This window comes from Corynebacterium sp. UMB9976 (genome assembly GCF_030212265.1).
Lineage (GTDB): Bacteria > Actinomycetota > Actinomycetes > Mycobacteriales > Mycobacteriaceae > Corynebacterium.
Genome location: NZ_JASODY010000016.1, coordinates 1 through 42953 on the forward strand (window position 1 = coordinate 1; position 42953 = coordinate 42953).

Below are 42953 nucleotides of genomic sequence, written 5' to 3' on the forward strand. Positions count from 1 at the left end.
ACCATTTCGCAGCAGCCGCCTGATCGGCGCAGAGCGACAGCCTACCTCTGACTGCCGCCAATCTTTGCAACAGAGCCCCCGTGATCATGGCCTCGTCCAGCCCGCCGACGCCGTGGACGATGGCGCCGTCGACCGGCACTTGCTCGCCGTTTTTGACGATGACGACGTCCCCGGGCTCAAGTTCCCACAGCTCCACGATTTCTTCGCTGGGCCCATTGGGGCCCTCGCGGAGCACGCGGGCGGTCATGGGTGCTTGATCCACAAGATCGCTGAGGGCCTTGCGGGTCTTTCTTAGGGTTGCTGTCTCGAGCGCCTTACCCAGGGCGAAGAGGAAGGTGACGGCGGCTGATTCCCAATAGTTGTCGATGAAGACCGCGCCCACGGCGGCGGTCACGACGAGCAGGTCGATGCTGATCAGCTTCACGCGCAGGGCCTGCACCGCGCTAATGGCGATGCGGTAGCCCGCGATGACGGCAGCAACCAGCATGATCCACTCGATGCCGGTGATCCAGCTGATGGCGATGGCGATGCCCGATGCCACCACTGGTCCCCAGTTTTTCACAGCGGTTTTCGCTGTGTCAGGGGTGTTTTTCTTGCTCACATCTGCCTCTTTACGGTCATGCTGGCTGTTGGCTATCCGGCGCTTAGTAAGCGCTCGGCTTGGCGTTATAACCAACGTCCGCGACGGCACCGACGAGGTCCTTGACGCTCAACGCGTCGGCGTCGTAATCGATGATGATTCGGCCGGAACTGAACTTCACCTCGGCGCTGTCCACACCGGACATGCCGTTGAGTTTTGTCTCGATCTTGTTGACGCAGCTCGGGCAAGAGAATTCGTCGGAGCGGAGGACGATGTTCTTCAGGTTTGCGTTGGACATTGGGGTCTCCTTTTCCCTCGTGTGTGGTTTGTTTCCCCGTTCGTGGGGCTGTGCAAGGGGCTTGATTGCCTGGATGCTTCCTGGTGGTTGCTGTTGTTTCCTTGCTCCAACTCTCAAGTTATGGGGCCTTGCCACGGGCTTCCTTGACGCAGATCAAGTTGAGCGGAATTGGTGCTCGACCGGGGCAAACGCGGGCTTGCGGGTTAGGATCGGGAGCATGCCTTCACACTGCTCTGAGCCACACGTCTGCCCACCCGAGTTGCGGGATCGCGTGATGCAGCACTCCCCTCTCACCAGTAGTTTGGACGCCGCTGGGCGTACGGCATTCGATTCTCAGGTGGTCGCCCACGCGTGGGCCGAAGGCGAGCCACTGTACACGCAGGGTGAGCCCCTACGGGGGCTATATATGGTGATGTCCGGGGTGGTGCGGCTGACCCAAGCCACGGATCAGGGCCACGAGCTGACCGTGGATCTGTGCGGAGAGGGCGACGTGCTGGGCGCGATGATGCCAGGCGAGGTGCAGGCCACCGTGACGGCGTGGGCGACCACGACCGTGTGCTGCTTGTTCTTGCCGGCAGAGAAGCTGACACGCATGGTGGGCGCACATCCGCAGGTTGGGGCGGCGATGCTGCACCTGCAGCAACGCACGCTGCAGGAGGCGCAGACCCGTAAAGTGCACAATGCCACGGCTCGGGTGCGCAGCCGGGTGCTGGAGACGCTGGACTACCTGGACGGGAAGTTCGGGCGGAGCCTAAGCGACGGCGGCCGGATCCTCGAGGCTCCTATCCGACGGGAAGACATCGCGGGGATTGCGGGCACCACACTGGAGTCCACCTCGAGGGAGATGTCCACGCTGATCAAGGCCGGGGTTGTAGCCCCGGGGCGACAGCGGATTGAACTACTCAAGCCCCTGCCAGAAAAGTAATGGCTGGGTTTGGTCGCGCAGGTCGGCGTCCTAACAAAGAGTCCACCACGGAGACGGGAACGAGCCAGCTCGCACCCCCGCTAGTTGCGGAAGATTACGAAGCGCTGGATCAGGAAGTTCAACACCGTGGCGGTCCCCTGCGCGATCACGAAGGAGATTAGGCGCACGACCAGAGGCGAAAAAGTCGTGTGGCTCTCCAGCAGAGGGATTAACAACGGTTTATACAGGCCGACCTGCACCACAAAGGTCAGCGCATAGGTGGCCATCGTGATCACGAAGCGCTTGGTCGATGGCGCGGCGTTGAACGTCCAGCGCCGGTTAATCATGTACGCCGTGAGAGTCCCCAGGACGAAGCCAATAGCCTTCGAGCCGCTATCAGTCATCCCAACGACAAAGCGCAGGAATAGCGTCGAGCCGAGATCCACGATCGCGGACAGCCCGCCGGTCAGGATGAAGCGGAAGATCTGCTGGTTCAGGCCGATATTGTCCTTCACGACGACGTCGCCCGCCCCAGCCTCAGCGCCCGCCTCGCTGTTTGCCGACGCCCCGGCCCCCGCCGAGCCGTTCGCCGCTCCGCCCGCACCGCGCGCGTCGCTGGTCACGGGCTGTTCTGGGCGCTTGCTGGTCACTTGGGCTCCTCGGTTTCGATCTTCGGGACGACGTCGGCGGCTTGGCCTTCCGAATCACTCGACCCCTTCGGCCCCTTGTTGCGGAACGTCCAGAGTTTGTTGAAGAGGAAGTTCGCGGGAACCGCCACGATCACGCCGATGAAGTTACCCCAGTAGGAGCGGGTGCGCAGGCCCGTAGAGTTGTCGAAGATGTGCTCCGGCAGCCCGATCGGCGAGTTCGTGTGCACCACCAGCGTGGACACCGCCAGCGTAATCAGCAGCCCGAATACGCCCACCGCCATGAACTGCGGCAGCTGGATCCACCAGGGCTGCTTATGGTGGCCCTTGAAGGTCCAGTAGCGGTTGAGCACGAAGTTCCACACGTTCGCGACGAGGAAAGCCAGCACCGAAAACAGGTGGTACCAGCGCATATTCCACTGCGTGTTCAGCAGCTGGAAGAGCACTTCGAGGTCGTCGATGCCAAAGCCCTGATCGAAGAGCTTCTTCGACAGCACAAAGACTGCCTGGTTGACCACGAAGCCACTGGCACCAACGAGGCCGAAGCGCAGAAACTGCCGCGCGATGGCCTTGGAGCGAGCCAAACGCCCTGCGGGCGTGGGCTTCGCAGCGGTACGCGGCTGCGGCTGGGTGTGGTCGTTGGGAGTCTCTGGCACGCAGGTTAGATTACGCGGATTTCCTGCCGGATTGTTACTCCCCCGCCGCCCGCTCGGGCGTTATCTTGGCCACTCCCTCGCTGGCCAGCGCGCCATTATAACGACCGCATTCCCATTTTTTACGACGTCGCCCCAGCAGCTCCGCGGTCATGTCACGGTTCACGACCGTGCGGTCCCACTGCGCGCATCTGCCGGCGCGGGGCCAGACCCTGCTCCCGGAGCCCACGCTGACCGTCGCCTCCGTTTAGCCCCACAGGCGGATCGGCACCCAGCGGGGCTGGTCGGGTTCGTTCTTCAGCCGGCGCTTACGCACGGCCTCGAAGGCAGCCCAATCCCGGTTCCAGGTCCTCACCCCGCGCGCCAACGCGAGCACGCTGGTCACGGCTTTTTCCGCGTCTGCGTCCAGGCCCTGTGGCGGGTGTCCCTCCACCGGTTCGATGGGTCGGACCTCTCCCCAGCCCGTGGACTTCTTGCCATTGGACTCCTCGAACTCGGCCTTAGCCTGCTCGACTGCGGCCTCGGCCGCTTCCTGGCTAGCAGCAACGTCCACGAGGTGGAGCTCGCCTTCCGCCAGGCCGCCGTAGGTGATGTCCCCTTCTGAGTCCTCGGTTAGGAAGACCGGGTGCACGAGCAGCAGCCGCGCCACCGCGGCCGGATCATCGCGCCCCTCAATCCACTCGGCCTCCCCCGCGAAGCCCTGCACCCCGTCGGGCCCCAGCAGCCAGGCACCGGAGAAGTCGCCGCGCGTCAGCTCCGGGTCGGTTTCGACCTGCCAGATCGCGGTCGTCTCCCCCACCCGGCAGGCGACCAGCACCGGCGGGTAGTACGTGATCGGCCCGGGGGTATCCTCCGGCCGGTCGGAGGGCGCGACCGCCAAGGTTGGGGTGGGTGTCAACGCCACCCCGCCCGAGGTCTCGGTACTGGACGTCTCGGTGCTCGAAGTCTCGGCATCCGAGATGTCGGCGCTGGCCTTCTGTGCTTCACTCGCTGGGCTCATGACCTCGATCTTAGCGACCGCCCCAGACACGCCCCGCCAGCCGATCCCCACAGCCTTCGCTCACCCCAGCGCGGACGCCCCGCCCGCACGCGGGCTGAACCGCGCACCGCGCGCCGCCGGTCACCTCGCTGGTCGCTGCCCGGTCGCCTCGCTAGTCACCGCGCCGGTCACCTCGCCCGGCGACTAACCGCGTACCGCCCGTTCCTGGGTCTTCCGGTCTGCCACCACCGCGAGTGCACCAATCACCCCGGAGATCACGCCCCACGCGGCATTGGGGTACTCCACACCCCGCGATTCCAGCGCCTTCACGCCAGCCCGCTGGATCGCGCGATCGATGCGCACCCCCACCGTCACGGCAAGCACGAGCACCGCCGCCGCCCCAGGAAGCACCGCATAAGGCGGCAGGCTGAATACCCGGTCCCACCACTTCGGATCGTTCGGCGGCCAGATCTCCTCTGAGGCCTCCCCGTCCTCGTCAACCGCACCGTCACCAACGGCACCGTCATCGACCGCACCGTCGGGAAGGACGTCGTCGTTGAAGGCGTCCCCATCGACGGCGACGTCCTCCCCCGCAGCCAGGTCGGCGACGTCACCGTCCTGGGGTACAAACCCCTGCTGGCGGGCGCGGGCGTCGTCGAGAAGCTTGCGCAACTCGGCGGTCTGCCTGCTCGCCTGCGAGAACTCCTCCTTCGCGAATTCCATTGTTTCGACGGTGGAACGCAGCACATAGGGGGCGACCCCGGTGACCAGTGCAGCACCCCGGAGCCAGCCGCGGCTCCGGCCGGCAGGCAGGAAGTCCTTGATTCCATAGAACGCAGCCGTTCCTGCGGCAGCGGCCAGAGCTTCAAACGCGAGTGGTGGTTTCTTCATGCTCAGCATTTTACCCCGGCAGGCAGACACCCCTTGGATGGACCGCAGCAGCTGGTGGGGCATGTCCTCAGCAGCTAGCGAGGCATGTCCGCAGCCCCGGCTAGAATCCCTAGGCATGGCAGGACTCTTCGAAAAAATCAGCACAGGACTCTCCAATATCGTCAGTAAGCAGCCGAAAGAGCAGAAGGAGCCACCGCTGCGGGTCGGCGGCGTCGGGGAGGAAACAACCTATGAGGCCGCGGAGCGCACGCAGCTGCCGTTGAACTCGTGGATGACGCGAATGATGGCCCAGGAGCTGCCGATCATGGACTCGGTGAGCCGCCAGCGGGTGCGCGACATCCTGCGCGACTACGACGGCCCGGAGATCACCAGCGTCGAGGAACTCCCGGAGGAGATCCGCAAGATCATGGACCTGTACTAGCGAACCAGCCTGTTCCAGTGGGCCACGGCGGTCCTGAACTGTACGGGGCGAATAAGCTGGACCTTCACACACGCAGACATGCTCCCAAAGCGCAGATATACTGCTAATTAGCTACTTTTCGCCCGGCTACCGTGCCCTGTGTGTAGCAATGCGCCAGCCTGCCTCTCGCCCTCCGCGGGCCCGGTGCTGGCTTGCACCGGGTGCGTCGCTGGTTCACATCCGGCGCAACGCCAGGGCGCTCCGATTGAACAACGAAGGATTCTTATGCGTTTTGCACTCGACGTTGTGGCCACGGCCGTCGCGCTGTGGCTGGTCACCCTGGTTATTCCTGGCGTTTCCGTGATGGGCGGCGTGGGCGCCTTCATCTGGGCCGCGCTGGTGTTCATGTTCGTTAACGCCTTCATCGCCCCGGTCGTGCGGCTGCTCAGCCTGCCGCTGCGCATCCTCACGCTGGGGCTGTTCTCGCTGATCGTGAACGCGCTGCTGTTCTCGCTGGTCGGCTGGATCTCCAGCGGCATCGGCAACGGCCTGGTGGTCAGTGGCTTCTGGGCGGCGTTCTTCGGCGCGATCTTCATGGCCATCGCCACCTGGATCGTGGAGGGCACGCTCAAGGCGATTGGCCTGCGCTCCGCCCTCTAACCTCGCCCGCGGCTCTGACGGGACAACTCGCACCCCATCCGGCGCGCCACCTCTCCCGTCATCTCACCCTTGATGCGACCAGGCGCGGCCCCGCGCATCCCCCGACGCGTGAACCCGCCCACCCGCGCGCTATCCGCGCGTTGTAGTGAGATACGCGACATCAAGGATTTGTACTAGCGAACCGACTGTTTTAGCAGGCTATTCGCAGCCTGCAGCGCTACGCTTGAAAGCCATGAGCATCCATACAACTACAAAGACCCTGACCGGTTGGGGCCGCACTCAGGCCACCACGGCAGAGGTGCTGTCCACGCCAGATGTGGAGACCATCGCGAAGGCCGTGGCCCAGGTCGCGGACGATAATGCGGATAAGCCCAGCCACCTGAAGCGCGGCGTCATCGCCCGCGGCATGGGCCGCAGCTACGGCGACCCGACCAACAACGCCGGCGGTCTCGTCATCGATATGCGGGAGCTCAACAAGATCCACGACATCGACCCGGACACGGCGATCGTGGACGTTGACGCCGGGGTGACGCTCGACCAGCTGATGAAGGCCGCCCTGCCCTACGGCCTGTGGGTCCCCGTCCTGCCGGGCACCCGCCAGGTCACCATCGGTGGTGCGATCGGGCCGGATATTCACGGCAAGAACCACCACTCCGCGGGTTCCTTCGGCAACCACGTCCTGTCCATGGAGCTGCTCGTCGCCGACGGCCGTGTCCTGCACCTGGAGCCGGAGGGCACCCCGGATGACCCGAAGGGTGAGCTGTTCTGGGCCACCGTCGGAGGCATGGGCCTGACCGGCATCATCCTGCGCGCCCGCATCGAGATGACGCGCACGGAGACCGCCTACTTCATCGCGGATGGCGACCTGACCCACTCTCTCGACGAGACCATCGAGTTCCACTCCGATGGTTCCGAGCGCAACTACACGTATTCTTCCGCCTGGTTCGACGCGATTTCGGGTGGCTCCAAGCTGGGGCGTGCGGCGATCTCCCGTGGCTCGCTGGCAACGCTGGACCAGCTCAAGGAGCTGTCGCCGAAGTTGGCGAAGGACCCGTTGAAGTTCAACGCCCCGCAGCTGATGACCGTTCCGGATATCTTCCCGAACTTCACGATGAACAAGCTGTCCATGATCGCCATCGGCGAGCTGTGGTGGCTGAAGTCCGGCGAGTACCGCAACCAAGTGCAGAACCTGACGCAGTTCTACCAGCCGCTGGATCTCATCGGCGAGTGGAACCGCGGCTACGGTTCCAAGGGCTTCCTGCAGTACCAGTTCGTCGTCCCGACGGAGGCAGTGGAGCCGTTCAAGCAGATCATCAAGGATATCCAGGCCTCCGGCCACTACTCCGCGCTGAACGTCTTCAAGCTCTTCGGTGAGGGCAACCGCGCACCGCTGAGCTACCCGATGCCGGGTTGGAACGTCTGTGTGGACTTCCCGATTAAGCCTGGCCTCGGCAAATTCCTGGACGACCTGGATCGCCGCGTCATGGAGTTCGGCGGCCGCCTGTACCTGGCGAAGGAGTCCCGCACCTCCGCGGAGAACTTCCACAAGATGTACCCAGGTCTGCCTGGCTGGCTAAAGACCCGCCACAACATCGACCCGACGGGCGTATTCGCATCCGATATGTCCCGCCGCCTCGAGCTGCACTAAACACCGACGAGCCTTTTAAAGGAGTTTTTCATGATTGATGCTGTTGGAAAGCCACAGTCCATCCTGCTGCTCGGCGGTGCGTCCGACATGGGCTTGGCCGTGGTGGAGGAGTTCCTCTCCCGCGGCCCGGCGCGCGTGGTTCTGGCTGCCCGCGAGGGCGAGAGCCTGGACGACGCCACCCGCCGTTGCCAGGCCGCCGGTGCGTCCGAGGTGGAGACCCTGGCGTTTGATGCGGTGGATTTCGATTCCCACCCGGCGGTGATCGACAAGGCCTTTGCCGCCGGCGATATCGATATCGCGATCGTCGCGTTCGGCATCCTGGGCGATAACGAGAAGCAGTGGCAGGACCAGAAGCTCGCCGTGCAGGCAGCCCAGGTGAACTTCACCGGCGCGGTGTCCGTCGGTGTGCTGCTGGGCCAGAAGATGAAGGAGCAGGGCCACGGCCAGATCGTCGCCTTCTCCACCGTCGCGGGTGAGATGGTGCGCCGGTCGAACTTCGTGTACGGCTCCACGAAGGCCGGCACGGACGGCTTCTACCGCCTGCTCGGCGAGGCGCTGCGCGGCACTGGTGTGCGCGTGCTGACCGTCCGTCCGGGCCAAGTCCGCACGAATATGACGAAGGATTTGGACGACGCCCCGCTGACCGTCGATAAGACCGACGCGGCGAAGGCGATCGCGAAGGCGGTGGACGATAAGAAGACGATCGTCTGGGTCCACCCGCTGTTCCGCCCGATCATGCTGGTGCTGAAGCACCTGCCGATGTGGGTGCTGCGGAAGCTGCCGATCTAACAGGATTGGCGTAGGAGCTCCGCGAAGAGCGAAACGGGCCAGCACGGTAAGCGTGCTGGTCCGTTTGTGTTTCCTAGCTACAGTGATGGTCTACTGCGGTAACGGCCGGTGCTGGGGTCACTGGCAGCTCAATGCTGCACCGGGACAACTAGCAGTTCGACGCTGCGCGGAAGCCCCTAACGAGGACGGTGCCCCGGCTGGGCGTCCTGGCCCTCGTCCTTCGGGAGGTCGCGGTGAGCGAGGACGTGGCCGACAGCGTGCGGGATCGGGCTGATGAACTGGTAGGTCTTCGTGTGCTGGCGGGTGCCCATCGCGATGCGCGGGGCCTCGCCGACGACCTGCATCGGGTTCAGCCCGGCGTAACCGTTGGCAGCGGAGGCGTGGAGCATATCCTTGGCGATCGCTCGGGCGCCTGGGGTGGCGGCGTAGCGGTTACAGACGAAGTCGTCGATGTTGCAGATGTCGAGCACCCGGTCGCCGAGCTTGCCGTAGCCGCGCATGGCGCCGAGGATGCCCTCACCGTCGCGCAGCGTGCCGCCCTTGTGCTTGCTCTCTGGCCCGTTGTGCGGGTTGGCGATCAGCGCGGCGGTGGCGAAACGCTTGGCCGGGATCGGGCCGCGACCTGTGTTGATGTCCGCGATGATGTGGGAGGCGATGTCCGAGCCTTCGGAGAATCCGACGAGCGCGAACTTCGCATTCGGGCAGTGCGCGGCGGTCTGGGCGATGAGCTGGCGGGCCTTCGCGTAGCCCTGGCGCATGGACTGGTCGTAGCTCAGCGTGAAGAAAGGGGTTGCTCGGTAGCTGACGGTACGCTGGGCGATGCCATGTGCGCTGAGCTGGTTGGCTACCTGCCCGACGAGGAAGCCGTGCGGGACGGAGTCCGGCACGCCGTCGACGGTATTGCCGCCGCCGGGGATGGCAATGACCATGGTGCTGGTGCAGGCGCCCTGCGCGGTTGGGGTGAAGGCGAAGCCGGAGCCGACTGGGGCGGCATCCGCGCTGGCCAGCAGGCCGTTATTCGCCCCGCCCCCGATGGTGGCTGCCCCGCCGAGTGCGAGCACTCCGGTCAGTGCAGCGGCGGCCAGCTTTGCTGCGAACTTCTTCATCCCCACGGTTGTTGCGTCCTTTGGTAACTATGCCCGGATATCTACAAGTAAAACTTAATACATTATGAGCATTTTGGTTACTCGGGGCCGCCGGGCATGATAACGCCCCTCCGACCGGCGGGCTTGTCTTCAGCTGCCGGTAGAGGGGGCGGGGCCGTTAGGGGGCGGGGACCCTGGTGGGAACGTCCGTCATCGCGACGTCGTGGCTGACGACGGCGCCGACGACGTCCCTGCTCGCGGCGTTACTTGATGCGCGCGAGGTTGTGGACGTAGCCGTCGTAGGACTTGTAAGCGTAGTGGGTTCCACCGGCGAGCTGGCCGATGAGGTGGCGCTTCCCGTCGCGGCCCAGGAGGTAGAGCGGCGAACCGGAGTCACCCGGGCGGGACGGGATGAGCCCGGAGACGTCCTGGGTCTTTTCGTTGACGCGGACGATGGGGCCGCAGGTCAGGCCGGTGGTGTTGCCTTCCTTGCAGGCAATGCGCCCGACCATGCCCTGGTGGACACGCAGCGGGGCGCCGAAGGGTGCGCTCACTGCACGGCGATGGATGGCGCGGGTCGCAGCACTAGCTGGCTGGTGGACTGGGTGAACCCGGTCCAGGTGGACAACGTTGTACTGCACCTTGACGTTCGGCTTGAGGCGGAAGTAGCCGAAGTCGTTGATGAAGTGCCCACCGGGGCGCTTGTTGCCCTGGACGATGTGCCAGCCGGCGCGGACGTCGGCGGCGTCCGCAATGACCTGACCCTTGTGGCGGATCTGCGTGACATGGCCGGAAATGCAGTGACCTGCGGTGACGGCGTAGTTGGTGTGCCCCCGACGGACGACGTTGGTCACCGTGCAGGGGTTGACGGAGCCGTCGGCGCGCTGGACCCAGAAGCTGGCGCCGCCCCGGATGATGCGGGACTGGTTGAAGCTCATCCCGTCGAGCCGAGCCTCTGAGCTGCCGAGGGAACTACCCAGGGAGCTGCCGCTGGAACCGCTGGATCCGCTGGAGAGGCTGGAGCCACTAGAACCGCTGCTGGCCGCCGCAGCGATGGGCTGGCCGGTACCCAGCGTGAGGCCGGTGGCGGCCAGGATGGTGGCCGCTGCTGCTGCGAGGCGCTTCGCCGCGTTCTTCAATGACATCCCCTCGTGGATATGCTGCGCCACCCTAGGTTGAGCGGTGCAGTTGGATAGAAGCTTTCACTATACTTTCTATCGGGAAATTTGCAATAGATATTGTGCAATTCATGTGCACAGCCACAGCTTAGGCCGGGGAGCTAGGCCGCGGTAGGCGCGAATGACGCGCAGCCAGGCAGGTCAAAGATAGGCCATGAGCGCGGCACAGTTCCGTTGTCGCGCGGTAAAGATTCACCTGGGCTGGAGCATTCCTTTTTCGCCCGGCGCGTCGAGGGCGTCGAAGATGCCGACGGCGGAGCTAATCTCCGCCGTAATCGCCGCCGTCTCCGCCCTCAAACAGGAAGCTCAATCCGATGGCGAACGGCGTCATGAAAAGAATGAAGATGAATGTTTCATGCTCCCCAGCCCAGGCCTGCAGGCTATCGATAATCCCCATTGTTGCCCTCCAGTCGATTTTTCTCTTTGAGCTCCCGCGCACCAGCGAGCGCGGAGCCGGGAGATTTGCCCGACAAAACCGACAATAGCGCGCAGGTGGCGCGTGCGCGAGGGTCTTACAGCCGTACCACCGCCCAATCCCACCCGCCGATTTCGCATAACGCGCGTTACACCATAATGTGAGACAGCGCACGCTTTCACGTTTTTTAACAAGCTGGCGTTCAGAGAAAACTGGTGGAATACCCAGAAACATCGTATTCTCCCCAGAAACGGCGTGATCCGCGCCACACCCCCCGCCCCGATCGAGCAGGCCTCGCCGGGGCCCGCACTTTTCGCTCGGGAGATCCCCGCACCGGAAACAGACCCAAGGAGGAACATTGACACCCAATCAAGTCGGCCTAGCGCTCGTGCTGCTAGGCGTGATGGTCTTGCTGGGCAAGACCATGCGTATCAAGTGGGGTTGGACCCAAAAGCTGTTCCTCCCTGCCTCCATCCTCGCGGGCTTCCTCGCACTCTTCCTCGGCCCTGAGGTCTTCGGCTCCATTGCCTCGGCGCTGGGCACCGACCGTTTCGCCGAGGGCGGCATCTTCGGCGCTGAGACCCTCGCCGTGTGGAAGACCCTCCCTGGCCTGCTGATTTCCGTGGTCTTCGGTACCTTGTTCCTCGGCCAGAAGCTGCCGAAGCCGAAGGAGGTCGTGGAGCTCGCCGGCCCGCAGCTCTCCGTGGGTGTGGCCTTCGCCTCCGGCCAGTACGTCGTGGGTATCGCACTGGTGACCTTCCTGCTCGCCCCGCTGTTCGGCATCAACGAGGCCGCCGGCGCGCTCATCGAGATCGGCTTCGAGGGCGGTCACGGCACCGCGGCCGGTATGCAGTCCGTCTTCGAGGACATCGACTGGTCTGACGGCTACGACCTCGCCGTCGCCGTCGCCACCGTTGGTCTGCTCTCCGGCATCGTGATCGGCGTGGCCGTCATCAACTGGGCCATCCGCAGCGGCCGCACCGAGGTGATCACCGAGGTCAAGGACCGTTCCATCGAAGACCAGCGCGGTCTGTTCCGTCGCGACGAGCAGTACATGGCTGCGAAGATGACGACGCGTCCGTCCTCCATCGAGCCGCTCTCCCTCCACGTTGCTTTCCTCGCTGTGGCAATCGGCGTGGGTACGATCCTGCTGAAGGCCCTGCAGTGGATCGAGGAGATGCTGTGGATCGACAAGATCGAGCTGCTGAGCTACGTTCCGCTGTTCCCGATGGCCATGATCGGCGGCATTGTCGTCCAGCTCGGCCTTAACATCCTGGGCTACGAGGACCTCATCGACCAGAACATGATGCTGCGCATCCAGGGCCTGGCTCTGGACCTCCTGATCACCGCCGCCCTGGCGACGATCTCCCTGCAGGCCATCGCCGATAACTTCTGGTCCTTCCTGATCCTGTGTGTCGGCGGCATCCTGCTGAACGTCTTCCTGCTGCTGTGGCTGGTGCCGCGCTCCATCCCGGAGTACTGGCTCGAGCGTGGTGTTGGTGACTTCGGCCAGTCCATGGGTGTCACCGCAACCGGCCTGATCCTCATGCGCATCGTCGACCCGGAGGCGGAGTCCCCAGCCTTCGAGTCCTTCGGATACAAGCAGCTCGTCTTCGAACCCTTCTTCGGCGGCGGCATCATCACCGCGATCTCCATCCCGTTCATCATGGCGGTCGGACCCCTCCCAGTCTTGGGTGTCATGACGGCGCTGTTCATCTTCGCTATCGCCACCGGCCTGTTCTACTGGGGCCGCAAGTTCGGCATCGACCGGTCTAAGGCCGCTGGTGGTACCAAGGCCTCGGGCAACCACAAGGCAAACATGGAGGCCAAGCAGGCCGCCGCTGCTGCCCAGCAGCACAAGAACTAAGCCACCACAGTTCGCCAATAGCTCAAGCCGGGTGCTCGGCGCGGAAACCCCGCGCAGCACCCGGCTTTTGCGTTGCCCCCCCCTCCAGGCCCCGCCCCGGCCCTGCTCGTCCTGCTCTGCTTGCCCTATGTGGCCAGCCCCAGCTCTGCTCCTCCCCGTGGGCCACCACCCCCGGCCCAGCTTGAGCTACGCGAGCTGCCAGCCCCGGCTCTGCTCCTCCCACGTGGGCCACCGGCCCCCCTGCACAGCGTGCGCTACCTACCCCCTGGGCTGCCCCGTCTAGTTGTCGTTCTGCGCCTTCTTCGCCTTCATCGGCTTCTTCGCATCCAGAGGCACGAACACGGTGAAGAGCACAATCACCAGCGAGAAGACCGCGCCCACCAGGAAGGCCAGGTTCAGGCCGGAGGCCAGGCCACCGACCTCGTCACCTGGGGTACTATTCATCGCACGCTGGGTACCGAAAGTCATGATCGCGATGAAGATCGCGGTGCCGCCGGCAGCAGCCACCTGCTGGAAGGTATTGAGGATCGCCTGCCCGTGGGAGGCCAGGGCGTCCGGCACCGCGGCCAGCGCGTTACTCATCAGCGGGGTCATCAGCAACGCGATACCGATGTGCAGCACCACCGCGACCCCCGTCAGCGCCCAGAAAGAGGAGTCCCGACCCAACACCACCAGGCCCAGCATCGCGGCGCTCATCAGGATGGACCCAGGGATGGTCAACACGCGCGTACCCCGGGCGTCGTAGACCCGGCCCACGAACGGCCCCATCACGCCCATCGCCAAACCACCGGGCAGGATCGCCAGGCCCGACTGACTCTCCGAGAGCCCCATCACCTGCTGGGCGAACATCGGCATCAGGATGATGAAGCCGAAAAGCATGCTGAACGTGAGCAACATCAGGGCCAAGGAGAGCCGGTAGTTCCGCTCCCCCAGCGGGGCCAGGTCCAACAGTGGCTCGCGCACTCGCTTGCCCGCACCCTGCTCTTCCGCAGCGGCCGACTTCCCGGCGCGAGCCTCGCGGGCCAAGGCCCGTTGACGTCCGAAAAAGACCCCGAGAACCACAATGCCACCGACCATCACCGCAACGCGGGCCACCGGAATCCCATCGGCCAGGTCAGACAGGCCAGCCATGCCGTACAGCGTGGCAGCGAAACCCACCGCAGAGAGGAACACCGAGGGCACGTCCAGGTACGGGCGAGTCGGCTCCTCGAAGTTACGAACCAGCAGCAGGCCCACCACCAGGGCTAGCACCACCAGCGGCAGCATCAGGATGAAGATCCAACGCCAGCCCAAAGAGTGCAGCACCAAACCAGAAAATGTCGGGCCCAGCGCCGGGGCCACCGCGATGACCACAGAGACCAGGCCGAAGACCCCGCCGCGGCGCTCCAGCGGAACGAGCCGCATGATCGTCGTCATGAGCAGCGGAATCACCAGCGCGGTGCCGGAAGCCTGAATGATGCGGGCGCCGAGCAGCACCGGGAAGACCGGCGCCACAGCGGCGAGCACCGTGCCCGCGAGGAAGAGCAGCATCGCCGCGGCGTAGACCTGCCGCAGGCTGAAACGCTGCATGATGTAGCCGGTCATCGGGATCACCACGGCCATCGTCAGCATGAAGCTGGTGACCAGCCACTGCGCGACATCCGCAGTGATCTCGAAGTAGCCCATCAGCACCGGCAACGCGACCGAGAGGGTGGTCTCGTTGAGGATGACCACGAAGGCTGCGGCGACAAGCACGCCGATCAGGAGCTTCGCGTTGGGTGCGGGTGTGTCGGCGGTGTGTGTGCCGCTGTTATCGCTGCCGGTAGTTATGGCTTTCCCCTATTGTTCGAGTTCTTTATTTTTCTCCATGTCAGCGCGAATCTCCGCGAGTCGGGAGCTGGCCTTGACGTCGCGGCCAGCCTCGGCGATCTCGGTCATGCGGTCCTGAACCGAGCCCTCGACGAGCTCCTGGGCACCCAATGCATTCGCGTAACGGGATTCGATCTTATCCCTCACCTTGTCCAGGGTCGGGACGGCCTCGTCCGGGGCGAGGGCGGCGTCGTTCATGGAGGCCATCGACTTATTCGCGGTCTCCTGCATCTTCGCCTGATCGGCCTGCGCACGCAGCTGGTTAATCTGGTTCAGCTGGTCCTGCAGGCGGGTTTCGGACTCCTGCTGCTGACGCTGTGCTTCCTCCGCGCTCCGGGACGCCGCCGCGTGCAGCTCCTTGGTCTCTTCCAGCTGCTGCTCAACGGTGACGAGGTTGGAGGCGAAGAGTTCCGCGGTCTGGTTCAGCTCCGTGGCGCGGTTGGCGTCGCCCTCGGACTGGGCCTGGTCGGCCTGCTGGAGTGCGACGCGGGTCTTTTCCTGCAGCTCGGTCGCGTCCTTCTGGAGGCGGTTGAGCTTCATCTCCAGCTGGTTACGGTTACCGATGACGCTGGCTGCGTGCTCGGTGATCTTCGCGTGCTGCTGGCGGGCGGCCTCTTCGGCCTGACGGATCTGCACCTTGGGGTCTGCGTTCTCCTCGATCTTCGTGTCGAAGGAGGCCATCAGGTACTTCCAGCCCTTGGAAAATGGGTTAGCCATAAGTATCGCTCCTCTAGTAGGTCGTGCGCCCCAGAGTAGACACGAATGGCTCACCGTGACCGCGCGGCGGCCAAGAAAAGACCCGCGTGGTAGCGCGGGCCTTAGTGCGGACAGGCGGAGGTTTAGCCCTCCTGCTGAGCCTCAGCCTGCTTCATCTGCTCCTCGACCTGCTTGCGGACCTCGTCCATGTCCAGCTTCTCGGCCTGGGAGATGAGGTCGTTGAGAGCCTCCTTCGGCAGCATGCCGGCCTCGCGGGCCAGCAGGATGCCGTCGCGGAACATCATGATCGTCGGGATGGACTGGATCTGCAGGGCTGCTGCGAGCTCCTGGTTAGCCTCGGTGTCCACCTTGCCGAAGGTGACCTCCGGGTGCTCCTCGGAGGTGGCCTCGAAGATCGGGCCGAAGCGCTTGCATGGGCCGCACCACTCTGCCCAGAAGTCCAGCAGGACGATGCCTTCCTTGCCGACGGTCTCCTGGAAGTTCTCGCCAGTGATTTCCTTCGTAGCCATGATCTTTCCTTTCGCTGAATGCGTTGTATTTTCCGCCCGGGGTGTCCGCCCGGCGCGGCGAGTATTCATCGTTTCTTTCTGTCCGGTGCAACGTCGGGTGCAGTTTGCTTTATTCCACGGTCGGCGCGCACAACATGAGTTACTTTGTTTTTTATGAGCATCCCGAACGCATCTTTCGCTGAAGCAGCACCATCTGCCACCTATAAGGCCTGGAAGAAGCTGGCTAAGAAGCCGGCCGGCAACCGCCTGTTCTCCGCATTCGCTGCCTTCAAGGCCCCGTACTTCCTCACCGTGCTGCCGTATGTCAAGGATCTGCGCCCGGGCTACTGCCAGGTCACCGCGCCGAAGTGGTGGCTGGTCCAGAACCACATCGGCACCTTCCACGCCATTGCCGCCTGCAACCTCGCTGAGGTCGCGATGGGCATGCTCGCCGAGGCCTCCGTGCCGAACACCCACCGCTGGCTGCCGATGGGCATGGAAGCGAAGTACCTGAAGAAGACCACCGGCCGGCTGACCGCCACCGCGACCGCCGAACTGCCGGACTTCTCCACCATCACCCGTGAGACCGGCGGCCAGGAAGTCCCGGTGAAGATCCACTTCGAGGACTCCGCCGGCGTGGAGTCCACCTACGCGGAGATCAAGATCTGGGTCACCGCCAAGAAGTAGGCGCGGCTCACCCTTGGAAGGCGAACCAGCGGCCGCCCACCCGGTGCAGCTCGACGTCCATGTCGTAGAGCTCCCCGAGCTTCTCAGCGGTCAGCGCCTCGTCCACCGGGCCGCTGGACAGGATGCGCCCGTCCTTCATCAGCAGCACGTCCGTCGTGGACGCCGCGATCTCCTCCACGTGGTGCGTGATCAGCACCGTCGCCACCTCCGGCCGGGCCTCGCGCAGCCGGTCCACGACGTGCAGCAGCGTCTCCCGCCCCGGCAGGTCCAGCCCTGTCGAGGGCTCGTCCAGAAGCAGCAGCTCCGGCTGCGTCACCAGGGCCCGGGCGATCAGCGTGCGCGCCCGCTCCCCCTGGCTCATCTGCGGCCAGCGCCGATCGGTGCGGTTGCCCATTCCCACCAGATCCAACAACTCGCTGGTGCGCTGCTTCATCTCCTCGGTGTAGTCGAAGCGCTGCACGTAGCCATTCGACCCGGACGCCCCGGAGAGCACCGCCTCATAGGCCGTGATGTCCCCCAGGTTCTTCCGCGGGTCCACGTGCCCGATGCGTTTGCGCAGCTCCAGGGTGTTGACCTTCCCCATCTGCTCGCCGAGGATCTCGACGGTCCCGGTGGTGGGGAAGGACTGCGCCCCCATCAGCTTGAGCATGGTCGTCTTCCCCGCACCGTTGGGCCCGAGGATCGACCAGTGCGTGCCCGCGGGAACCTTAAGGTCAATCCCGGAGATGAGGTCCTTACCATTGCGGGTCACGGCCACCCCCGAGATGGAGATCGCCACCGGCCGCTCCCCCGTACCTGCAGTGTTCGCGTCGCTGTGATCCATGCCTCATAACCCTACGCCCCGGGCAGACACGCCCGCGGGCCACCCTTCCCCTTCCCCGTTTCCACCCCGGGGCGCGGTGTCTTCTTGTTATGACGACGTCAGGGCGAAACCCAGCCCCCACGCCGCGCAGGCCACCCCGAGCATGCCCACGGCCACCAGGGCGGCCACCGCGTAGCGGCAAACCACAGCGTAGCGGTGGAGCGTGGAGCGCGGTGACGCAGCAGGCTCGGCGGCCTCAGGCGGTGCGAGGAGGTCCGTGACCAGGCCGACCGCCACGGTGGAGAAGGTGGTGAAGCCGCCCAGGAATCCGGTCCCCATCACGAGCACGGCCGCGGCCCCGCTCACCGAGACCGGCCCCAGCGAGAGCTCGCCGAGCGCATCCGGCCCCTCCCCCGCACCGGTGGCCGCGCCCATGAGCAGGCCCAGCAGGAGGCTGCCGACGGTATTAATCACCGCCAGGCTCGCCAACGGGGGCACGTGGCGTTTCAGCCAACTATCCGCACCCCAGCGGGCGAGCGCGCCCAGCCCGCCAGCGATGGCCATGAGGAGCACCGCGCCTGCGCCATAACCCGCCATCACGCATCACCCCCGAGGGCGCTCTGGTCCGGCTGCCCGCCGGGCTGCTTGCCCGCGCCCTGCTCGGCGGACTGGGAAGTCACACCCCCGCGCTGGCTGGCGGCGCGGCCGGCAGCAATGCCGGCCGTAGCCGCGCACACGCCCAGCACGATCGTGGCCGCGAAGTAGCCGAGGACGGCAATGGCGCCGGCGTCGTCGTTAATAAAAGCGACCGCACCGGCGAGAGCAGAGTAACTGGTGAACGCCCCGCAGAAACCGGTGCCGAGCAGGAGCTTCTCGCGGCCCGCGAGGAACCAGTCGCGCCGCACGGAGGAGCCAAACCCCGCTGCCGCATTGTCGTCCCGGAAGAAGCTGCCCACAAAGCCCAGCAGCCCCGCGCCGAGCACATTCGCGGACAGCAGCCCCCACTGCCCGGCCAGGCCGGCCCCGCCGCTGAGCGCATCGGTGAGCACCCAGCGGGCCAAAGTGCCGAGCAGGCCGCCGGTGAACACGAGCAGAGCGCCAATCACGCTGTTCAGCGTACCAGCGCCCAAAAAATGCGAAAACTCGCCCCACAGCCAACTGCGCGGCTCACTGCGCTTCAGTGAACCGCTGTGCCACTCGAGGGCACAGGCTGGCGGGGCGAGTTTCAGGCAAGGAGGTGGTGGCTACCACCGCCTGGGCGCTTAGGCCTCCTTGACCGCGGAGACGTCGAAGTTCAGGGTGATCTTCTCGGAGACCAGGACACCGCCGCCGTCGAGGGCGGTCTGCCAGGTCAGGCCGAAGTCCTTGCGGTTGATGGTGGTCGCACCCTCGAAGCCGATGCGGGACATGCCCCACGGGTCGGTGACCTCGCCGTTGAAGTCGAAGTCGATGGTGACGGACTTGGTGACGTCCTTGATGGTCAGGTCGCCGGTGACCTTCAGGCCGTCCTCGCCGTTGGCCTCGACCGCGGTGGAGGTGAAGGTGATCTTCGGGAACTTATCCACCTCGAAGAAGTCGGAGGTGCGCAGGTGGCCGTCGCGGTCGGCGTTGCCGGTGTCGATGGAGGCGACGTCGATCTCGACGTTGATTGCCGCGTCCTCGAGGTTCTCCTTGGTGCTAGCGGAGCCGGTGAACTCGGCGAAGTTGCCGCGCACCTTGGTCACCATCGCGTGGCGAGCGGTAAAGCCGATCTCCGTGTGAGTCGGGTCGATGTTGTAGGTGCCTGCGTAGTCGTTCACGGACTTGGTCATTGTGTTGCCTTTCGTTGCGGCGGCTGCGTTGTTCCGCCGTGGTGATTTTTCTTTCAGGACGTCAGGCTCCGGCCTGGCGTTGATCTCAACCATAGGCCGATGTTGGTGACGTGTCAACTACTTAGAAATATGTTTAAATGAATGCACCATGAGCAGGAATGATTCACAGCTGACGCCCCAGGACGACGCCACAACACAGGCAGCCCCGGGAGCGAAGCACAATGCGAAGGACGGTACGGCACAGCCCGAGACCCAGCAGGCAGTCCCGAACCCAGCACAGGACGTGCGCTGGCTGACCGACGAGGAACAGCAGGTCTGGCGCCAATGGCTAGACCTGGGCGCCCGAATCACCAACGCGCTCAGTCGCGAACTGCAGCTCGACAGCACCATTTCGCTGGCCGACTACGAGGTGTTGGTCTACCTGTCGGAATCGCCGGATCACCGGCAGCGCGTCGTGGCGCTCGCCGAGGCCATCAAGTGGGAGCGCTCCAGGCTCTCCCACCAGATCACCCGCATGGCCAAGCGCGGGCTCGTCCGCCGCGAGGCCTGCGATAAGGACGGCCGCGGCGCCTTCGTGATCCTCGAGGAGCAGGGGCTGGAGGCCATCACCGCCGCCGCACCCGGGCACGTCGAAGCCGTGCGCCACATGATGTTCGACGGGCTGAGCGCAGAGCAGCTCGCCGCCTTCCGGGACGTGCTCGCCCACATCGAGCCGCAGGTCGCGGACCAGGAGGAGCGCATCGCCGCAGCCCTGGCCGCCAAGCGCGGGCGCGGCAAGGCGCAGAGTTAAACGCTTCTCAGGCGGACTGAGCAGGAATCAGGCGGGGCGCAGCACGGCGGAGCGCCCCAGGAACTAGCCCGCGCGGTACTCGGAGAACTTCGAGTACTGCAGCTGGTGGGCCACCACCACGGTGCCGATCGGGCCGCCACGGTGCTTCGCGAGGATGATGTCCGCCTCGCCGGCGCGCTCGTGATCGCGGTTTGCGCTATCCGGGCGGTTGATCAGCATGACCATGTCCGCGTCCTGCTCCAGGGAACCGGACTCACGCAGGTCGGAGATGCGCGGCAGGGCGTCGTCGCCACGGCTCTCCACACCACGGTTCAGCTGGGAGATCGCCACGACCGGGACGTCCACCTCCTTGGCCAGCAGCTTCAGCTGGCGGGAGAACTCGGAAACCTCCTGCTGGCGGGACTCGACTTTCTTGCCCGAGCTCATGAGCTGCAGGTAATCCACCACGATCAGCCCGATATCGTGCTGTTGCTTCAGGCGGCGGGCCTTCGCGCGGATCTCCATCATCGTGAGATTCGGGGAATCATCGATGAAGATCGGGGACTTATCGATCTCCCCGATGCGGCGGGTCAGCCGCTCCCAGTCGTCCTCCTCCATCTTGCCGCCGCGCATCGCGGAGAGGTGCACCTCCGCCTCTGCGGAGAGGATGCGCATCATGACCTCGGACTTACTCATCTCCAGGCTGAAGAGCACGGAGGCCTTGTTCTGGCGGATGGACGCCGAACGCATGAAGTCCAGTGCCAGGGTGGACTTACCCACACCAGGGCGGGCCGCGACGATGATCATCTGCCCACCGTGCAGGCCGTTGGTGAGGTCGTCCAGGTCTTGGAAGCCGGTGGCAATACCCTTGGCGGTGCCGCCCTGAGACTCGAGCTCGTCGATCTCGTCCAGGGTGGGGTCCAGCAGGCGCTCGAAGACCTCGTAATCCTCGCTGGTCGCGGAGTTCGTCAGCGCGAACATCTCCTGCTGGGCGTTGTCCACCACGGACTCCACCTCCGCACCCTCGATGCCGGAGTAGCCCAGCTGCACGATGCGGGTACCCGCGGTCACCAGGCGGCGCAGCGTGGCCTTCTCCTTGACCAGGTTGGCGTAGTAGCCCACGTTCGCACTGGTCGGGGTCTTGGACATGATGGACTGCAGGTACGGCGCGCCACCGATCTGCTCGAGTTTGCCATCCCGGTCCAGCCGGCCGGCGACGATGACCGGGTCGACCTCCTTGCCCTCCCCGTAGAGGCGGACGATAACGTCGAAGATCGTCTGGTGGGCGGGACGGTAGAAGTCGTCCATGACGAGGACCTCGACGACCTCGCTGATGGCGTCCTTGTTCATCAGCATGCCGCCGAGCACGCCCTGCTCCGCCGCGACGTTCTGTGGCATCTCGCGGCCCAAGTCCTGGAATTCTTCACGACGTCCACCCGAACGCCCGGATCGGCGCTGGCCGGATCCGAAGTTATTGCGGGCGGGCGCGGCCGAGCTCCACGATCCCCCACCGCTATCCGGGTGCGGGGCGTGCTCCTCCTCCGGTGGTGGCGGCAGGAGTTCTGCGCCGTCGTCGAAAGACATTCCACCCATGTTGCTCTCCATCGTGCCTCCGCGTGCTTAATCAGGCTCGGTTATCACCCTAGCCAGCGCTGCGGACAAACCCGATTCGGCGGCCCAGAGCGTTCTCATTCTTGTTCTTCAGATGACTAACTCGGGGCCGATCCAGCATGCTGTCGGAGGAGTTATCCACAGGCTGTTGTGGATAGCTCTGTGTATGGCGTGTGGATGATGTGTGGACAAATCCACAAGCCCCAGGTCAGCTTGTGGATGAACTGTGCATGAGACTGTTTATAACCATCAGACTGCCCTATTTGTGCAGGTAGAGAGGCTTTCCAAAAAGCTGGCGAAAAACGGACCCCCCTGTGGATAACTTCCGAAAATGCCTATAAGTGCAGCTCAATATGGCGTGTCACCCACAACTCTCACCCACCGCTAGACCCCCCGAAATTACAAGTTTTGGGACGCGCCGCGGGCAGTTATCCACATCCTTGCCCACATCGCGCAATACCCCTGAATACACCAAGCCCCCGGCGGGATCATTCCCGGCCGGGGGCCTCGTGCTTGCTGTTGTCTATGTGTGCGTTCCGGCGTTCATCGCAGCAGCGCCGCTCGCCTGTGCGGCGGCCTGCACACCAGCCAAAACGCGGTGAAAAATGGCCTGTCCCATCGCCATTGTGCATGGGCGGTGCCAACCCGACCCCTGGGTGTCTAAGCCAGAGGCATGGAAGGCCGGACCCGCCGCAAAACCGGTTGTCTAGGCCGGCGAAGGTCAGCGAGGGCTTAAGCGCACAGCGCTCAGACGGCGCGGCTCCTGCCACCCGCCTCGGCGCTGGACGCCAGGCTGCTTCTGCGATTACTTATCGGCGTCGACCACTGCGAACTCGAGGTTCGCGGTCATGCCGGAAACCAGCTTCACATCCACGGCGTACTTACCCGTGTTCTTGATGCTGTTCTTTGGCAGCTTGATGGCGTGCTTGTCCAGCTTCGGACCGCCTGCGCGCTCAACAGCTGCGACGACGTCTGCGGAGGTCACGGAGCCGAACAGCTTGCCGCCCTGTGCGGTGCGCACCGGCACCTGAACAGCGGACAGCGCCTCGAGCTCTGCCTTGACCGCCTCTGCGTGCTCCTGGTCGCGGATAACGCGATCAGCCTTGGCACGCTGGATGTCCTTGATCTGCTTCTCTGCGCCGCGGGTCGCAACGATGGCGTAGCCGCGTGGCAGCAGGTAGTTACGTCCGTAACCAGCCTTGACTTCAACGATGTCGCCGGGGACACCGAGCTTGTCAACGGCGGTGGTGAGGATCAGCTTCATGATCCAACCCTTTCGTTGTGCATGGAGTGTTGACGTGAACAGTGATTATTGCTTCTGGCGGCCGGTCTGCCGGTCACCAGCGCTCAATCAATTGGTTCAGAATGGCGGCTCTTCGTCGCCGACACCGAAATCAGTTTGAGGTGCAGAGTTCCACGGGTCATCGGCATTGGAGGCATTCTGCCCGCCGAAGCCACCCTGGTTCTGCTGGCCACCCATGCTCTGCCCAGAACCGGAGCCCTGGTTGAATCCGCCCTGGCCGCCCTGGTTTCCACCAAAGCCGCCCTGGCCACCCTGACCGAAGTTGGAGCCGCCGCCCTGGTTTCCACCAAAGGACTGCCCGCCACCACGGGGGTTGCGCTGTACCTGCGCGGTCGCGTACTTCAGGGACGGGCCAACCTCTTCGGCCTCCACCTCGAAGACGGTGCGCTTCTCGCCCTCACGGGTCTCGAAGCTCCGCTGGCGCAGCCGACCAGTGACGACCACGCGGTCGCCCTTGTTCAGCGAATTGGCCACGTTCTCCGCGGCCTGACGCCAGATGTTGCAGGTGAGGAACAGTGCCTCGCCGTCGACCCACTGGCCTGCCTGCGCGTCGTAGCGCCGCGGGGTGGATGCGACTCGGAAGCTGGCGACTGCGGCACCCGACTGGGTGTAACGCAGCTCCGGATCAGCAACAATGTTGCCGACCAGGGTAATTGGGGTATCTCCCGGTGCCATTGATAGTTCCTTTCAGCTGGGGTTATGCAGTTAAGGCCAGGTTAATCGCCTGCGCCCCGTGCTGCATGGGTGAAGCTGATTTCTTACTTGTCCTTGCGGAGCACCTTGGTGCGCAGGACGTTGTCGTTGAGGTTGAGCACGCGGTCGAGCTCGCGCACAGTGTCCGACTCGCAGGTCAGGTCGAGAACGATGTAGACGCCCTCTTCCTTCTTCTGGATCGGGTACTCAAAGCGGCGCTTGCCCCAGACATCAACCTTGTCGACCGAGCCCTTTTCCTCGCGGACAATGTTCAGGTACTTGTCCAACGATGGGGCTACGGTGCGCTCATCCTGGGAAGGATCGACGATGATCATGACTTCGTATTGACGCACGGACCTCATCACCTCCTGTGGTCTAGTGTTTCGGCCATGCTTATTTGGGCATGGCAGGAGGGTCGTTGCGTCAGCAACCTGGCCAGTGTACCCCGCTGCCTGCGGAAATGGGAAATCCGCGACCGTGGCCCCCGTTGCTCCCCGCGCTCCCCCATCCGGCCTGCCCGGGGCCGGGTTATTTATTGATCGAGGCCCAGCCCACGGCCAGGGTGACCGGGATGATCGTCATGAACACGATCGCGATGGAAAACAGCAGGATGATGACGTTTTTGGGCTTCTGCGCGTGGAAGCTGTAGAACGCCGTGCCGAAGAAGATGAATCCGATGAGGATGCTGCCCATCCCCAGGTACAAGGACATCGACATTGCCGCTCTAACTCTCCCTTAGTCCGTTGCGGGCGCTGCCTCGCTGCGGTTCTTCCCAGCGGGCTTCTTCTTCACCGTGGTTGCGCCGCTTTCTTTTTCCGACGTCAACCGCCTCGCGCCCGGCTCCTTAGCAGCCAGGATACCCGCGAGCGGGTCTGCTCCCGAATGCGCGGCGCGCACCAGGTCGCCCTGCCTGCCCGGCGCGGTCAGGCGCCCGTCAGTCTGCAGCATGTCGCGGATGACGATCACCGCCATCGCGACCAGCAGGCCCAGGCGCAGCACCGTCACGCTGTCGACCAGCCAATTCGGAGCAGCCTCCTCGGCGGGGAGGAACTGCCACATCCGCAGGTACCAGTAGCCGGCCTCGATGGTGGCCCAGATGAAGTACAGCCGCCAGCGGGGCAGCGCCAGGGCGATCAGCGGCACCAGCCAAATGGAGTACTGCGGACTCCACACCTTATTGGTCAGCAGGAAGGCAAGCACCGCAAGGAAGGCGACCTGAGCGACCCGGGGCGTCGTCCTCAAATAAAAAACGACGAACCAGCCCAGGGCGACCAGGGCTACGAGCAGCAACCCGGTGGTGATGTAGTTGAGCGTCTCCACGCCCTCGATGGCCTTGGAGGGCGAGCCGCCGTCCCAGGCCTGGTTGCCGGTGATGTGGGCGATGACCGCGTAGATCGTCGAGCCCTCGTAGCCGCGCACGGAGTTCAGGCGGAAGAACTCGCCCCAACCGCGGGGCGCGGCGATCATCACCGGGGCGTTGAGCAGCGCCCAGCTGCCGATCGCGCCACCCAGCATGCGGCCCAGCTCGCGCCACGCGCGGGTCTTCAGGCACAGCAACAGCAGCGCCCCCAGGATGAATGCGGGCCAGAGCTTCGCGGCCACCCCGAGCCCGCCGAGCACGCCCGCGAGCAGGGGCTTGTGATTCGCCCACGCGGCCAGGCAGCCCACTGCGAAGACGATGGAGAGCAGGTCGAAGTTCGTGAACGCGTGGACGATCACCAGCGGGGAGGCGGCCATGAGCATCGCGTCCCAGGTGCGCGCGCCCACCAGGCGGGTCAGCAGCGCTACCCCGATCAGCCAGCACAGGGCCAGACCAATGGAGGAGACGGCGAAGAAGACCACGGAGGCGGGAACCGGCGGCAGGCCCAGGGAATCCCACGCGGCATGCACCGGCCGGGCGAGTGCCGCGGCGAAGTATTGATAGAACCCGGAGAGCACCGGGTACTCCATCCACCGCTCCACCCCATCGGTGGTGATGGACTGGAAGTACGGGACGGTCAGGGTATCCAGGCCCCGGCCGCCGAACAGCGGGATCTGGTCCGAGTAACAGGCCGCGGTGTACTGCGGTCGGCCCGACCAGTCCAGGTGAGCCTGGCCCTCAGCATTGACGTTGCCGCGCAGGCACGGGGCCTTCTGCAACCAGCCGAGAATGAGGAAGAAACCCGCAGTCGCGAGGATCGCTAGCTGCGGGTTCCACCGGGGCGCCACCGCGTGGCGGTCACGGTTGGCCATTTAGCCCAAGAGATCGTCGATGATCTGGCCGAGGTCCGGCGGCGGCGGGGCTCCCCCGCCACCGGTGTTCCCGCCACCCTGGCGCGGTGGCGTGGCCGGCTCCGGCTGCGGAGCCGGGGCTTCCTGCGATGGCTGTTCCTGCTCCGGCTCCGGCTGCGGGTTCTCCGGCGCGACGTAGCCACCGTTGTCCGGAACGCCGGCCGCAGCCTCGCCGCCGGAGCCCCAGTTCTCGATCGGGTCGTCGACCAGGGAGCGGTCCATCACGTTCTTCCAGATGGTGGACGGCATGCCGGAGCCGTACATGGTCCCGCCCCACTGGTTGACCAGCGGGCGGTTGTCCACGGTGCCGATCCACACGGCGGTGGCCAGCTGCGGGGTGGAGCCGATCATCCAGGCGTCCTTGTTCTGGCCGGTGTCACCGAGCTGGGCGGTACCGGTCTTCGCAGCGGACGGGCGGCCATTGGCCAGGGCGTTGCCGTTGGAGTAGGCCGCGATCGGGCCCATCGCCTCGATGACGGCGTTGGCGATCTCCTTGTCGATCACCTGGTCGCCCTCCGGGTCGGTGTTGTCGAGCAGGACCTCACCATTGGAGTTCTCCACCTTCTCCACGAAGTGCGGGCGGTGGAAGACACCCTCGTTGGAGAGGGTCGCCAGGCCAGCGGCCATGTCCAGCGGGCGGGACTGGTACTGGCCCAGGACGATGCCCTCGTACGGGGTGCCGCCGTTTTCCTGCAGGGTCTTGCCGAAGCCCGGCAGCTCCTCGGCCACGCCCAGGCGGTGGGCCATGTCAGCCACGGCCTGCGCGCCCCCGTCGAGGGAGCGGGTCAGGCGAATGAAGGAGGTGTTCAGGGACATCTTCAGGGCCTGCGCGATGGAGCAGCTGCCGCAGGATTCGCCACCGACGTTCGTGACCTCGGTCTGGCCGGTGGTCACCGGGGAGGAGTCGAAGTTGTCGTAGATCGATCCGCCCTGGTCCAGGTAGGCGGCGAGGCCAAAGATCTTGAACGTCGAGCCAGTCTGCATCGGCGCATTGGCGTAGTCCCAGCCGACCGGGTCGTCGCCACCGTAGTAGCCGCGCACTCCGCCGGTCTTCGGGTCAATGGTGACGACCGCCCCGCGGATGCCCTCCATCGCGCCCTCGAACTGCTGGTGCACCTCGTCGACGACCGCCTGCTGGACCTTCGGGTCGATCGTGGTGGTGATCTTCAGGCCCCCGGTGTTGACCTGGTTTTCGTTGATGCCGGCTTCCTCAAGCTCGCGGATGACTGCCTGCTTGATGAGCCCGTTGGTGCCCTTAGCCTGGTGCACCTGCCCTGCCTTGGCCGGGTCCTGGGCCTTCGGGTATTCCGCGGTGTCGCGCTGCTCCTGGGTGATGGAGCCCATGCCGAGCATGCCGTCGAGCACGTAGTTCCAGCGGGATTCCGCGCGCTCGCGGTTGGTCCACGGGTCCAGCACGCTCGGGGACTGGATGGACGCGGCGAGCACCGCGCCTTCCTCGACGGTGAGGTCCTTGACGTCCTTGTTGAAGTAGGCGTGTGCGGCGGAGTTGATGCCGTAGGCGTTGCGCCCGAAGTAGATGGTGTTGAGGTAGGCGCCGAGGATCTCGTCCTTGGACCACTCGCGGGCCATCTTGGAGGAAATCACCAGCTCCTTGGCCTTACGGGAGATGCTGAGCTCATCGCCGACCATGGCGTTCTTCACGTACTGCTGCGTGATGGTGGAACCACCGCCGGCGCTGCTGTTGCCGGTGAGCTGGCCGAGCGCGGCGCGGCCGAAGCCGGTCAGGGAGAAGCCGGGGTTGTCGTAGAAGTCCCGGTCCTCTGCGGCGAGGACGGCCTCGCGGACATGCTCCGGAATCTCGGAGATCTCCACGTTGGTGCGGTTGCCCTCGGGCGGGATGATGCGCGCGAGCTCGGTCTCGTTATCGGAGGCCATGATGTAGGAGACCTGGTTGTTGACCAGCTCCTCTGGCTCCGGGACCTTGGTCACGGAGTAGGCGGTGAAGAAGGCCACGACGGGCACGATGATGGCGACCGCGATGAGCGCGGTGAAGCCCACCAGGACTTTCTTGCGGAATTCGCTATCGCGCCAGTGGTTCTTCTTGCGTGCCCGCGCGACGTAGTTACCGCTGCGGACAGAGCGCCCGGAGCCGGACCCGTTCTTCTTCGGGCCTGGCTTCGCGGCGTTGTTCTTGCGGCGCGGCGGCTGAGTGTTCTTACTCAACGAGCTATGTCTCCTCATTGAAAAGGGCAGTCGATTTTCATTACTTTACGCGGTCGCCCCCGTGGTTTGCACCTTTCGCGCGCCACTTTCGCCACAGGGGTTAACTTCCTTCCCATCCGCGTGGCCCGCGCCTTCTCGGAATGTCCTGCTCTCTCGGTTCCCCTCCCCTACCGTTTAGGACGTCGCCCCGGGCCAGCACTTGATCGGTTTACTGGCGGCTCTTGATCGGTCAACCGCCTTAAGCACCCCAATCGCCAAGGTCAGCGGCCTTAAGTTGTTCAGCTATGAGCAATAATTCGACTTCCCCTGCAGCGGCCGAGGGCCGCACGGTCAACATCGCGATCGTCGGCCTCGGCAACTGCGCCACCTCCCTGGTTGAGGGTCTTGAGTTTTATAAGGACGCCGCCCCGGATGCTGAGATCCCGGGCCTGATGCACACCGTTTTCGGCGATTATCACGTCGCGGACGTCAAGGTCGTCGCCGGTTTCGACGTCGACGCGGACAAGGTCGGCAAGGACGTTTCCGAGGCGCTGTACTCCAGCCAGAACCAGACGATCAAGATCGCGGACATCCCGCACCTCGGCGTCGAGGTCAAGCGCGGCGCGACCCACGACGGCCTGGGCCGTTACTACCAGGAGTCGATCGAGGAGTCCTCGGTGGAGCCGGTGGACGTCGTCGCTGAGCTGAAGAAGGCGGAGGCGGACGTCGTCGTCAGCTACCTGCCGGTCGGCTCCGAGGAGGCGGACCGCTTCTACGCGCAGTGCGCCATCGACGCTGGCTGCGCGTTCGTCAACGCCCTGCCGGTGTTCATCGCCTCCGACCCGGAGTGGGCGCAGAAGTTCCGCGACGCGGGCCTGCCGATCATCGGCGATGACATCAAGTCCCAGGTCGGCGCCACGATCACCCACCGCGTGCTCGCCCACCTCTTCGAGGAGCGCGGCGTGCGCCTGGACCGCACGATGCAGCTGAACGTCGGCGGCAACATGGACTTCAAGAACATGCTGGAGCGCGAGCGTCTGGAGTCGAAGAAGATCTCCAAGACGCAGGCGGTGACGTCCAACCTGAAGACCTCCCCGCTGGCGGGCAAGGTACACGACAAGAACGTGCACATCGGGCCGTCGGACTACGTGGGCTGGCTGGATGACCGGAAGTGGGCCTACGTGCGCCTGGAGGGCTCCGCCTTCGGTGAGGTGCCGCTGAACCTGGAGTACAAGCTCGAGGTGTGGGACTCCCCGAACTCCGCGGGCATCATCATCGATGCTGTTCGCGCGGCGAAGATCGCCCTGGACCGCGGCGTTGCTGGGCCGGTTGAGGCGGCGTCCAGCTACCTGATGAAGTCCCCTCCGACGCAGCTGCCGGACGACGTGGCGCGCACCCAGCTGGAGGAGTTCATCTCCGGCGGGATCGCCTAAACCGCTCACGTGCGTCGGCTGAGGCTTCGGATCAGTCGGCGTCACGAACCGCTGCCCCCGGGGGCCTACACGAGCCTCCGGGGGTAATTTTTTCCCGTGATAAGGGATTATCTGGTACTCGATAGTTTTGCACCGACAACACTCAGGTAGATTGGTCTATATGCCACGTTCAAAAATGGACATTGCCCGGGATCTTCGCCCGAGCCTCACGCGCCTCTACCTGCTGTACTTCCGTAAGACGGAGCAGTCGAACATCTCGCAGGCCCAGCTGTCGATCATGATGATCCTGGACAGCGAGGGGCCCATGCGCATTTCTCAGATCGCTGCGATGGAGTCCATCCGCATGCCGACGGCCTCCAACGCCGTCAACCAGCTCGAGACGATGGGGCTGGTCCACCGCGTTCGGGACGTCAGCGACCGCCGCGGCGTGCGCGTTCAGCTCACCGACAAGGGGCGGGAGGAGCTGCACAACCAGGAGGGGGCGCGCAGCATCCAGCTCGCTAGCATGCTGGAGAACCTCAGCGAGGAAGAGCTGCAGACCGTGGACGCTTTCATCCCGGTCATCGACACCATCCTGGAGCGGTACTCTGAGGATGACGAGAGCGCTACTCCAGCCGATCCCGCGAAGTAGCGCTAAAAGCTGAATTGGGACGGGGAGCTCAACGCTGTGGCACCGAAGAAGACGAAGAAGTCCCGCACCGCTAAGAAGGCCTTCCGCCCGCCGACGCTCGCGAAGCCGGTGATCGCGCCGCGTGTGAACCGGGCGCTGCGCGTGCTGGTCGCGTGGCCGCCGCATGCCGGAAGCGTGGGCGAGGACTTGGCGCGCACCGTTGCCTGGCTCGCGCAGGAGAACCCGCTGGTCGTGCGCACCGCGACGGTGATCTCCCAGACCTGGCCGCAGATGGACGTCCCCGCCACCGCGGCGGATCAGGCGGACCTCTACCCCACCGCCAGCTCGGACCTCTACCCCACCAGCCCGGACACCAGCGGTAGCCACGGCACGCCGGGGGCCGGGGTGGGCGCGGCTGAGGCGCTGGGCGCCCCGGTCGCCGGCTCCGCCAGCCCCACCAGCTTCACGGCGGCCCGGGAGGCCTTCAATACGTGGCTGGAGGCAGAAATGGCCGCGGCGGGCGAGTCCGCGCGTGCCGCCCTGCTGGCTGCCGGGGTGCCCGAGGAGATGCTGGACGAAGAGCAGCTCGCGATGGTCTACAGCGACCATTCCGAGACCAGCCGACTCATCGAGGCCGGTGAGGAGTTCGGGGCGGATGTGATTCTGCTGGGTTCGCAGGCGGATTCGCCGGACGGGCGCTTCCGGATGGGCTCGACCGCGGACGCGCTGCTGCACTGCTCCCCGCTGCCGCTGATGCTCGTGCCGCGGAACCTGGACTTCTCCAAGGCCGGTCCGACCCGCGTGAACTGCGCTTATGTGGATACCGAGCAGTCCCAGCAGGCACTGCGCCATGCCTCGGATCTCGCGCGGCGGTGGGAGGTGCCACTGCGCCTGGTGGCCTTCTCCCCCGCCGGGGTCTCGCTGGATCCCACGCAGGTGGCCTTCGGCGACGCGGTGGATGCCGCGGGTGCCGACAGTGCCGGTGCTGTTGGTTCTAACAACGCCGCTGCCCCGTTGGCGGAGGCGTGGCAGGTGCAGGCCAAGGAGCTGCTGGAGCGTGGCCGGAAACGAGCGCTGTCCCGCCACCCAGAGCTGGAGGTCACGCCGAAGACCGGCATCGGCGCGAGCTGGGAGGAGGCCGTCGGCGCGATCAAGTGGCGCAAGGGCGACCTGATGGTCATGGGCTCCAGCGTGCTGGGTGACTTCAACCGCGTGTTCATCGGCCCATCGACAAACCAGATCCTGCGGCACGTGCCGGTGCCGGTGTTCCTCAGCACGGTCTAGTTGGTCGGGTCGGTCTAGTTGGTCGCGTCGAGCGAGCCGAGTCCAGCTGCCCCTCCCCCGTTGTGCGTGGCGCGCCGCAGCACAGACGCACTACCCCGCCCGGGTTACTCTTCCCCGCTCGAGTGTGGCAGCGGGGTTTAGCTTTGTGGCCGGGATCTCTTAAGGTTGGGAGCTACCAGGAGTTTCACCGAAGGAGAGGGTAATCGTGAGTACGTTAGGCCCGGGGCACCCGGAGAATCGCGCCGAGCTGCCGCCGGAGGACCTTCCGCCGCAGACCGCCGGCCGCCCGAAGCTCACCGAGCTCGATTACGAGGCCGATCCCCTCGCCCGCCTGGAGCGCAATAACCGCTCGACGAAGCAGGCGATCATCTACTTCTGTGCCGTCCCGGGCATCGCTGCCGTCCTGGCATTGGGCACGGCAATCATCTCCCGCATCGTGGGCGGCCCGTATTGCGATGCCGATTCCTCCGCCTGGTTGTGCACCGAGGGCTTCCGGCTGTTCTTCCACATCGCCCCTGCTCTGGTGTGCTTTTTCGGGCTCTTCGGAGCGGCGTATATCTGCTACTACAAGTGGAAGCGCCACCAGCGCTGGCGCCCGTGGATCGCGGTGATCTGGTTCATCATGCCCGTGGCGATCGGCTGGTCGGTCAACAGCGCGGCGATGCTGATCCTCAACGCCTAAAACTCAGCGCTCCCCACGTCCCAACGGGGCCCACCCCAACGGGTCCCGAACGAGCCTCGAGGGGCAAAGCTCCAACGCAAACCGGCTCTTCCGGTTTTGGAGTGCGTAGTTGACCATGGGGTGGGGTTCGGGGTGGCACAACATATAGGGGTCCTGGCCGGTACAAGATGAGAGTTACGACGCTTCCATCCAACCGAACCAGGACCCTACTGTGCAGCTTACTGGCAACCTTGTCGCCGACACCATCTGCCGTACCGCGGAGATCGGATTGACGATCACCGGTGCCGCCGACGCCGGAAACATCACCATCATCGACGCCACCCCGGTGGCCGTGAACCACACCTGCCCGGACTGCGGGCACCCCGGGAAGCTGAGGGATCACACCCTGCGCCGGCTCGTTGATCTTCCCGTCGTCGGGTTCCCCACCCGCCTGGACGTCCGCGTCCCCCGCTTTCTGTGCACAGAGCCCTTCTGCTCTAGGAAGATCTTCCAGGCATCCCTGGCCTGCGCCGATGACGGATCCAAGCTCACCCACCGAGTCACCCGCTGGATCCTCCAGCGCCTCGCCATTGACCGGATGAGTGTGTCTGCCACCGCGAAAGCACTCGGCGTGGGCTGGGACCTGGTCAACCAGGTCGCACTCGATGCCTGCCGCCAGCTCGTCTACGACGACCCGCACCACCTCGACGGCGTGCGCATCCTCGGAGTCGATGAGCACGTCTGGAAACACACCCGAGGTCAGCCTTCGAACCTGGTGACCATCCTCGTGGACCTCACCCCACTGGTCGACGGCCGCGGGCCCGCCCGACTACTAGACATGCGACCGGGGCGGTCCGCGGACGTGCTGCGCGGGTGGCTGCAGGAACGCGACCCCGGTTTCCGCAGCCAGGTGCAGGTGGTGACCATGGATGGGTTTGCCGGTTATGCGGCTCTTCACGAACGAGGGTGTAGGTGGGGTCTGAAGCCTCCGGCTTCGAGCAGGCTGCGTGCGACGTAGTTCGTGAGATTCCTGAAGCCGAGCGCGGAGCCGCGGAGGTGTTCGAGTCGGCCGTTGATCGCCTCTGTTGGCCCGTTCGATGTGCCGGGGCGATCGAAGAACGCGAGGATGTCGGCGGCACGCTGGCCCATGGTGCGGCCGAGCCGGCGGATCTCTACGAGCGCGGCGGGGACGCCGGTGGTGATCGCATCGATCGCGGCGTGCATCATCTGTTTGGCCTTCTTCTTGTCGGGTTCCCGGTAGGCGGCGACGATGCGCTGGTAGATACCCCAGGTCGCTTCGACTTCGACGTGCTCTTCGATCGCGAACACAGCCTCCAGGCGGGCGGTCTGTTTCTCAGTGAGCAGGTCCGCGCCGGTGTGCAGGGTGCGGCGCGCTTTGTAGAGCGGGTCACCGGCGCGGCCGCGATGCCCGACCGTGTCCTGCTGCACTCGGCGTCGGCACTGGTCCAACGCGTCGCCGGCGAGGCGGACAACGTGGAAGGGGTCCATGACCGGGACGGCGTCGGGGAGTTCTTCGGCGGCGGCCGTCTTGAAGCCTGCGAGCCCGTCCATCGCGACGACTTCGATCCGCTTGCTCCACTCGGGTGGGCGCGCCGCGAGCCATTGCTTGAACACCGCCTTCGAACGACCCTCGACCATGTCCAGCAGCCGCGCGGGGCCGGTCTTGTCGCGGGCCGGGGTGAGGTCGATGATCACGGTGACGTACTTGTCACCGAGGCGGGTGTGCCGCCAGACGTGCTCGTCGACGCCGATCGTGGTGACCCCGTCGAACCGACCAGGATCGTCGATGAGTCGACGCTTGCCCTCCGCGAGCACCGCAGTGTTCGCGGCGCTCCAGGAAACCCCGAGACCCGCGGCGACACGGGTCACGGTGAGGTGGTCGATGACGATGCCCCGCAGCGCCCACTCCACGCCAAGGCGGGAGATCTTCGCTCGCGGCGCGGCGGCGCGAGTCATGTCCTGCCGCCACGTCCGTCGGCAGTGCGCGCACCGGTAGCGGCGGACCCGGACCAGAAGCGTTGTCGGCCTATGCCCGAACGGCTCATGCGCGAGTCGACGCGTCACCGTGTCCCGCGACACGCCCTCCGCCCCGCACTTCCGACACCAGGGGTCCACCTCGACCGGCCGACACTCGATCATCGCCCGGTCCCGCTCGATCAGCTGGCCGACCGCTTCGAGTCCGAGTTCATCCAGGCGGCAGAACGTGGTCAGGTCAGGGGTCGCGAAAGTAGAGTGGAGCACGTCGAGGTCTTTCGGGATGGCGAGCGTGAAGAACTTCCATCATCCGGGAGACCTCGACCCCTACCCGGCCACCGACGCGCTCACCCGACTACACCCTCGTTCGCGAAGAGCCCCGAAAGGTCTGGAGGAGCTCGCCCAACTGGGACGCACTCTGTGGCGCCGGCGTGAGGATGTCCTGGCGTACTTCGATATCGGGGCGTCCAACGGGCCGGTCGAGGCCATCAACGGCAGGCTCGAGCACCTACGGGGGATCGCCCTGGGATTCCGAAACCTCAACCACTACATCTTGCGGTGCCTGATCCACTCCGGACAACTACAGGACAAGATCAACGCACTCTAAAACCGGAAGAGCCCGCAAACCCCCAGCCCCAGGCCGCCCGATCCCCTCCCCGGGCGGCCTTTCGCCTTACTTCGCGACGATATTGATCATGCGGCCCGGCACGACGATGACCTTCTGCACCGTCTTGCCCTCGATGTGGCCCTGCACGGTCTCGTCGGCCAGCGCCGCGGCCTCCAGGTCCTCCCGGGAGGCATCCGCGGCGACCATGATGCGGGCGCGAACCTTGCCCATGATCTGAACCGGCATCTCGATCTGGTCGTCGACCAGCCAGTCCTCTTCCCACGCCGGGTACGGCACGAAGGCCACGGAGGCCTCGTCCTGGGTCAGGCCAGAACCCTGACCTGCCCCGCCAGCCAGCAGGCCAGAGGACTCCGCACCACCCAGCACCTGCCCCAGCTCCTCAGCCAGGTGCGGGGCCACCGGGGCCAGCATCAGCGCCAGCGCCTCCGCCGCCGCGCGCGGCACCGCAGCATCCGCCGCGGCACCCTGGGCGCCACCGGCACCCGCCGCGCCGTACTGTTTCGTCAGGTAGTTCACCAGCTCGATCAGCTTCGCGACGGCGGTGTTGTTGTGCAGGTTGGTGTAGTCCTCGTGGACACCCGCCAGCGCGCGGTTCACCGCACGGCGGTCCTCATCCGGCAGCGAGGCCAGCGTGTTGACGTCCTCATCGACGACCGCCTTGCCGGACGTCTCGTCCACGACCAGGCGCCAGGCACGCTGCAGGAAACGCTGCGCGCCGACGACGTCCTTCGTCGCCCACGGGCGGGAGGTGTCCAGCGGTCCCATGGACATCTCGTAGACGCGCAGGGTGTCCGCGCCATAGTTATCGCAGATCTCGTCCGGGGAAACGGAGTTCTTCAGGGACTTGCCCATCTTCCCGTACTCCTGCTGGACCGGGGTTTCCTCCCCGGTCTCCGGGTTGACGTGCACAAATGCGCCGTCGCGCTCCACGACCTCCGCCGCCGGCATGTACACACCGCGGGAATCGGTGTAGGCGTAGGCCTGGATGTAGCCCTGGTTGAACAGGCGGTGGTAGGGCTCGAAGGAGCTGACCACGCCCAGGTCGAAGAGCACCTTGTGCCAGAAGCGGGAGTACAGCAGGTGCAGCACCGCGTGCTCCACACCGCCGACGTACAGGTCCACGCCACCAGACGGGTTGCCCTCGCGCGGGCCGACCCAGTAGCGCTCGTTGTCGATGTCTACCAGCGCGTGATCGTTATTGGGGTCGATGTAGCGCAGCTGGTACCAGGAGGAACCGGCCCACTGCGGCATGACGTTCGCGTCGCGGTAGTAGGTCTGGGTGCCGCGGCCGTCGCCGAGATCCAGCTCGACCTCGATCCACTCGCGGGCCTTGGCCAGCGGGGGCTGCGGCTCGGTGTCCTGGTCCTCCGGGTCGAAGGCGACCGGCTTGTAGTCCTCGACCTCCGGCAGCTCGACCGGGAGCATGTCCTCCGGCAGCGGGTGGGCGACCCCGTCGGCGTCGTAGACGATGGGGAAGGGCTCGCCCCAGTAACGCTGGCGGGCGAACAGCCAGTCGCGCAGCTTGAACTGCACCTTGCCGTGGCCGTAGCCCTTCTCCTCGAGCCACTTGGTGGTGGTGGCCTTCGCATCTGCCAGGGCGAGGCCGTTGATGTCCAGACCCTCGGCGTTTGCGCTGTTCACGGCCTTACCGGCCTCGGTGTAGGCGGCGGTGAGCTGGCCGTCCTCGCCCTTCTCGCCGCCGGCGACGACCTCGCGGATCGGCAGGCCGAAGGCGGTGGCGAAGTCGAAGTCGCGCTCGTCGTGGGCCGGGACCGCCATGATGGCGCCGGTGCCGTAGCCCATGAGGACGTAGTCCGCGATGAAGACGGGCACCTGCTCGCCATTGACCGGGTTGGTGGCATAGGCGCCGGTGAACACGCCGGTCTTTTCCTTGTTTTCCTGGCGCTCCAGGTCGGACTTCGCGGCGATGGACGCGCGGTAAGCGGCGACGGCCTCGGACGGGCTGCTCTGGCCGAAGGTCCAGCGCTCATCGGCGTCGGCGTAGGCGGCCTGCGCGGAGCCGGCGGCGTCCTCAGCTGCGGAAACGAGGGTGTCGACGAGCTCGTGCTCGGGGGCGAGCACCATGTACGTCGCCCCGAAGAGGGTGTCCGGGCGGGTGGTGAAGACCTCGATCGGGCCCGCCGCGGAGGAAAACGCGAGCTGCGCGCCGCGGGAACGGCCGATCCAGTTGCGCTGCATGGACTTGACCTTCTCCGGCCAGTCGAGGAATTCCAGGTCCTCGAGCAGGCGGTCGGAGTAGGCGGTGATGCGCATCATCCACTGCTGGAGGTTCTTGCGGAAGACCGGGAAGTTGCCGCGCTCGGAGCGGCCCTCGGCGGTGACCTCCTCGTTCGCCAGCACGGTGCCCAGGCCCGGGCACCAGTTGACGGTGGAGTTGGAGCGGTAGACCAGGCGGTAGCCGTCGATGATCTCCTGGCGCTCGGCTTCGGTCTTCTCGGCCCAGTCGGCGTGCTCGGCCTCGAGCTTCGGGATGAGCTCGGAGATCGGGCGGGCGCGGCCCTTCAGCTTGGCGGGGTAGCCCGGCGCGGGGTCGGCCTCCGGGTCGAACCAGGAGTTGTAGATCTTGAGGAAGATCCACTGGGTCCAGCGGTAGAACTCGCGGTCGGTGGTGGCGACGGCGCGGCGCTTATCGTGGCCGAGCCCCAACCGGCCCAGCTGGCGCTCCATGTTCTCGATATTCGCCATGGTGGTGGTGCGCGGGTGGGTGCCGGTCTGGACGGCGTACTGCTCGGCGGGCAGGCCGAAGGCGTCGTAGCCCAAGGTGTGGAGCACGTTCTTGCCGGTCATGCGCTGGAAGCGGGCGTAGACATCGGTGGCGATGTAGCCCAGCGGGTGGCCGACGTGCAGCCCGGCGCCGGAGGGGTAGGGGAACATGTCCTGCACGAAGATGCGGTCTTCCGGCAGCTTCTGCCCGTCGGTGGCGAGGTCGCCGACGGGGTTGGGGGCGTTGAAGGTGCCGTGCTCGGCCCAGTGCTTCTGCCACCGCTGCTCGATATCCGCGGCGAGCGCGGGGGAGTAGCGGTACGGGGTCTGGTCGGACGTGTCAGCTGGGGTGTTCATGGTTGGTCATTCTAGTAGACGGGGTAATAGACTGAACCGCATGATCGTGCTCACCATCCTGCTGGTTATTCTCGCCCTCGCTGTCCTGACGGTGGGGCTGCTCGGGTTTATGGAGAAACTGCCTGGTAACGGGGTGGTTGGGCTGCGTATCCCGGAGGTTCGGAAGTCCCCCGAGAACTGGGTTTTGGCGCACAAGATCGCGGGCCCGGCGTGGATGGGTGCGGGTGCGGCGCTGTTGGGGGCTGCGCTGCTGACGACGGGGATCGGTGGCTGGATGTGGCTGGTCTTCGCGCTGTTGATCGTGGGGGCGCTGTTCCTGATTGGGATGGGTTCTGCGATGGCGGCGTCCACGATGGCTCGCCTGGAGCACCTGCGTGGTCAGGAGGCCGAGGAGGCCCGGTCCGCTGAGGGTTGCTGTTCTTCTGGTTCTTCTTCCGACGACGACGCCTCGGCTGGCGGTTGTGAGCCGACGGCGGAGGAATGTGCGTCGGGGAATTCGTGCGGTAGCTGCTCGCTGAATGGCGCATGTGAGGGCGGGGGAGCGGCCTTCGACGCTGGTCAGAGCGCCGGTGCTGGCGCTAGTGCTGGTGTTGGGCAGGGCGCGCAGCAGGCGGCGGCGAAGCCTGCGCTGGATCTGGATGCGGCCCGCCGCGCGGTGGCGGAACAGGACCGCCGCTAGGGGTTAACGCGGGTACACCTTAGCGCGCAGACTAGCGGAGGTTCGCGCGCTTCAACTTGGGTCGCGCGATGGAAAAAATCACTAGCGAATAGGCGCTCGCGGCAAGCGTGACCCACAGCGTGGGCTTCCAAAAAAACGGCAGGAACTTTGCTGGTAGGGCCACGATCAATAGACACTGCGCAAAGGCCAGAAAGAGTGTCGCGCTCAGTGCATGTAGTGGGGGCTGCACAAGACTTAAGGTCCAGAAGCAGGCCAGACTCAAGGCGCTAAACTGCCACAAGCCTGCGTTTCCGAACGAGGCGAGCAGAACCAGTGGGAGATACGCAGCACCGAGAAAGGCATAATCCTGTGTCTTCCACGACCGGGGGCTGTATTCCTCCCACACCGCGAGGTCGCTGGTGTAGAAGAGCACAACAGAACTGAGAAACAGCAACGCAAAGACGACATTGAACGGCACAACAGCGCCGTACGTGCCATCAACCCACGGCAAGGGTATTGCTGTTGTCCCCAGAATAATGGCGCCGCATACAGCGATCACAATCAGACCAAAGGCCTGGGGGACACGGTGGCCGCGAAGGTACAGCTTGGTCATCACGACGCCACGCAGCCCTCGTTGACCTTGCTAATGAGCGCCTCATGATCGAGCTCTTGCCGAAGGTGACCCGATGGCTCCAACACCAAGCGCTTGAGGTCATCAGGGGAGACCCCGTCAAAGGCATCGGCGACCGGCACGGGCCCGTCCTCGCCGAACCAGCAGCTCGGGGTGCGGCGTAGTGCGTCATCTGCCTGAAGATGCTGCAGGATGAGCACGAGTTCAACCGTGTCGGGGTCGGTGGATCGCACAAGGAGATATTGCTGTGGTTGCTCCTTCTGCAGGTCTTCCGGTGCAGCTGAGCTGTGTATGTCCCACAGGGACGCCTGCGGCTTGCCGAGAGAGCTCAGCACATCACGATTAGCAGCCACGACCTCCTCGGGCGTTTCGGGCCATAAACACTGGCTATCGCTGCAGACCAAGTCTTTCTCAGACCTTTGGACGGTCACGTCATAACCAGCCCCTGCAACTTGTGAATAGCTAGCAAACCCTCCCAACAGCGCAACGGCTACTCCAGCGGCCACGGCGGCGGTCGTTCCTCGACACCCGGAGCTACCGGCATAAATGAGCACCCACGCTGCCATGAGCAATGCGGCGAGCATCGTGGCACTCGCCGCCACGAAGGAGGAGTTCAGTTCGCGGTCAATACCGCAGCACAGCCCTGCAGTCTGGCCGAACATGTAGCGCCATTCAGGCTGCGACAGTGCCGGCGGGTAAGCCTGCAGAACAAAGCTCAGGAACATTGCCACGGGCAAGGCGATCAGGCTTGGAAGATAGAGGCCGCATGCCATACCGAGTGAAGCCCAAACGAGCGCATGCAGCGCGATAATCAACACGCCTTGCGGCCAGGCCCTGGAGCCGAATCCATCGTTGAGAACAAAATGTAGAGTGACGAGCAAAAATGCAATCAGCTGGAGTGGAGCAATCGACCGCAACCATACTTTCCCGGCATAACGTGGCCTGCCCAGCTGAGTCAGGATTTCGCGAAACCGGGACGCCTCCCACGCGCTCAGGAACCCAAGCAAGGGCCCCAGGACAATGAACAACTGCCAAGACTTATGGAGCGTGGCTTGCGGGGAACTCGGGTAGGTTTCAGCACCCTCGATGCTGATGTTGAGCCGCAAGCTGACAGCGAAACCCACGAGAACGATTAGCGCATTTCGAAGTAACGCTTTTCTCATCACGCCTCCGACCGGTGGACGGCAGACAACTGCAGAACAGTGGGGGAGATAGGTTCTCCTCGCCAGGTCGTATCGGAGGCGTCAGTTCGGTCATCACTGAAGCCAATGAAGTCGTCGATTCGCCCCTGAAATGCGAGACAGCCATGATCTAACACGATGACCTGCTCAAATGGTTCGCCGACTTCCAAGGGCTGGTGGCTGGAAACCCACAACCGGATGCCTCGGTTGATGACGTCGCGATAGAGCTGCCGTAGCTCCTGCTTCGCGATTGGGTCCAGAGTCGCACTGGGTTCGTCGAGTAACAGCCAGCGCGCCTGAGAATTCAAGGCGGCGGCCAGCTGGAGCTTCGCCTGCTGCCCACCGCTCAGCTGTCGACATTCCTGGCGGGTTACATCTCCCTGCAAACCCACGAACTCGGCCCAGGTGAGGGCGTCCTTCTGGGCCTGTCGCATGGGAGCCCCTTGCAGCCAACCGACGTAAGAAATGTAATCCGCCACGTTAAAACCGCTGATGGGCATGAACTTTTGGGGAACGTAGACGGTGCCATCCGCGCTGGGCAGCTTCCCTCGTTGCAGTTTGAATTGTCCAGCGAGGCAGCGCAACATGGTCGTTTTACCTGCTCCGTTGACACCGAGAACGACTGTGGCAGCATCGTTGATGGCGAGATCGCGGATGTCGATCCGTCGGGTACTCTGCGGGTAGGCGAAGCGGAAAGAGGCTGTAGGCATGGAGTGGCAATCTAAAAGTAGAGGTTCATGATGCGGGCGCTGGTTGTCTGGTAATCCCGTGACTTTACTTGCCAGTAATACTTCGCATGACCAGGGAATCCCCACGACGCTCGGTACGGCTTTTTAAAGCAATTAGAGACATTTCGAAGCCCCATGTTGACATCTGGCTGGAGTCGCCGAACTTTCTTCAACATCAACTCAAGGTACGGGGTAGCCCCGGGGCATTGGAAGTACAATCGATCAACCCTGCCTGCACTGCATGCGCACCCACATGGTTTACGCGCTGCGATTGAAAACCGGTGCGAACGCGCTCAAGTCGTGTATTGATGACGCTAGCGTCGGCAGGGGCGGCAACGAGGCTTGTTGACAAAGCCAGGGCTGCGGCAACCGCGGTTACCCCTCGCCGGTTCTGCATAATTTTACGCATGTATTCCTCTCCGAAATCGTACGGACCACAACTCTATCACTCCTCAATTGTACTATTGATAGATTACCCAACCAGGGGTAGCGCGTGCCCGGAATCTGCGGCTTCTGTAATGCACCTGTGGCGTTGGCCACCCCCTTCCGAGACAACCCCAGGCAAGCCCGGGGCGTCTTCTAGACTGTGAGGCATGAACCCCGGTAAGAACCCGAACACCGCGCCCACCGACGCGGCGAACACTCCTGCGTCCACCGACGCGAACAGCAACGCTGCGCCTGCCGTCCTCGTGTGCGGCAGCATCAACGTCGACACCTTCGTGGGCCTCGATGAGTTCCCGCACCCCGGCGAGACCATCATCGGCCGCCGCGGGCTGCAGGGACTCGGCGGCAAGGGCGCGAACCAGGCCGTCGCCTCCGCCCGCATGGGCGTGGAGACGATCCTGCTGGGTGCCGTGGGGGAGACCAGCGCCGATAACCCCAACCAGCCGCTCGACCCGCTGGCGCTGCTGGCGATCAAGGAGCTCGACGAGCACGGGGTCAACACCGCGCACATCTCCCGCACCGGGCAGCCCACCGGCCAGGCATTCATCATGAACGACGCGTCCGGCGAGAACATCATCATCGTGACCTCCGGAGCCAACGAGCTGACCAGCCCGGCCGAGCTGACAGAGCTCGCCAAGGAGCTGGCCGATGACCGCCCCATCCCAGTGGTGCTGGCGCAAGGTGAGCTGACCCCGGAGCACTCCGCGGAGCTGCCCGCGTTGGCAGAGGCCATCGGCGCCCGGTTGATACTGAACCTCGCCCCGGTGACCACGAAGGACGCCGACCTGGTCGCGGCGTCCGACCCAATCGTCCTCAACGAGCTGGAGGCCGCGGACATCACCGGGCTGCCTCGCGAAACCCCCACCGAGGAGCTCTTCGCCGCGCTCAAGGACGTCGCCCGCACCTGCGTGGTCACCCTGGGTCCGGCGGGCGCGACCGTCATCGACGACGCGGGCGTGACCCGCGTGCCCGCCCCGCAGATGGAGACCATCGTGGACACCACCGGTGCCGGGGATGCGTTCTGTGGCACGCTCGCGGCGGCTGTGGCCACCGGTTCCTCCCTGGTGGACGCCACCCGCGTGGCTGTTGCGGCCGGGTCCTTGGCGACCCAGAAGGCCGGCGCGGCGGCGTCGTACGCGACGGAAGCAGAGATCCGCGACCTGGCGGCAGAACAGGAAAACCGCAGCTAGAGGCCGAAAGTGTAGCCCTGGACTAGGATCACCACGCCCAGGCCTTCCATGCAGCCTTCAGGCCATCGACCAGCGGAATCAGACCGAAATAGGGGATCGCGCTGGGCGGCAGGAAGGCACCCGCACCGGCGACGACAGCCAATCAATCCCAATCGCCATCTGCTTACCCCAAATACTCAAAGCAGAATGCCGATCGGCTCTGTTGCAAAGATTGGCGGCAGTCAGAGGTAGGCTGTCGCTCTGCGCCGATCAGGCGGCTGCTGCGAAATGGT

43 protein-coding genes and 3 pseudogenes are annotated in these 42953 nt (G+C 64.9%); 17 read left to right on the top strand and 29 right to left on the bottom strand.

The genetic code is table 11. From position 1 onward, the window contains the following. Positions 1 to 487, bottom strand: a 487-nt coding sequence (locus tag QP140_RS07670) for a P-type ATPase (RefSeq protein ID WP_442875026.1), incomplete at its 3' end; no start/stop codon positions are given. Between the two features lie 157 nt (positions 488 to 644). After that, complete coding sequence (locus QP140_RS07675; RefSeq protein ID WP_070757847.1) at positions 645 to 878, bottom strand: heavy-metal-associated domain-containing protein; 234 nt, start codon at positions 876 to 878, stop codon at positions 645 to 647. A 274-nt stretch (positions 879 to 1152) separates the two neighbouring features. On the opposite strand from QP140_RS07675, the gene QP140_RS07680 reads away from it, so the two are divergent. After that, positions 1153 to 1803, top strand: coding sequence for a Crp/Fnr family transcriptional regulator (locus QP140_RS07680; RefSeq protein WP_070757849.1), 651 nt, complete (start codon positions 1153 to 1155; stop codon positions 1801 to 1803). 80 nt (positions 1804 to 1883) lie between these two features. On the opposite strand, the gene QP140_RS07685 is transcribed toward QP140_RS07680, so the two are convergent. The 3 genes from QP140_RS07685 to QP140_RS07695 all read right to left on the bottom strand — a co-directional run bounded on the left by QP140_RS07685 (position 1884) and on the right by QP140_RS07695 (position 4082). After that, the gene (locus tag QP140_RS07685; RefSeq protein ID WP_083317294.1) at positions 1884 to 2432 is read right to left on the bottom strand and encodes a GtrA family protein; all 549 of its coding nucleotides are present in this window, start codon (positions 2430 to 2432) and stop codon (positions 1884 to 1886) included. After that, positions 2429 to 3085 (bottom strand): GtrA family protein, encoded by a 657-nt coding sequence (locus QP140_RS07690; RefSeq protein WP_148792231.1) that lies wholly within the window; start codon positions 3083 to 3085, stop codon positions 2429 to 2431. Before QP140_RS07690 ends, QP140_RS07685 begins: the two co-directional genes overlap by 4 nt. Positions 3086 to 3329: 244 nt before the next feature. Further along, the gene (locus tag QP140_RS07695) at positions 3330 to 4082 is read right to left on the bottom strand and encodes a hypothetical protein (RefSeq protein WP_262368230.1); all 753 of its coding nucleotides are present in this window, start codon (positions 4080 to 4082) and stop codon (positions 3330 to 3332) included. Between QP140_RS07695 and QP140_RS07700 the strand changes: the two genes are divergently transcribed. Then, positions 4081 to 4269 carry a hypothetical protein gene (locus QP140_RS07700; protein ID WP_284758980.1) on the top strand — a complete coding sequence of 63 codons (189 nt, stop codon included), beginning with the start codon at positions 4081 to 4083 and terminating at the stop codon, positions 4267 to 4269. The two genes, QP140_RS07695 and QP140_RS07700, sit on opposite strands and share 2 nt — an antisense overlap. Here QP140_RS07700 and QP140_RS07705 read toward each other — a convergent pair. Further along, on the bottom strand, positions 4266 to 4952 hold the full coding sequence (locus QP140_RS07705; protein WP_284758981.1) for a hypothetical protein: 687 nt from the start codon (positions 4950 to 4952) through the stop codon (positions 4266 to 4268). The two genes, QP140_RS07700 and QP140_RS07705, sit on opposite strands and share 4 nt — an antisense overlap. Before the next feature lie 115 nt (positions 4953 to 5067). On the opposite strand from QP140_RS07705, the gene QP140_RS07710 reads away from it, so the two are divergent. From QP140_RS07710 to QP140_RS07725, 4 genes are all read left to right on the top strand, one after another. Continuing rightward, complete coding sequence (locus QP140_RS07710; RefSeq protein WP_284758983.1) at positions 5068 to 5373, top strand: hypothetical protein; 306 nt, start codon at positions 5068 to 5070, stop codon at positions 5371 to 5373. Positions 5374 to 5637: 264 nt separating this feature from the next. Beyond that, positions 5638 to 6012, top strand: coding sequence for a phage holin family protein (locus QP140_RS07715; RefSeq protein WP_284758984.1), 375 nt, complete (start codon positions 5638 to 5640; stop codon positions 6010 to 6012). A 232-nt stretch (positions 6013 to 6244) separates the two neighbouring features. Next, positions 6245 to 7660, top strand: coding sequence for an FAD-binding oxidoreductase (locus QP140_RS07720; RefSeq protein ID WP_284758985.1), 1416 nt, complete (start codon positions 6245 to 6247; stop codon positions 7658 to 7660). A 30-nt stretch (positions 7661 to 7690) separates the two neighbouring features. Beyond that, positions 7691 to 8449 carry a decaprenylphospho-beta-D-erythro-pentofuranosid-2-ulose 2-reductase gene (locus QP140_RS07725; RefSeq protein ID WP_070757859.1) on the top strand — a complete coding sequence of 253 codons (759 nt, stop codon included), beginning with the start codon at positions 7691 to 7693 and terminating at the stop codon, positions 8447 to 8449. A 176-nt stretch (positions 8450 to 8625) separates the two neighbouring features. On the opposite strand, the gene QP140_RS07730 is transcribed toward QP140_RS07725, so the two are convergent. The 3 genes from QP140_RS07730 to QP140_RS07740 form a co-directional block, all read right to left on the bottom strand. Continuing rightward, a complete protein-coding gene (locus QP140_RS07730; RefSeq protein WP_284758987.1) occupies positions 8626 to 9555 on the bottom strand; it encodes a cutinase family protein in 930 nt (309 codons plus the stop codon). A 242-nt stretch (positions 9556 to 9797) separates the two neighbouring features. Beyond that, positions 9798 to 10679, bottom strand: a complete 882-nt coding sequence (locus QP140_RS07735) for a hypothetical protein (protein ID WP_284758989.1) — start codon at positions 10677 to 10679, stop codon at positions 9798 to 9800. 292 nt (positions 10680 to 10971) lie between these two features. Then, a complete protein-coding gene (locus QP140_RS07740; protein ID WP_284758991.1) occupies positions 10972 to 11361 on the bottom strand; it encodes a hypothetical protein in 390 nt (129 codons plus the stop codon). Between the two features lie 124 nt (positions 11362 to 11485). Between QP140_RS07740 and QP140_RS07745 the strand changes: the two genes are divergently transcribed. After that, positions 11486 to 12994: a sodium/glutamate symporter gene (locus QP140_RS07745; protein WP_284758993.1), complete on the top strand. Its 1509-nt coding sequence runs from the start codon at positions 11486 to 11488 to the stop codon at positions 12992 to 12994. A gap of 279 nt (positions 12995 to 13273) precedes the next feature. On the opposite strand, the gene QP140_RS07750 is transcribed toward QP140_RS07745, so the two are convergent. The 3 genes from QP140_RS07750 to trxA form a co-directional block, all read right to left on the bottom strand. Further along, a complete protein-coding gene (locus QP140_RS07750) occupies positions 13274 to 14728 on the bottom strand; it encodes an MFS transporter (RefSeq protein ID WP_284758995.1) in 1455 nt (484 codons plus the stop codon). 84 nt (positions 14729 to 14812) lie between these two features. Then, on the bottom strand, positions 14813 to 15559 hold the full coding sequence (locus QP140_RS07755; protein ID WP_070761726.1) for a PspA/IM30 family protein: 747 nt from the start codon (positions 15557 to 15559) through the stop codon (positions 14813 to 14815). Positions 15560 to 15681: 122 nt separating this feature from the next. Further along, complete coding sequence (trxA, locus tag QP140_RS07760; RefSeq protein ID WP_284758996.1) at positions 15682 to 16068, bottom strand: thioredoxin; 387 nt, start codon at positions 16066 to 16068, stop codon at positions 15682 to 15684. 153 nt (positions 16069 to 16221) lie between these two features. On the opposite strand from trxA, the gene QP140_RS07765 reads away from it, so the two are divergent. Next, positions 16222 to 16734: a hotdog fold domain-containing protein gene (locus QP140_RS07765; RefSeq protein WP_284758998.1), complete on the top strand. Its 513-nt coding sequence runs from the start codon at positions 16222 to 16224 to the stop codon at positions 16732 to 16734. Positions 16735 to 16741: 7 nt separating this feature from the next. On the opposite strand, the gene QP140_RS07770 is transcribed toward QP140_RS07765, so the two are convergent. From QP140_RS07770 to QP140_RS07785, 4 genes are all read right to left on the bottom strand, one after another. Further along, positions 16742 to 17557: an ABC transporter ATP-binding protein gene (locus QP140_RS07770; RefSeq protein ID WP_070761724.1), complete on the bottom strand. Its 816-nt coding sequence runs from the start codon at positions 17555 to 17557 to the stop codon at positions 16742 to 16744. Between the two features lie 87 nt (positions 17558 to 17644). Continuing rightward, positions 17645 to 18133: a CrcB family protein gene (locus QP140_RS07775; protein WP_070761723.1), complete on the bottom strand. Its 489-nt coding sequence runs from the start codon at positions 18131 to 18133 to the stop codon at positions 17645 to 17647. Then, on the bottom strand, positions 18133 to 18642 hold the full coding sequence (locus QP140_RS07780) for a fluoride efflux transporter FluC (protein WP_284759001.1): 510 nt from the start codon (positions 18640 to 18642) through the stop codon (positions 18133 to 18135). Before QP140_RS07780 ends, QP140_RS07775 begins: the two co-directional genes overlap by 1 nt. A 156-nt stretch (positions 18643 to 18798) precedes the next feature. Further along, positions 18799 to 19347: a YceI family protein gene (locus tag QP140_RS07785; RefSeq protein ID WP_284759002.1), complete on the bottom strand. Its 549-nt coding sequence runs from the start codon at positions 19345 to 19347 to the stop codon at positions 18799 to 18801. A gap of 148 nt (positions 19348 to 19495) precedes the next feature. On the opposite strand from QP140_RS07785, the gene QP140_RS07790 reads away from it, so the two are divergent. Further along, complete coding sequence (locus QP140_RS07790; protein ID WP_284759003.1) at positions 19496 to 20137, top strand: MarR family winged helix-turn-helix transcriptional regulator; 642 nt, start codon at positions 19496 to 19498, stop codon at positions 20135 to 20137. 63 nt (positions 20138 to 20200) lie between these two features. Here the strand turns inward: QP140_RS07790 and dnaB are convergent, their stop codons facing one another. From dnaB to QP140_RS07825, 7 genes are all read right to left on the bottom strand, one after another. Continuing rightward, on the bottom strand, positions 20201 to 21721 hold the full coding sequence (gene dnaB / locus QP140_RS07795) for a replicative DNA helicase (RefSeq protein WP_284759004.1): 1521 nt from the start codon (positions 21719 to 21721) through the stop codon (positions 20201 to 20203). An 811-nt stretch (positions 21722 to 22532) separates the two neighbouring features. Next, positions 22533 to 22991, bottom strand: coding sequence for a 50S ribosomal protein L9 (rplI, locus tag QP140_RS07800; RefSeq protein ID WP_012361209.1), 459 nt, complete (start codon positions 22989 to 22991; stop codon positions 22533 to 22535). Between the two features lie 96 nt (positions 22992 to 23087). Beyond that, positions 23088 to 23705, bottom strand: a complete 618-nt coding sequence (locus QP140_RS07805) for a single-stranded DNA-binding protein (RefSeq protein ID WP_284759007.1) — start codon at positions 23703 to 23705, stop codon at positions 23088 to 23090. 83 nt (positions 23706 to 23788) lie between these two features. After that, the gene (gene rpsF, locus QP140_RS07810) at positions 23789 to 24076 is read right to left on the bottom strand and encodes a 30S ribosomal protein S6 (protein ID WP_012361211.1); all 288 of its coding nucleotides are present in this window, start codon (positions 24074 to 24076) and stop codon (positions 23789 to 23791) included. Between the two features lie 175 nt (positions 24077 to 24251). Continuing rightward, positions 24252 to 24440, bottom strand: a complete 189-nt coding sequence (locus QP140_RS07815; RefSeq protein ID WP_012361212.1) for a hypothetical protein — start codon at positions 24438 to 24440, stop codon at positions 24252 to 24254. A gap of 18 nt (positions 24441 to 24458) precedes the next feature. Then, a complete protein-coding gene (locus QP140_RS07820) occupies positions 24459 to 25955 on the bottom strand; it encodes a glycosyltransferase family 87 protein (protein ID WP_284759009.1) in 1497 nt (498 codons plus the stop codon). Beyond that, positions 25956 to 28196, bottom strand: a complete 2241-nt coding sequence (locus QP140_RS07825; RefSeq protein ID WP_284759011.1) for a transglycosylase domain-containing protein — start codon at positions 28194 to 28196, stop codon at positions 25956 to 25958. A 266-nt stretch (positions 28197 to 28462) separates the two neighbouring features. Between QP140_RS07825 and QP140_RS07830 the strand changes: the two genes are divergently transcribed. From QP140_RS07830 to QP140_RS07850, 5 genes and pseudogenes are all read left to right on the top strand, one after another. Continuing rightward, positions 28463 to 29590, top strand: coding sequence for an inositol-3-phosphate synthase (locus QP140_RS07830; protein ID WP_284759013.1), 1128 nt, complete (start codon positions 28463 to 28465; stop codon positions 29588 to 29590). Positions 29591 to 29750: 160 nt separating this feature from the next. Beyond that, the gene (locus QP140_RS07835) at positions 29751 to 30221 is read left to right on the top strand and encodes a MarR family winged helix-turn-helix transcriptional regulator (RefSeq protein ID WP_070757888.1); all 471 of its coding nucleotides are present in this window, start codon (positions 29751 to 29753) and stop codon (positions 30219 to 30221) included. A 36-nt stretch (positions 30222 to 30257) separates the two neighbouring features. Beyond that, on the top strand, positions 30258 to 31484 hold the full coding sequence (locus QP140_RS07840) for a universal stress protein (protein ID WP_284759015.1): 1227 nt from the start codon (positions 30258 to 30260) through the stop codon (positions 31482 to 31484). Between the two features lie 205 nt (positions 31485 to 31689). Then, entirely contained in the window at positions 31690 to 32166 is a 477-nt protein-coding gene (locus QP140_RS07845) for a hypothetical protein (RefSeq protein ID WP_148811401.1), read from the top strand. 211 nt (positions 32167 to 32377) lie between these two features. Beyond that, positions 32378 to 33094: pseudogene (locus tag QP140_RS07850) on the top strand (transposase); the annotation flags it as partial. A 5-nt stretch (positions 33095 to 33099) separates the two neighbouring features. Here the strand turns inward: QP140_RS07850 and QP140_RS07855 are convergent. Beyond that, entirely contained in the window at positions 33100 to 34407 is a 1308-nt protein-coding gene (locus QP140_RS07855) for an ISL3 family transposase (RefSeq protein ID WP_048733072.1), read from the bottom strand. Between the two features lie 112 nt (positions 34408 to 34519). Between QP140_RS07855 and QP140_RS07860 the strand changes: the two are divergent. Continuing rightward, a pseudogene (locus QP140_RS07860) lies at positions 34520 to 34747 on the top strand (transposase); the annotation flags it as partial. 66 nt (positions 34748 to 34813) lie between these two features. Here the strand turns inward: QP140_RS07860 and leuS are convergent. Continuing rightward, positions 34814 to 37849: a leucine--tRNA ligase gene (leuS, locus tag QP140_RS07865; RefSeq protein WP_284759017.1), complete on the bottom strand. Its 3036-nt coding sequence runs from the start codon at positions 37847 to 37849 to the stop codon at positions 34814 to 34816. Between the two features lie 40 nt (positions 37850 to 37889). Here leuS and QP140_RS07870 point away from each other — a divergent pair, with 40 nt between their 5' ends. Next, positions 37890 to 38528: an SdpI family protein gene (locus QP140_RS07870; protein WP_284759018.1), complete on the top strand. Its 639-nt coding sequence runs from the start codon at positions 37890 to 37892 to the stop codon at positions 38526 to 38528. Between the two features lie 31 nt (positions 38529 to 38559). On the opposite strand, the gene QP140_RS07875 is transcribed toward QP140_RS07870, so the two are convergent. The 3 genes from QP140_RS07875 to QP140_RS07885 are packed head-to-tail and all read right to left on the bottom strand — an operon-like array spanning position 38560 to position 41029. Beyond that, positions 38560 to 39120 carry a hypothetical protein gene (locus tag QP140_RS07875; protein WP_284759020.1) on the bottom strand — a complete coding sequence of 187 codons (561 nt, stop codon included), beginning with the start codon at positions 39118 to 39120 and terminating at the stop codon, positions 38560 to 38562. Beyond that, the gene (locus QP140_RS07880) at positions 39120 to 40244 is read right to left on the bottom strand and encodes an ABC transporter permease (protein ID WP_284759022.1); all 1125 of its coding nucleotides are present in this window, start codon (positions 40242 to 40244) and stop codon (positions 39120 to 39122) included. Before QP140_RS07880 ends, QP140_RS07875 begins: the two co-directional genes overlap by 1 nt. Before the next feature lie 56 nt (positions 40245 to 40300). Then, positions 40301 to 41029, bottom strand: coding sequence for an ATP-binding cassette domain-containing protein (locus QP140_RS07885; protein WP_148792252.1), 729 nt, complete (start codon positions 41027 to 41029; stop codon positions 40301 to 40303). A 611-nt stretch (positions 41030 to 41640) separates the two neighbouring features. Between QP140_RS07885 and QP140_RS07890 the strand changes: the two genes are divergently transcribed. Further along, on the top strand, positions 41641 to 42681 hold the full coding sequence (locus QP140_RS07890; protein WP_284759023.1) for a ribokinase: 1041 nt from the start codon (positions 41641 to 41643) through the stop codon (positions 42679 to 42681). A 37-nt stretch (positions 42682 to 42718) separates the two neighbouring features. On the opposite strand, the pseudogene QP140_RS07895 reads toward QP140_RS07890, so the two are convergent. After that, positions 42719 to 42817, bottom strand: a pseudogene (locus tag QP140_RS07895) (cadmium resistance transporter); the annotation flags it as partial. Between the last annotated feature and the right edge of the window lie 136 nt (positions 42818 to 42953).

Coding starts and splice junctions, on each gene's coding strand:
- QP140_RS07675 (WP_070757847.1), bottom strand. CDS start 878: ATGTCCAACGCAAACCTGAAGAACATCGTCCTCCGCTCCGACGAATTC.
- QP140_RS07680 (WP_070757849.1), top strand. CDS start 1,153: ATGCAGCACTCCCCTCTCACCAGTAGTTTGGACGCCGCTGGGCGTACG.
- QP140_RS07700 (WP_284758980.1), top strand. CDS start 4,081: ATGACCTCGATCTTAGCGACCGCCCCAGACACGCCCCGCCAGCCGATC.
- QP140_RS07695 (WP_262368230.1), bottom strand. CDS start 4,082: ATGAGCCCAGCGAGTGAAGCACAGAAGGCCAGCGCCGACATCTCGGAT.
- QP140_RS07705 (WP_284758981.1), bottom strand. CDS start 4,952: ATGAAGAAACCACCACTCGCGTTTGAAGCTCTGGCCGCTGCCGCAGGA.
- QP140_RS07710 (WP_284758983.1), top strand. CDS start 5,068: ATGGCAGGACTCTTCGAAAAAATCAGCACAGGACTCTCCAATATCGTC.
- QP140_RS07715 (WP_284758984.1), top strand. CDS start 5,638: ATGCGTTTTGCACTCGACGTTGTGGCCACGGCCGTCGCGCTGTGGCTG.
- QP140_RS07720 (WP_284758985.1), top strand. CDS start 6,245: ATGAGCATCCATACAACTACAAAGACCCTGACCGGTTGGGGCCGCACT.
- QP140_RS07725 (WP_070757859.1), top strand. CDS start 7,691: ATGATTGATGCTGTTGGAAAGCCACAGTCCATCCTGCTGCTCGGCGGT.
- QP140_RS07730 (WP_284758987.1), bottom strand. CDS start 9,555: ATGAAGAAGTTCGCAGCAAAGCTGGCCGCCGCTGCACTGACCGGAGTG.
- QP140_RS07735 (WP_284758989.1), bottom strand. CDS start 10,679: ATGTCATTGAAGAACGCGGCGAAGCGCCTCGCAGCAGCAGCGGCCACC.
- QP140_RS07740 (WP_284758991.1), bottom strand. CDS start 11,361: ATGTTTCTGGGTATTCCACCAGTTTTCTCTGAACGCCAGCTTGTTAAA.
- QP140_RS07755 (WP_070761726.1), bottom strand. CDS start 15,559: ATGGCTAACCCATTTTCCAAGGGCTGGAAGTACCTGATGGCCTCCTTC.
- trxA (WP_284758996.1), bottom strand. CDS start 16,068: ATGGCTACGAAGGAAATCACTGGCGAGAACTTCCAGGAGACCGTCGGC.
- QP140_RS07765 (WP_284758998.1), top strand. CDS start 16,222: ATGAGCATCCCGAACGCATCTTTCGCTGAAGCAGCACCATCTGCCACC.
- QP140_RS07770 (WP_070761724.1), bottom strand. CDS start 17,557: ATGGATCACAGCGACGCGAACACTGCAGGTACGGGGGAGCGGCCGGTG.
- QP140_RS07775 (WP_070761723.1), bottom strand. CDS start 18,133: ATGGCGGGTTATGGCGCAGGCGCGGTGCTCCTCATGGCCATCGCTGGC.
- QP140_RS07785 (WP_284759002.1), bottom strand. CDS start 19,347: ATGACCAAGTCCGTGAACGACTACGCAGGCACCTACAACATCGACCCG.
- QP140_RS07790 (WP_284759003.1), top strand. CDS start 19,496: ATGAGCAGGAATGATTCACAGCTGACGCCCCAGGACGACGCCACAACA.
- dnaB (WP_284759004.1), bottom strand. CDS start 21,721: ATGGAGAGCAACATGGGTGGAATGTCTTTCGACGACGGCGCAGAACTC.
- rplI (WP_012361209.1), bottom strand. CDS start 22,991: ATGAAGCTGATCCTCACCACCGCCGTTGACAAGCTCGGTGTCCCCGGC.
- QP140_RS07805 (WP_284759007.1), bottom strand. CDS start 23,705: ATGGCACCGGGAGATACCCCAATTACCCTGGTCGGCAACATTGTTGCT.
- QP140_RS07815 (WP_012361212.1), bottom strand. CDS start 24,440: ATGTCGATGTCCTTGTACCTGGGGATGGGCAGCATCCTCATCGGATTC.
- QP140_RS07820 (WP_284759009.1), bottom strand. CDS start 25,955: ATGGCCAACCGTGACCGCCACGCGGTGGCGCCCCGGTGGAACCCGCAG.
- QP140_RS07825 (WP_284759011.1), bottom strand. CDS start 28,196: ATGAGGAGACATAGCTCGTTGAGTAAGAACACTCAGCCGCCGCGCCGC.
- QP140_RS07830 (WP_284759013.1), top strand. CDS start 28,463: ATGAGCAATAATTCGACTTCCCCTGCAGCGGCCGAGGGCCGCACGGTC.
- QP140_RS07835 (WP_070757888.1), top strand. CDS start 29,751: ATGCCACGTTCAAAAATGGACATTGCCCGGGATCTTCGCCCGAGCCTC.
- leuS (WP_284759017.1), bottom strand. CDS start 37,849: ATGAACACCCCAGCTGACACGTCCGACCAGACCCCGTACCGCTACTCC.
- QP140_RS07870 (WP_284759018.1), top strand. CDS start 37,890: ATGATCGTGCTCACCATCCTGCTGGTTATTCTCGCCCTCGCTGTCCTG.
- QP140_RS07875 (WP_284759020.1), bottom strand. CDS start 39,120: ATGACCAAGCTGTACCTTCGCGGCCACCGTGTCCCCCAGGCCTTTGGT.
- QP140_RS07885 (WP_148792252.1), bottom strand. CDS start 41,029: ATGCCTACAGCCTCTTTCCGCTTCGCCTACCCGCAGAGTACCCGACGG.
- QP140_RS07890 (WP_284759023.1), top strand. CDS start 41,641: ATGAACCCCGGTAAGAACCCGAACACCGCGCCCACCGACGCGGCGAAC.